This is a genomic window from Pseudomonas sp. KU26590 (assembly GCF_026153515.1).
Lineage (GTDB): Bacteria > Pseudomonadota > Gammaproteobacteria > Pseudomonadales > Pseudomonadaceae > Aquipseudomonas.
The window spans coordinates 3,450,604-3,507,379 of record NZ_CP110644.1 but is presented as its reverse complement, the minus strand read 5'-3'; the positions used below and the strand labels follow the sequence as shown (position 1 = coordinate 3,507,379).

Genomic DNA, 56,776 nt, shown 5'->3' with positions numbered 1-56,776 from the left:
GGCCTTGAGCTCACGCGCCAGCAGGCCGGAGCACAAGTCCTTGTCGATTACCGCCGATACGCCGTGCATGTTGGTGCCGTCGCCCCCTTGCGTACGTGCGACCGGAATACCCCCACCCCCCGCCGCAATGACCACCGTGTCATGTTCAAGTAGCCAGCGGATGGGCTTAAGCCCGAAGACACGTACCGGTAAGGGCGATGCGACTACTCGCCGAAACGATCCACCCGTCGCTGCCATGACCCACCCTTTCTCTGCGGCGATTCGCGCGGACTCAGCTTGTTTGTAGAACGGCCCGATCGGTTTGCCGGGGTGTTCAAACGCCGGGTCTTGCGGATCGACTTCAACCCGAGTGATGAGTGTCGCGACGGTACGATTGGCCGGAAGGACGTTCGCCAGCTCCTGCTCCAGTAAATAGCCGATCATGCCGTCAGTCTGGGCGCCAAGCACATCGAGCGGATAAGCATCCACTTTATCGTAAGCAGAGGCCTGCAGCGCCAGAAGGCCTACTTGCGGACCGTTGCCATGGGTCAGCACCAAATCATTGAGCGTCGCAACGTGTGCCAACTGGGCAGCAGCACGGCGGATATTCACCCGTTGATTTTCCGCAGTCGGTGGCTGGTCACGCTGCAGCAATGCATTGCCGCCCAGCGCGATCACGATCCTCATGGGCATGCTCCGAAAGTCATCATGCGAGGGTAGCCACCAAGACGGCTTTGATCGTGTGCAAGCGGTTTTCAGCCTGCGTAAAGACGACAGACGCGTCGGACTCAAACACCTCGTCAGTGACCTCGATCTCGCTCAGCCCATACTTTTCCTGCACTTGACGGCCTATTTCCGTATCCGCACTGTGCATGGCCGGCAAGCAGTGCATGAACCTGGTGCGAGGATTGCCGGTGGCCTGCATCAGCGCGGTGGTCACTTGGTAGGGCATCAGTTGGTCGATACGTTGTTGCCAAACGGAGTCGTCCTCGCCCATGGACACCCAGACGTCGGTGTACAGAAAGTCCGCGCCGACCACCGCTTTCAGCGGATCGCTTTCAAGCGTGATGCGCGCGCCAGTCTTGCGGGCCAGCGCGCGCATTTCCGTCACCAGCTCAGCCGGCGGCTGCAAGCTGGCGGGAGAGCATAGACGTACGTCCATTCCCATTTGTGTCCCGCCCACCAGCAGTGAACGGCCCATGTTGAAACTGGCATCGCCCAGATAACAGAAACTCAGTTGGTGCAGAGGCTTCTCGCCAAACTCCTGCATGGTCATCAGGTCCGCGAGAATCTGCGTCGGATGAGCTTCGTCAGTCAGGCCGTTCCAGATCGGCACGTTGGCGTAGCGTGCCAGTTCCTCGACGATAGTCTGATGGAAACCACGGTATTCGATACCGTCATAGAACCGGGCCAGCACGCGCGCAGTGTCCTTGAGCGACTCCTTGTGACCCAGCTGCGAGCTACCGGCATCCAAGCAGGTAACATGGCCGCCCTGATCGTGCATCGCCACCTCGAAGGCGCAACGGGTGCGCGTCGAGGGCTTCTCGAATATCAGCGCAATGTTTTTACCTTTGAGGCGGGGTATTTCATTGCCAACGGCCTTTGAGCGTTTAAGCTCGACGGCCAGGTCCAGCAAAAAGCGGATGGCGTCCGGCTCGTAGTCTTTGAGCGCCAGCAGGCTGCGATTGCGCAGGTTATAACTCATGAGAAGTACTCGTTCAGGTGAGTGGTTAAAGCGCGTCGCGTTGGATCGGGCAGGACATGCAATGGCTACCGCCTCGTCCCCGGCCCAGCTCGGAGCCGGAAATGGTGATCACCTCGACCCCCGCTTTGCGCAACAAAGTATTGGTGTGTGAGTTGCGGCTATAGCTCATCACCACGCCCGGCGACATCGCCAGCAGGTTGTTCCCGTCGTCCCACTGCTCGCGCTCGGCCTGCCAGGCATCGCCTGCGGTAGGGACCGCGCGTAATTTGGCCAGTCCCAGTGCATCCGCCACTACATCAAGAAAGGGCTTGGTTTCGGTGCGTACATCCAGGCTGCCCTCTTGCCGTCCAGGTCGCAGGCTGTGCACGCGGATCGCATCGACCGTTTCAGGGAAACAGGTCACCAGATCCACGTCGCAAAAGGTGAACACTGTGTCCAGATGCATCGCGCCGCGGGATTTGGGAATCTGTGCAGCCAACACCAGAGTGGCCGCCCCCTGGGCAAACAAGGCGCGGGAAAGTTGGCTCACAGCCTGAGGTGAAGTGCGCTCGCCCATTCCTATCAACACGACCCCCTGGCCCAGCGGCATGACATCTCCACCCTCCATTGTGGCGCCGCCGTGATCCTTGTCCGGGTCTCCCCACCATGTGGTAACAAGCCCCGCGAACTGGGGATGGAAGCGATAGACTGCCGCCGTCAACAGCGTCTCCTGCCGACGTGCGGGCCAGTACATCGGGCACAACACCACGCCATTACCTATCCAGCAGCTGCTGTCGCGGCTGAATAACGTGTTAGGCAGTGGCGGGAGCAGAAAATCCGTCGCAGCGGCAAACCGCGCTACAAGTCCCGCCGGCTCGAATGGCAATTCAACGCGGGCCACACCACCAATCAAATGCTCGACCAGGCGCTGTTCGGGTAACGCTTCAAGCCAGGGGCGCAGCTGGCCGGCCAGTTCAACGTCGACCGTGTCCGGCCCCAGCTTGCGATCAAGCAACCAGGCACGCGCAACAGGATCGGCGACCGTGTCGGCAAGCAAATCGTGCAGTTCCAGCACCTCCACATCCAGGCTGAGCATCGCGTTGGTAAACGCATCGTGGTCATTGCGTGCCTGCTCAACCCACAGCACATCATCAAACAGCAACTCCCGGCAGTTGCCGGGCGTCAGCCTTCGCTGCGCCAACCCCGGGCGGCATACCAGCACGCGGCGCAGTCGGCCCACTTCGGAATTTAAACCGTGTGTCATGAGGTCGATTTCCTATCGGTATAGAGGCGTGAGCAGCCTCGTGTCACTGAGCGCAGCCCTCTCACTGTGAAGGGGTAGATCGAGCTGGATGGCTGCGGCATGAAACTAGCCTGTGGAAGTGTCTCTGCGGTCGCTCGAACTGACCGGCGAACGAAAGGAGTGTGGGCGCGGTGCCGGGCGCTGTCTGTTCGAAAGCGCACACCATTCATTAAGGATCATGGACTCGCATCGGAGTCGGGTATCAACGCATCGAAACCGGCGATGACATCAAACAGCTCCTCATCGATCCCGGCCTGGCGCAGTCGGTGGAATCGTGCATTGAGCGCTTGCTGGAGTGCTCCGATGTTGCGATCTGCACGCTGCATCGCAGCGAGCCGGCTGGCATTTTCACTGGCCGAGGACTCGGCGCTGGCACGAAACAGCGACACAAACAGATGCTCGCGAATAAAAGCGCCCAACACATCCGCGCCTGTGCCCAGCATTTCCGGCCCCTGGGGCGTAGGCCAGGCTTCACGTGCCAGACGCCGTTGCCAGCGCTGATCCAGAGGCAACAACTGTTGTCGGACAGGGTCATAGTCCGCGACCGTCGGACGGTTATAGAACAGGATCAGCGTTTCACGCTGCGGCTCACCCTGAACGCCGCCGTTCGAACGGTAGAGATCCTGAAGAATCTGCCCGACGAGTTGCGTGATTTGCGCAACCGACCCGGGAACGGCGAACAACCCCTGGGTTTGGATGCCGGCGTCGAGGAGTCGCTCATGCATGCGCTCACCTACCGCCCAGACCTTCACCGTGGAGGACGTCAGCTCCGACAGGGCAAATTCGATCAACACCTCGTTGAACCGACCCACCAGGCCCTGATCGGAACCGAACACGACGACATTCACCACACCAGGGGTGCCACTGTTGACGGTGCTCTCGGTGGAGTGGCTGTTTACCGCCACCGCACGCAGACAGACGCTCAGTCCCAGTTCCACGGTGCACGCGTAATCGGCCAACGCGGCTACCGACTTTTCGTACTGACCGATAGCGGCGGCAGCTGAGGCTTTCATGGTCCGGACGACGGACCTCAAGTCACCTGCGCTGGCGATCTGACGTCTCAGGCCGCTCATGGTATTGGCCATTACCGATTCACCCGTGCGAATGCGGTCACTGGTGTTCGGGACGTCACGCGGTGGCCGGCGAACGCGTCATCGGATCGGACCACACTATCCATGGTGATCCCCGACGGCCGGCTCGGCCGCTGCAACAACAGGAGGCTGCCCCCCTGCGCGCTGAAAAGCCGTCAGGGCCTGGCGTGCTGCATCGGTGAGCTGTTGGCGATCGGCGTCGAGCAATTGGCCCGTCCCCGCCAGCCGCGCTTTCACATCATCCGGTAACCCACCCGCTACCTCCCGCACGGCTTTCTGCGCATCGCTCATGTTTTCGAGCGCAATCGTGTCGAACAATGCAGCGTTCAACGCCAGCAATATCGCGATCTGAGCCGGCACCGACACCGGCGAAAACTCTGCTTGCGCCAGACAGGCACGGATGCGTTTGCCGTGATCGATTGCCTGATGAGTGCCTTTATCGAGCCGGGCGCCGAACCGCGCAAACGTCTCCAGCTCCTCAAATTGCGCGTAGGCCAGCTTGAGGTCGCCTGCCACTGCGCGATAGGCTGCGCGCTGGGCCTTCCCGCCGACCCGCGAGACAGACTGACCCACATCGACAGCCGGCAAGACGCCCAGTTCGAACAGCGAGGGCGACAAGACAATCTGCCCGTCGGTGATGGAAATGAGATTGGTCGGAATGTAAGCGGAAATATCCTGAGCTTCAGTCTCGATGATGGGCAATGCCGTCATCGAACCGCCGCCGCGCTCCTCATTCAAATGCGTCGCGCGTTCAAGCATGCGCGAATGAATGTAGAAGATATCCCCTGGAAAGGCCTCTCGCCCAGGCGGGCGACGCAGCAGCAGTGACAGTTCGCGGTAGGCCCGTGCATGGTGGGTCAGGTCGTCATAAACAATCAGTACGTCACGGCCTTGCTCCATGAAATGCTCGGCGATGCTGGTGGCCGCATAAGGCGCGACGTAGGACAACCCGGGCGCTTCGTTGCCTTCTGCGACCACCACCACGGTGTACGCCAGCGCTTCCCTCTCACGCAGATTGGCTACCGCCTTGGCAACGGCCGATGCTCGCTGGCCGATCGCGCAGTAGACGCATAGCACGTCCTTGCCGCGCTGATTAAAGATCGTGTCCAGTGCGATGGCCGTTTTTCCGGTCTGACGGTCGCCCAGAATCAGCTCTCGCTGACCGCGACCAATGGGGATCATGGCGTCGATGACCTTCAGGCCGCTCTGCAGCGGTTCGGTGACCGGGGCGCGGTCCATAATCGCCGCCGCAGGCCGCTCGATCGGCAATCTCTGCAGGGTGGTGACAGGCTCCCCACCATCAAGCGGGCGCCCCAATGGGTCAATCACCCGACCCAGTAATTCGTCGCCTACGGCCACGTCCATCACGCGACCGGTGCGCAGGACCTCCTGCCCCGCGTGCAAGTGGGCGCTATCGCCCAGCAGCACCACGTCGACGCCCTCCTCGTCCAGGTTGAATGCAATCCCGGATAAACCACCGGGAAACACCAGCAGCTCCTCAAAGCCAAGGCCCGACAGGCCACTGACGCGTGCGATGCCGGTGGAGACGCTGACGATCGTACCCACCTCCCGCACTGCCATCTGGGGTATGAAGGCTGTCAGGCACGCACCCAGGCCGGCGAACGCATCATGCAAGACATTTCTCAGTGTTGCCTGAGCCGACGATGGCAGGCGCAAAGGGGCAGTCAAGGGAGCGGTCATACAGGCTCCGTTGTGCCCAGACGTGCTTGCAGAGTGGTTGAGATCGCCTCGAGATAGTCAGCGATGCTCCACGCCACCTTCAATCCCTTCACGCTGAGCTCCACACCGCTGACCAGTTCAGGGAGGATCTGGAACTCAAGTGCGATCGTCTGACCGAAGGATTCGTCGATGGCAGCCTGAATGGCGCTCTGTTGAGCGACCGGCAACTCGAATGCGCTGCGCAACAGAGCCGGTGAGTGCGGCGATGCGGCCTTGAGCGCCGCACTTAGCGCCTCACGCGCCGTGTCATCAAGCCCTTGAAGACGCTGAATGAACACCTCGCACGCGCGCTGTTCCAGGCTTACCGAAGCGAGGTCGCCAAGCACCCTGCGCGAGATGTCGTACACCTGCTCCTGCGTCAGCCGCACGAGGTCATCGTGCAAGCGCTGCGTCTCCTTGATCAACGCTTTCGCTTGCTCGGAACTCGCCTGCGCAGCGGTTTTTCGAGCGTCGGCCAACAACCGTGAACGTTCGGCATTGGCCTCATCCGTCGCTTTGCGCAATAGCGCGGCACGCTGCTCGTCGAAGGCCTGGTTCTTCTTCTCGAACTCGTCTTGCTGCTGGTGTGCTTTGGCCTTGGTCTGGGCGGCATCGTTGAGTTCGTCAGCGATCTTCTGCTCGCGCGCAGCGATAGCGTTCAGCACCGGTTGGTAAAGAAAGCGTTTCATCAACCATACCAGGATGAGGAAGTTAACCACCTGAGCGCCGACGGTGAACCAGTCAATGAGCACGGTCTAATGGCCCGCAGCTTGGGTCGCTGCCGAAACGGCGGCGTTCCAGAACGGGTTCGCGAAGATCAGAATCATCGACACCACGAAGCAGTAAATAGCCGTCGACTCGATCATCGCCAGCCCGACGAACAATGTGCGGGTGATGGTGGCCGACGCGTCCGGCTGCTGAGCCAGCGAACTGAGGGCCACGGACACTGCCTTGCCCTCGGACAGGGCGGGCCCCATCGTGCCGAAGCCAGTGGTCAGGCCGGCCATGACGATGGAGGCAACCGCAATCCAGGTGAGAGAGTCCATAAAGCGCCTTTTCAGAGGTGACAGCAATTGAGCAACGGTTCAGGTGGCTGAGACCTTGGCAGGCGTTGTCGCCGCTTTGCCGCTACCTGTGGTCGCCGCGATGTAAACAGCGGCAAGAATGGTAAAGATGTAGGCCTGCACCATGCCCGTGAGCAAACCCAGCACCGTCATGACGATGGGGAACACCAGGGGGGTGATCGATAACAAGATGGCGATGATCATTGCGCCACTCATCATGTTGCCAAACAAGCGAACGGCCAGCGCCAGCGTTCGGGACATTTCACTGATGAGATTGAAGGGCAGCATGATGGGCGTCGGGCGCATGTACGACGCCAAGTACCCCGCCAGCCCCTGACCCGATATGCCAAACAGCGGCACAGCCACCAGCACACACAGCGCCAGGGCTACGGTGGTCGACAACGAGGCGGTGGGCGGCTCGTACCCGGGAATTACCGTCGCCAGTGTCGCGGCGGCAATGAACAGGAACAGCGTGCCCAGAAATCCGAGATAGCGGCGCGGCGCTTTCAGGCCTACGTCTTTGATCTGGCCCACGATGGCCGTGACCACGATTTCCAGCAAATTCTGCCAGCCTGAGCGTTGATGCCCCGTGACCAGACGCCGCGTGATGAATCCGGCGCCCAGAACCAGCACCACCATCAGCGCCCACGTGAACACAATGGTGGCATTGAGTTTGAAGAAACCATGCTCCCAGAAAATCCAGGCGTCAGGTGTCAGGCGCATGGTGGTGGTCCGGACGCCGCCGCCACCTGCTCGCAGCCCTTCAAGCGGGTGACGCGAAGGACGACGACCCGGGCCAGCAGGAAGCCCAGTAGGCAAGCACCCAGCCGTAATGGCTGTTCCGCGCCCACCAGGTAGAAACCGGTCAGCACGAGGGTGGTCCGTAAGATGAGGCTGCTCACAAACCAGCGCGCGGGCCTGACGGAAACGGCGCCTCTGCGTACCGTCCACCACAGACCGCCAAAGAAGCCGAGGCCCAGTGCCGCCCCTACCAGCAATGCCGTGGTTATCAGGAGTAACCCCTGGTCGTCATTCATGATCGTCCTCCTCTTTTGCATCGGGTGTGTCGTGCATGATCTGATCTTCCCTGCTGACCCAGTGCCAGGCATTCAGGCAGCCTATCGTTAACCCCGCTACCAGCAGCGCCAGTGTCCAGGAGCGCCCGCCGGTAAAGCGCTGATCAAGCCAAAGGCCCAGGGCCGCACCCAGCAGGGTGGGCACCACCACGGACCAACCGATCAGCCCCATCATGCCCAGACCAGACCACACTGACGTATCGTTACGGCGCGCCCTGAGTTTGCGTGCAGCCTTGTTGCCCACCTGTTCAGCCAGCGTCGGTTTGGCAGCGCCGTCCCCGGGTGGCTTTCGCACGGGAGGCTGACTCACACCGCTTGCTCATGCAGCGACACGAGCCGGCGCATAAAGCCTGCCTCCAGAAGGTTCATCGCCGCACGCATCGCTTCTTCTTGTGCATCGCGCGTCATGAACTGCGCTTCAATCAAACCGCGTAGACGGGACAAGTCGTTGCCACGCAGTGCCCGCCGCGCCGAGATCACGACAGTCTGTCCGGTCTTGACGAGCACACCTTCATCCAGCGCTACGAACACTTCGCCCTGGGATTGGCTCTCGTAAATGAGGATGCCGGGCACCAGCGCTGCGATACAGTCCAGCCGTCTGGGGAGCAACCCAAAGGAGCCTTGTGTGGTTTCGACGACGATGTGAGACACATCCAGCTCGTCCGTGAAGACCTCGAAGGGCAACAGCACCTTAAGTCTCATCGACAGCATGGGTATCCTCCCTGCCCGGTTGCGTAGCGTGGGTATCCCGCCTGGCCTTGGCGCTGGCTTCGTCGACGGCGCCGATCATGTACAACGCGCTCTCGGGCAGGTCCTTGAATTCGTCCGCCAATATGCGTTCGCAACCGTCCAGCGCGTCGTGCAGGCTGACAAGTTTGCCGCTCAGGCTGGTGAACTGTTCAGTGGTGAAAAACGGCTGGGTCAGAAAGCGCTCAAGCCGACGGGCACGCGCCACTAATTTGCGGTCGTCGGGTGACAACTGATCCAGGCCGAGCATGGCAATGATGTCCTTAAGTGCTTCGTACTGGGCAAGCGTTCGGCGAATGTCTTGCGCCAGCCTGTAGTGCCGTTCGCCGACGATGCCCGGGGTGATCATCTTTGAGCTGGACTGCAAGGCGTCGATGGCCGGAAAAAGCCCCTCACTCGCACGTTTTCGAGAGAGCACGATGGACGCCGACAGGTGAGAGAACGTGTGCACGGCGGCGGGGTCGGTGAAGTCATCAGCAGGCACGTACACCGCCTGGATCGAGGTGATCGCACCGCTGTCGGTGTTGGCGATGCGCTCTTCCAATGCCGCGAGCTCGGTACCCATTGTCGGCTGATAACCCAAACGGGACGGCATCTGCCCCATGAGCCCGGACACCTCGGAGCCGGCCTGAATGAAACGGAAAATGTTGTCGATCAGCAGGAGCACGTCGCGGTGCTCGGCGTCGCGAAAATACTCCGCCATTGTCAACGCAGCATGGCCTACCCGAAAGCGTGCACCGGGAGGCTCATTCATCTGCGCAAAAATCATCACCATGTTCGGCAGCACGCCAGCTGCCTTCATCTCGCGGTACAGCTCCTCGCCCTCACGCGAGCGCTCGCCAATTCCGCAAAAAATGCTTACACCCGACTGGTGGCCGATCATGTTATGGATCATTTCGGTCAGCAATACCGTCTTGCCAACCCCGGCACCGCCGAAGAGTCCTGCCTTGCCTCCGCGCTCCAGCGGCGTGAGTACATCAATGACTTTGATCCCGGTCTCGAACACCTCAGACTTCGTTGACCTGCGGACCAAGGGGGGTGGCGGCTGATGCACAGAGCGCCATATCACACCTTCCAAGGCGGGTTGCCGGTCGATGGTATTACCAAAGACGTCGAACATCCGCGACAGAATCCCGGTACCTACGGGGGCCTGCAGGGGACCACCGGTGTCATGGATGGGCATTCCTCGGGCCAGGCCTTGGGTCGGTGTGAGGGCGATGCCGCGCACATGCCACTCATCACGTTGGGCCAGTACCTCGATCGCCACCGCGCCACCCGGACCGGCGCGCAGGAGGGTGTTGATCGGCGGCAGCAGAGACTCGAACCGGGCATCGACAACGCTGCCACGCACCGCCGTAACAACCCCTGCGCTCACGTCTCCACTCGCTCGATGAAAGCTTCATTGACCCAGTAACCGCTACGCCCATGGTGATCGTAGAGATGCTGTTCTCGTTCCCGGTTCAACTGCGCCGTCGACTCGTAAGCGGGGGAGGATTTGATGGAGGCGCAATCCAGGTCCACTGAAAGCGTCTTATCGAACCAGCGGACATCGTCCACCCACTCTGGTGCGATGAGCACGTGGTGCCCCACCCACCAGTTACTGGTGTTGATCACAAGGTATTGAATCGCCCAGGTGTCCTGATTGATCAAGAAGCTTTCGACGTGTCCGACATCACCATCAGTGGCCTTGATGTGATAGCCCACAACGGCCTCGCAACTGCGTAAATGAGGATCGTCGTCCTCATGCAGGGCGCGCTCAGCCCTCGCACTTTCCTCTTCAACCTGGCGACTGCCTGACTCCCCTCCGGGCAATCCGAACCCGCCAGCCCCTGCATATGCGCCGGTGGGCCACAGGCCTGCACCGCCCCAATAATACGGATAGCCGTAATAGCCCAAATGCTGCATCTCATGCTGGCGAGAGACCGGCTGGTCTGTGTCAATCTCGGGACTGTTCTTGACTTGGTCCTGAGTGATCGCAAGGGACAGGCGGCGCGCGCGCCAATCGAGACTGGCGATGGCCTGGGGTGAGATCAACACCCGGCGCCGGGAAAGCCAGGTGCCGGTGTCGACGATGAAGTAGCGGATCACCCAGGCCTCGTCATCAAAATAGAAGTCTATGACTTCACCGATATCACCGTCGGTGGCACCGAGGGTGAAACCCTTCAGATCTTTCAGGCTTAACAGCATGGGAATGTCCTCTTCAGAGCGCCTACGGATTGGCCCGGCACCGACAAAGGTTCTGTCGGCATGCACCGGCGCTGTTCGAGCACTCTGCGCGCACCACCTGGCCGCGTCTGTTCGCTGCCGCACCCTTCACCAGACTGCAAGTCGGTTGTCCCGCAAAGCACGCGGCGCAGTGCTGTAACATCCTGTAGGGCCCATGGGTTCAATCAACAGCGGCTACCGTTGAACTGACGGCATGAACCGCCCCCTCACCCGCCGTTTCATAAGGAGCCCTCAGGCCGATGCTGGACATTATTGCGGTATTTCTCTGCATCACAGCGGTGCTCGCTTTCTTAAACCGGCGGTTCGTCGGCTTGCCATCCGCGATTGGCGTCATGGGCATTGCCCTGGGCCTGTCGCTGCTGAATATGGCCTCCGATGCGTTGGGGTTTCATGCGTTGCACACCCTTGAGCAATCACTGGTGGAGTCGATCGACTTCTCCGAATTGCTGATGCAGGGCATGTTGTCGTTGCTGTTGTTTGCCGGCGCGCTGCACGTGAACCTGTCGAAGCTGCGCAGTTATCGGTGGCAGGTCGCATCCCTGGCACTGGTGGGAACAACCGTATCGACGCTAATCATTGGCTTTGGTCTGTGGTGGCTGTTATCGCTGACCAGCCTTGTGCTGCCGCTGTCCTATTGCCTGGTTTTCGGTGCGCTTATCTCGCCCACCGACCCGATCGCCGTGATGGGCATTCTCAAGTCTGCTGGCGCTCCGGACAGCGTCGAAGTGGTGATTTCAGGCGAGTCCCTGTTCAACGATGGCGTGAGCGTTGTGCTGTTCTCGCTGATAGTGGCGATGATCGCCAGCGGTGAAGCGCCATCGGTGATCGGTGCCTCGACGCTGCTGCTGAAGGAAGCCGGTGGTGGCGCGCTGCTGGGCGCCGTTGTCGGATACGTCACCTACCGAATGCTCAAAAGCATCGACAGCTATCAGGAAGAAGTGCTGATCACCCTGGCCGCTGTGCTGGGTGGCTACGCCCTCGCGACTCACCTGCATGTCTCAGGCCCGTTGGCGATGGTGGTCATGGGGTTGATTGTTGGTAATCAGGGCCGCTCCTATGCCATGTCCGAGGAGACAGAGCGAAACGTCGACATGTTCTGGGAGCTGATAGATGAAATCCTCAACGCCGTGCTGTTTGTGCTGATTGGCCTTGAAGTGGTGCTGATCCCTTTCTCCCATCCGCTGATCACCACGGGGATGATGGTCATCGTGCTGACGTTGTTGTCGCGGCTGCTGACGGTCGGGCTGCCCATTGCGCTGCTTGGCCAGCGATTCCGGCTACCTGAGGGGTCGTGGAGCGTTCTGACCTGGGGTGGCTTGCGCGGCGGTATATCGGTGGCGCTCGCCTTATCACTGCCCCCGGGGGAAGCGCGCGATGTCGTCGTGTCACTGACCTACCTGGTGGTTGTGTTTTCGATCCTGATTCAGGGAATGTCCATCGGAAAACTGGTCAAGCGCGTCATCCCCTGCTCGGGCCCCTAGCCGCCGGCCCGCCAGTCGAATGGGGGCTCTTGGCAATGTGCTATAAATGCATGGATTGTCAGGAATGTTGTCATGTCGATCAGATTGATCACTGGTTGATCGGTGTTGAAACTCATCATCATCCTGTTTTTGAATTCTCGGCCTGAGCGTTTGCGGGTGTCTACCTGAGCGCCAAGGCGGATGGAGGGCTGATATACATCGAAAGGCCGGTCTCTCACCGTAAGAACCTTACGGTTCATTTCGACCGGGTAGCTATTCATGTCCTTAACGCCTTTCCCTCAACAGAACCACCTCCTTGGCGCTTTGCCGAAAGAGATTCAGGCACGCATCACCCCTCACCTTGAGTGGGTGGCCCTGCCCTTGGGCATGGTCATCTATGAGTCGGGCGACTCGATGCGTCATGTGTACTTTCCAACCGACTCTATTGTCTCGCTGCTGTATGTGATGCAGAACGGCGCCTCGGCGGAAATATCGGTCGTCGGTAACGAAGGGCTGGTGGGCGTGGCCCTTTTCATGGGGGGTGAAAGCACGCCGAGCAGAGCCATTGTGCAGAGTGCCGGACATGCTTATCGACTTCAGGGCCAGCTGTTCAAAGACGAGTTCAACCGACACGGAGACATGCTGCATTTGATGCTGCGCTATACCCAGGCGCTCATCACTCAGATGGCGCAGACGGCGGTCTGCAATCGTCATCATTCCATTGATCAGCAGCTGTGTCGCTGGCTGCTGCTTTCCCTGGATCGGCTGCCCAGTAATCAACTGACCATGACCCAGGAGCTGATCGCCAACATGCTGGGGGTGCGTCGCGAGGGGGTCACCGAAGCCGCAGGCAAACTGCAGCGCATGGGTGTGATCGAGTACTGCCGAGGGCATATCAAGGTGCTTGATCGACCGCGCCTGGAACAACTCAGCTGCGAGTGCTATGCCGTCGTAAAAACCGAAACCGACCGATTGCTTCCCTATCTTCCTTCCAAGGCCTGAGCGATGACGGCCCGTGGCGCCACTCTGGCATCCGCGGCCGTCGCAACGTGAATTGAGCCATCACAATGTGTGCGGCAACGAACAGACATCGCGGGATTCTTTCCATACCGTCGTCGCTGTAGTCCACTCATTGCGTCAATCAATGTCGGCGGATGTCATAACGCCCTTCTCCCCGCTGACGCCCTTCCAGACTTGACCACAAATGCATCATCGCGATGCCGGGTGGTCGACAATTCTTAAGGAAGACAGACCATGCTGCGTAGTCAGAAAGACATCGAGAAGTGCGTTATCGGTGCAACCGACGGGGACGTTGGTCACGTCAGGGACCTTTACTACGACGATCACGCCTGGACGATTCGCTATCTCATTGTGGACACCGGATCATGGATGGCGGGTCGCAACGTATTGATCTCTCCCATCTCCCTGCACACACCGGACTGGCCCGCCCACAGACTGACAGCGGCGCTTACCAAGGATCAGGTCGAGCACAGCCCGGACATAGACACCGACAAGCCGGTCTCCCGCCAACATGAGGTGGAATACTTCGGCTATTACGGCTACGCCGATTATTGGGGTGGTGCGGGGATCTGGGGAGGCGGCATGGTGCCTATGGGCCTTTACCCTGGCTACGTCGCGGTGCCCGGGGGTAATGCCGCGCGTGAACAGGCCATTGAAGACAGCCAGAGAGCCCAGCGCGCACTGCATCGTGACGACGACGTGCATCTGCGCAGTTGCAAGGCGGTCATCGGCTACCACATCAGTGCCACCGATGGCGAAGTGGGCCATGTCGAAGGGTTTCTGATCGACGATGACAGCTGGGTCATCCGTTACCTGGTCATCAACACCAGCAACTGGTGGATGGGGCATAAGGTGCTGCTTGCGGCTCACTGGATCGGTGCCGTCGATTGGTCAGAGGAGACGGTGGCCGTTGAAATGAACCGTGAGGCGATAAAGACAGCGCCGGTATACGACCCTTCGAAGTACCTGAACCGTCAGGACGAGGTGCAGCTGTACGCTCACCATGGTCGCCGGCCGTATTGGCAGGACGACACGGCATTCGTATGAGCACCCCAACTCTAGGCCGCCCCCACAACCTCGCGACCAAAAGCATCGAAGCGACGTCCCTCAGCGCTTCCTGGCAAGCGCTTTTGGATCACCATGCACGGATTGGTGACACGCACCTGCGCGATTTTTTTTCCGCGGACCCTGGTCGAGGTACACGCTACACAGTCGAGGCTGCGGGGTTCACCCTGAACTACGCCAAGAACCGCATTGACAAGGAAACACTGGACGGGCTGATAGCGCTGGCCCATGAATGCGAGTTGCCAGCGCGTATCGCCGCGATGTTCGCCGGTGAGGTCATCAACACCACCGAGCAGCGCGCGGTGTTACATACGGCCTTGCGCGCGCCCGTGACCGAGCGGCTATGGGTCGGCGACGTCGATGTCATCGCTCAGGTGCATGCCGTCTTGAGCCAGATGTCCAGCTTCAGTGAGCAGGTCCGCAACGGCGTCTGGCGTGGACATACCGGCCAACCGATTCGCAACGTCATCAATATCGGCATCGGCGGCTCCAGTCTCGGCCCGAAGATGGCCTGCGAGGCGCTGAAGCACTACAGCCAGCGCGGGCTGAACATGCAGTTCGTTTCCAATGTTGACGGCACGGCATTGGCAGAAGCCGTCCATGAGCTGGATGCCACCGAAACGCTCTTTATCGTCTGTTCGAAAAGCTTTGGTACACAGGAGACACTGACCAACGCCAAGGCTGCGCGCGCCTGGAGCCTGGGTCAGTTGCAGGACGAGTCGGCCGTGGCCCATCACTTCGTCGCGGTTTCCAGCAACGTGCAGGCGGCCAAGGCGTTTGGCATCGCACCGCAGCACGTGTTTGCGCTCTGGAATTGGGTTGGCGGCCGGTACTCGATGGCATCCGCAATCGGCCTGTCGATCATGATCGCCATAGGTCCGTCACACTTCAGTGAACTGCTCGCGGGCATGCGGGCCATGGACGAACACTTTCGCGATACGCCGATCAAAGACAACATGCCCGCGTTGATGGGGCTCTTGGCCGTCTGGAACAATGACTTCCTCGGCGCCCAGACGCAGGCGGTTCTGCCCTACGAGCAATACCTGGCCTACTTGCCTGCTTACCTGCAGCAACTGACCATGGAAAGCAACGGCAAGCAGGTCAGGCGCGACGGACAGCCTGTCGGATGTCAGACGTCGCCGATCATATGGGGTGCGCCGGGAACCAACGGTCAGCATTCGTTCTACCAGCTGCTGCATCAGGGCACACGGTGGGTGCCCTGTGACTTCATTGGTTTTGGGCAGAGCCTTAACCCTATGGGGCCAGCGGATGAACCGTTCGACACCCAGCATGACCTGTTGATGGCGAACCTGTTTGCACAAGCGCAGGCGTTGGCCTTCGGCAAGACAGCACAAGCATGTCGCGACGAGGGCGTGCCTGAAAGGCTGGTTGCTCATCGTGTTTTCGAAGGCAACCGCCCCAGCAATACGCTTTTGGCGCGCAAGCTGACACCCCATTCATTGGGCGCGCTGGTGGCGTTGTACGAGCACAGCGTGTTCACCCAAGGCGCGATATGGGGCATTGACTCCTTCGATCAGTTGGGCGTTGAGCTGGGCAAGGTTCTGGCTGAGCGAACCGCCGCCGAGCTCGCCGCGTCCGCACAGCCCTCCCCCAGCCACGACAGTTCCACCCAGGCACTCATCCAGCGCTATCGTCAATTACGCGAGACATCCAGATGACTGACCGTGCGGATCAAGCACTCGACCTCTTGTGCATCAACACGCTGCGCACCCTGGCCATCGACCAGGTGCAAAAGGCCGATTCCGGCCATCCTGGCACCCCAATGGGCGCAGCGCCTACGGCTTACTGCCTGTGGCAGCATTTTTTGCGCTTTGACCCCGAAGATGCCGCGTGGCCTGATCGCGACCGTTTCGTGCTGTCGGTCGGTCACGCGTCCGCCCTGTTGTACGGGCTCATACACCTGTGCGGCATCAAGTCCGCGACGCAGCGGGACCCAAAGCGAGAGGGCCTGGCGGTCACCATGGCCGATCTGCAAAGCTTTCGTCAGGCAGGCAGCCGTTGTACCGGGCATCCAGAACAGGGATGGACCACCGGCGTAGAGACCACCACCGGCCCGCTGGGCCAAGGGGTGGCGACCAGTGTTGGCATGGCCATCGCGCAAGCCTGGCTGGCAGCCACCTACAACCGCCCTGGCTTTACACTGTTTGATCATCGCGTGGTCGCATTGGCCGGTGACGGCGACATGATGGAAGGCCTGAGCGCTGAAGCGGCCTCGCTGGCAGGCCATTTGAAGCTGAGCAGACTGTGCTGGATCTATGACTGCAACGGCATAAGCATCGAAGGATCGACCGCCATCACCTTTACCGAAAACGTCGGTGAGCGTTTTAGCGCCTGCGGCTGGCAGGTGCTCCATGTGGCTGACGCCAACGACATCGAAGCCACGGCGCTGGCACTGGAAACCTTCAGGTGCACAGCCCAGCGTCCAACCCTGATCATCGTCGATAGTCATATCGGATACGGCGCGCCTCACAAGCAGGACAGCGCCAAGGCTCACGGCGAGCCGCTCGGCGTGGACGAGTCACGTGACGCAAAAGAATTCTATGACGTTGATCCGGACGAGAATTTCGCGGTGCCTGCCGGCGTGCGCGAGCATTTCAGAGCTCACTTCGGGCAGCGCGGTTCGAGTGAGCACTCGGCATGGCGTGTGCGCTTTGAAAACTACCGTGAGCAATACCCCGATCTTGCACTGCAAATCGACCAGATGCAGCTTCGCCACTTGCCTGATGGCTGGGACGCCCATATGCCGGACTTCGCGCCCGACGCCCAAGGTGTGGCAACGCGAGACGCTTCAGGCCGTGTGCTCAACAGTATCGCTCGGCAGGTTCCCTGGCTGCTGGGCGGTTCAGCAGACTTGGCCCCTTCCACCAAGACGACACTGAGATTTGATTTCGCGGGCGCCTTTGAACCCTCCTCACCCTCGGGCCGAAACTTTCACTTCGGCATCCGCGAACACGCGATGTGCGCCATCGCCAGCGGCATGGCGCTGTCTGGTCTGCGTCCCTTCGCCGCCAGTTTCCTTGTGTTTTCGGACTATGCACGCGGCGCGATTCGGCTTGCCGCCATGATGGGCCTGCCCGTGATCTACGTGTGGACCCATGACTCCATAGCCATGGGGGAAGATGGCCCTACCCATCAACCTGTTGAGCATTTGGCTGCATTTCGCGCCTTGCCCGGCATGGTGACGATCCGGCCAGCCGACGCCAATGAGGTCGTCCAGGCGTGGCGCGTGGTCATGACCCTCAACGACCGGCCGGCCAGCCTGGTGCTCTCGCGACAGGCTCTGCCTACACTGGACCGCACGCGCTATGCCAGTGCTCAAGGCCTGGCACGTGGCGCCTATGTGCTGGCCGACCCAGAAGACGGCCGTGCGCAGGTGCTGCTGTTGGCGAGCGGCAGTGAGGTCGCCCTGTGTATTGCAGCCTACGAGCAACTGAAAGTGGAAGGGATCAAGGCGCGCGTTGTCAGCATGCCGTCATGGGACCTGTTCGAGTCCCAGGACGAAGCCTATCGCGACCACGTACTGCCCGAGGCCATCCTGGCGCGGGTTTCGGTGGAAGCCGCTTCGGCGCTGGGCTGGGACCGTTATGTGGGCCGCCACGGCACGATCATCGCGATGCACAGCTTCGGGCTCTCGGCCCCGGGGATGGCTGTACAGACGCATTTCGGGTTTGAGCTGGACACTGTTTTGCGCGCCGCCCGCGAACAAATCGCGCGTGGTATTACGCCGTGATCAAGACACTCACGCAGACGCAGCTCAACTCACGTTGGTCGGCAGGGCCCGATGCGTTGGATGGGCGCATCCAGTTCACTACACAACGATAACCCGCTCGCCAAGCCTAGCGGGTTTAAGGCATGGATACCCGAATGGTCACAGACCACGACGCGCTGCATCAGGCAACTTCGACCGAGCGCTCCTCTCTCACAGACCCTGTCTGCGGCATGACGGTCTCCGAGCAGTCGCCGCACAAGGCTGAACATGAGGGTAAAGGTTTCTACTTTTGTAGCGCCCGCTGTTTGACCATGTTCAACGCCGAGCCTGGCCGATACATCGGGCTTAGCCGGCAAACAAAGGGTTCAGCCAAAGAGCCATCAGCACCCGCGGCGAAGGTGTACACCTGCCCCATGCACCCGCAAATCCGGCAGGAACATCCAGGCGACTGCCCGAAGTGCGGCATGGCGCTGGAGCCGGTAGTACCGGAACTTGATGATGACGAGAATCCGGAACTCGCCTCTTTTACCCGACGCTTTTGGTGGACGCTGCCGCTGACTGTGATCGTCGCAACGCTCTCCATGTTCGGTCATACGCTTGGCGGGTTCGACATGACCACGCAGAGTTGGGTCGAGTTGGTCCTGTCTTTACCCGTGGTGCTATGGGCGGGCTGGCCGTTCTTCGCACGCGGCGCGCAGTCCGTGGTGCAGCGCAGTCCCAACATGTGGACACTGATCAGCCTGGGTACCGGGGCAGCCTTTCTCTATAGCGTTGTGGCGACTTTGGCGCCCGGTGTTTTTCCGCCCTCCTTTATCTCGATGGGCCGCGTGGCGGTCTACTTTGAGGCCGCCGTGGTGATTATTTCGCTGACCTTGTTCGGCCAGTTGCTTGAACTCAAGGCCAGGTCCAAGACGTCGGCTGCGATCAAGTCGCTGCTTGGCCTGGCGCCCAAAACCGCCCGCCGGGTGAACGCTGACGGCGCCGAAGAAGACGTGCCGCTGACCGAGGTGAACGAAGGTGACCAACTGCGCGTGCGTCCGGGCGAGAAGGTGCCGGTCGATGGTGAGGTCATCGAAGGCAGCAGTTCGCTCGACGAGTCGATGTTGACCGGCGAACCCTTGCCCGTCAGCAAGGGCATTGGCGACAAGCTCATTGGCGCCACACTCAACACCAGCGGTGCTTTGCTGATGCGCTCCGAACACGTGGGCGCGACCACTGTGCTCTCGCAGATTGTCCAGATGGTGGCGCAGGCGCAGCGTTCCAAAGCGCCCATGCAACGCATGGCGGATACCGTGTCCAAATACTTCGTCTATGGCGTTGCAGGGATCGCGTTGCTGACGTTCTTCGCCTGGGGCATCTTCGGCCCGCAGCCCAGTTGGGTGTACGGTCTGATCAATGCGGTGACGGTGTTGATCATTGCCTGCCCCTGCGCGCTCGGGCTGGCCACCCCCATGTCCATCATGGTCGCGACCGGCCGTGGCGCCACTCAAGGTGTGCTGTTCCGCGATGCCGCAGCGATCGAAAACCTCTGCAAGGTCGATACGTTAATCGTTGACAAGACCGGTACGCTGACCGAAGGCAAGCCGACTTTCGAACGCGCCCTGGGTGCCAACGGCTTTGCCGACAACCAAGTGCTGCAACTTGCCGCCAGCCTTGATCAGGGCAGTGAACACCCCTTGGCAGCAGCCATCGTCAAGGCGGCGCTTGATCTCAAACTGGAGCTGAAAAAGGTCGAGCAATTCGACTCAGCGTCGGGCATCGGCGTGAAGGGTGTCGTGGACGGAAAGTCCCTCGCCATTGGCAACCCGACGCTGATGGAGCAGCTGGGTGTCGATGTGTCGGCTCTGGCAAGCCAGGCCCAGGCACTGCGCGCCGACGGAGCCAGCGTCATGCATCTGGCCGTGGACGGCAAACTGGCGGGGCTGCTCGCGGTCTCCGATCCGGTCAAAGCCACCACGGCAGACGCGCTGGATTCGCTGCGCCAATCGGGCTTGCGCATCATCATGGCCACCGGCGACGGCCTCACTACAGCGCAGGCCGTGGGCAAGCGCCTGGGTATCAAGGAAGTCCATGGCGAGGTCAAGCCGGCTGACAAACTGCAACTGGTGGAGCGTCTTCAGCGAGAGGGCCGGATCGTTGCGATGGCGGGCGATGGCATCAATGACGCGCCAGCGCTGGCCAGAGCCAATGTCGGCATTGCGATGGGCACGGGTACTGACGTGGCGATGAACAGCGCACAGCTCACGCTGGTAAAAGGCGATCTGCTGGGTATAGCGACGGCAAGGGCGCTGTCAGTGAGCACAGTCGCCAACATGAAGCAGAACCTCACGTTCGCACTCCTTTACAACATGCTGGGCATACCCCTGGCGGCCGGTGTGCTGTTCCCCTTCACCGGTTGGCTCTTGTCGCCCATGATCGGCGCATTGGCGATGAGCCTGAGCTCGGTCTGCGTAATGGGCAACGCTTTGCGACTTCGGTTCAGTGCGCTTAAATCCGGCTAACCCGGCGATCGCTGGGCTCCAACTGCCCAGTACCGGTCGCTGTGTCAGGAAGGCTCAGGCTTACTGGACAGCGGGCTCCCTCACGCCATTGGCTCAATAAAGTTCCACAGTGCGATGGTCGGCACATCGGGGTGGTGGCTGTCTTAGGAGAGAATGCTTAGTGCAGCCGTGCCCAAGGGAAAATGCTGCGCAGCAATGGGCGGCAAGCCAACCCAGTGCCTTCCGCCATCCACACCACCTCTGTATCGCAGCCGCCGGAAATGCACAGTCCACTGGCGAAATAGCTTTATCACGCAGGCGATCCGCTGCGATCGCTTTACGCGGTGCGCTATGGTTTTTTCAAGACGACGATTTCCTCCCAGGACGGGCGCGATCAACTGACCGGGTTTCAGATGTCGGGAGAGTTGCTCGGCTGCGACGCAATCAGCGACAGTCGTCACGTGTGCGATGCCATCGCGCTGGAAGACAGTGAGGTGTGCCCTATTCGCTTTACGCACCTGGAACGGTTATCACGTGAACTGCCTTCGTTGCAGCACAACCTCATGCGCATGACGCGGGAAGACATCGGTTCATACCTTGGACTTCGCCTGGAAACGATCTGTCGTGCCATCGCCTATCTGCGCGACCACAGCATGGTCAGAATTTCCGGCCGCGCTGTTGAGATCCTTGACCTCAAGCGCCTGGAGGCGTTGATACACGGCTGTGGCTGCGGACCAAAAACGCTCTGAATCAGCATGCCATGTTCAACAGGCCGGCCTTGACCACCCGTACGCTGCAAGGCGCGTGTACCAAGATCACTTCTGCCGTATCACCCATGACCCGTTCCAGACCATGGCGCGGCATCGTTCCCATCACCCGCAGATCGAAGTCGTTTAGTCGAGCGAACGCTTCAATCTTGGGCTGTGGGGTGCCGGTCATGAAATGGCGACGCCGTTCCAAGATTCCATGCTGGGCACATAACAATGAAAACGACTCTTCGTGTGCGTCACTGAGGGCTTCCTGGAACCCGGGCTCGACCGGTATGGCGCCCATGATGGTCATGCCCGATGCGTAAATCGCCGCCCAGTCGTACACATACAGCACGTGCAGCACGGCATGGCACTGGAGGGCCAACTGTGTCGCGACGTTGAGTATCTGGTGATTCAGGCGCAGGTCGGCGTCATCGATGCGATAGAGATTGACCGCAGCCAGCATCTCGACCGGCAAGGGATGCGTGGAACGGGTAACAAGCTGAACCGGGCACGCGCAGTGGCGCAACAGCTTCCAATCCAGGGGCGTGGAGAAGAGCCGTTGCAGTGAGGCTTCATGGTGAACGTCCTCGATCAACATAACGGGCCGGACACTTCTGACGCAGTGCTGTATGTCCTCGAACACATCCCCCGCCCCCAACCGTTGCAGATCGACATCCAGGCCCTTGCTGCGCTCTTCTTGCACTTGCGATTCGAGCCAGTGCTGATGAACCTGCAAGTCGGCATCACGCAGTTTCGCCAGTGCCTCAGGATTGAAAAGCCCCGAGCGGAGTGTGAGCGTGTAGCGCGCCGGGCATCTGATGTAGATCAGAGGTTGATTAAAATCCTGATCATTTCCCCAGCCGTCATTGTTCATCAGGAAAATCGCGTCGCCTGGCGGCTAAAGCGTCTTTCACTGACAAACCTCAATGTTTGATTTCCCGGCGAGTGTTCAATGACTACAGCGTGGCTTCGGGTGATTTGGCTGCGCGCCAGTGCCTGCAGCCAAGAGGATTGACCATGAGCGACTTGACGTTACGCCGAAGCATTCTGGACGAGCTTGAGTTTTTGCCCCACATCGATGCCGCCGCCATTGGCGTCGCCATCGAAAACGGCGTCGTCATCCTGACGGGTCATGTAGGGACCTACGCTGAAAAGATCGCCACAGAGCGGGCCGTCAAGCGCGTCAAGGGGGTGCGGGCTGTCGCCGAGGAACTGAAAGTGCGCGCGACAACGGCAGTGGGTTTCGGTGACGAAGTGACGGCCTCGCGGTGCCTGGACCTGCTGCGCTGGAATACCGTAGTCCCGGACGAACAAATACAGGTCAAGGTGCAGCAGGGTTGGGTGACGCTTGAGGGCAACGTGGAGTGGCAATATCAGAAGGAGGCTGCGCAAAAGGCGATACAGAAACTGGACGGCGTCGTGGGGCTTAACAACCTTCTGGTCATAAGGCCCAAAGCTGATGCTCAAGACATCAAGCGGATGATCGAGGAGGCGCTGGCGAGAAGCTCGGACCTGAACGCCAGCAAGATCCACGTACGTGTGGAGGGCAATGAGGTCAAACTGGAAGGCACCGTTGAGCGATGGCTCGAACGCAAAGAGGTCGAGCAAGCTGCCTGGGCAGTACCTGGCGTCACGAACGTCGAAAACCGTCTGCTCATCATCTGACGGGGTGCTGCATGCCATTGCCTACTGATCTGGATGCTGTGCAAAAGCAGGCGCCTGTGTCGAAAGCGCCAATGGCGCCTGAACCTGTCGACAAAGACCAGGCGACGCCCAACCCGGCACCTGTGACGCCCCCCGTGCAATCCGGGTGGCATGCCGCGCTGACGAAACATCGCGTGCTTGTCGCCTCGGCACTGGTCGTTCTGGTCTTGATGCTGGCAGGCGCTGCGTTTGGTTACTGGTCCTGGAGCCACCCTGCCCTCTCAAAGGATATCTACGCCGCCAATGGAAGGCTGGAAGCGACTGAAGTGCAGATCGCCAGCAAGACTGCTGGGCGACTGGCACAAGTGCTGGTGCACGAAGGCGACAAGGTCAGCATCGGGCAACTCCTGGCGCGGATGGACACACGCACCCTCGAAGCGCAGCTGCGCCAGGCACAAGCGGGGGTGTCAGCGGCGCGTCAGAACGTTGCGGTGGCACAAGCCACCGTGCAGCTGCGCCAGGCTGAGCAGCGGCTGGCAGGACAGGAACTCAGGCGTGCACAGCAGATGTTCGACCGCGGCTATTACAGCGCTCAGCTGTTCGATCAGCATCAAGCGCAGTTCGACACCAGTGGTGCTGCGGTCAGGTCCGCCAGCGCTCAAGTTCAGGCCCTCGAAGCAACAATTGCCGAGGCAGTGGCACGGGCAGCGAGCCTGCAAAGCGAGATCGACGACAACAGTCTGCGCGCCCCCATTGACGGTCTGATCCAGCTACGCATGGCCGAACCCGGCGAAGTGCTGGGCGCGGGCGGGCAAGTATTCGTGCTCATCGACCTCAGCGACCAATACATGAACCTGTATCTGCCAGCTGCTACCGCCGGCAAGTTGACCGTGGGTGATGACGCAAAAATCGTTCTCGATGCCCTCCCCGGTCAGCCATTGCCGGCGCGCATTACCTTCGTCGAAGACAAATCTCAGTTCACGCCGAAAGAGGTAGAGACCCGGGACGAGCGGCAGAAACTGGTGTTCCGTGTCAAGGCGCGGCTGGTCAGCCCGGCCGACACCCTGCAGGCAAAACCCGGCATGCCTGGCGTGGGGTATGTGCGAACAACGACTGCGGCCTGGCCCGCGCGGCTGCCATGACAAGCCCGGCAATCAAAGCCAGTGGACTGAACCATGCTTATGGCGCACAGAAAGCGTTGACCGACATCCACCTTGAACTGCCGCGCGGCATACGTTGCGGGCTCATCGGTCCCGACGGCGCAGGCAAGTCCACGCTGCTGGGGCTGATCGCCGGGGTTAAAAAGCAGCAGACCGGGCAACTGTGGGTGCTGGACGGTTTGATCAACGATGTCGCCCATCGCAACACGCTGTACGCGCGCATTGCATTCATGCCTCAGGGCCTGGGCAATAATCTGTATCCGGACTTGAGCATCGCCGAGAACGTGCGCTACTTCGCGGCATTGTTCAGCCTCCAGGGGCCAAGTACCGAAGCACGACTCAGCGATCTGCTGGCAGCCACCGATCTTGAAAGATTCAAGGACCGCCCTGCCGGCAAGCTTTCGGGAGGCATGAAGCAAAAGCTGGGCCTGTGCTGCGCTCTGATTCACGAGCCGGATCTGCTGATTCTCGATGAGCCTACGACCGGCGTGGACCCGTTGTCACGTCGGCGCTTTTGGCAACTGATCGATCAGGTGCGCGCCCTTCGGCCGCAGCTGACGCTGCTTGTGGCAACTGCGTACATGGAAGAGGCGGAACAGTTCGAACAGTGCCTGATGCTCGATCAAGGACGCCTCATTGCATCAGGCCCCAGCGCCGATCTGGCCGCGTCCACGCCCAGCGGCAAGCTTGACGATGCCTTCACGCATTTTCAGGGTGGCAAGAGAACGCCCTGGCAGGCAGCGCCAGCAGTGGGGAAAAAAGACGCTGGCCCACCGCAGGTCGCCATTGAAGCAACCGACCTGACCCTTCGGTTCGGTGATTTCACTGCCGTGGATAACGTCAGTTTTTCCATCGGCCGGGGCGAGATATTTGGTTTTCTGGGCTCCAATGGTTGCGGTAAAACCTCGACGATGAAGGTCCTCACCGGATTAATTCCTGCGACCCAGGGCACGGCGAAGTTGCTGGGAAAACCGGTGGATGCCAGCGATCTGGAAACCCGCAAGCACGTCGGTTTCATGTCCCAAAGCTTTTCCCTGTATGGCGAGCTGACGGTGCGCCAGAACCTCGACCTACATGCGCGCCTTTATGACATGCCCCATGCCAAGAGCGCCGCCCGCATCGACACCCTGCTCGCCCGGTTTGAACTGCTCGACGTCGCCGCACAAGCGTCCGGCCCGTTGCCGTTGGGTCTGCGCCAGCGACTTTCACTGGCCGTTGCGGTGCTGCACAGCCCGCAAGTGCTGATCCTTGATGAACCGACGTCGGGTGTGGATCCGGCGGCCCGGGATACCTTCTGGGTGTTGCTGACTGAGCTGTCCCGCGATGAAGCGGTGACGATATTTCTGTCGACACACTTCATGAATGAAGCCATGCGCTGTGACCGGATTTCGTTCATGCACGCAGGCAGAGTGCTGGCCTGTGGCAGCCCGGCCCAGCTGCAAAAGCAGTATTCAGCAGCGACCCTTGAACTGGCGTTTATTGCCTGTCTTGAACACGCCCAGGCGCCAAATGCCCCATCGTCCGGGAGTAAGGCGGGATTTGCTCAGGACGAGGCGCCGCCAGGCCTACCACAGCGCTTTCGTTTGCGTCGTTTGCTGGCGGTTGCGAGCAAGGAGACTCGGGAGTTACAGCGCGACCGGGTGCGCCTGACATTCGCGTTCGTTGGCGCCTTGTTCATGATGGTGATCTTCGGCTTCGGCATCTCGCTGGACGTGGAAAACCTGGCGTTCGCCACCTTTGACCAGGACCAGTCGCCCCAGAGTCGCGCCTACCTTGAGGCATTCCGTGGTTCTCGTTATTTCTCTGAACAGGCCCCTATTCACGACCCTGTGGCGTTGCAACAACGCCTGCAACGCTCGGAGATCAAACTGGCGCTGGAAATCCCACCGGGGTTCGGTCGCGATCTCTACGCCGGCCGCCAGCCTGTGGTGGCTGCGTGGCTGGAAGGCGGTATGCCCTTTCGCGCCGAGACCGCTCGTAACTATGTGGAGTCGGTACACGCCGCGAACCTTCAGCAAATGCTCGCGCTGAACAGCCACGCCAAGGCGCCTCGGCAGGCGGCGAATATGCAGGTTCGCTTCCGCTACAACCAGGATGTGGTCAGCGTCAACGCCATCGGACCTGGCGTCATGGCGCTGATTCTGGCGTTCATTCCAGCGATGCTCACAGCACTGGGCATCGTGCGCGAGAAGGAGTTGGGATCGATTACCAATTTCTTCGCCACACCCCTGTCGCGGCTCGAGTTTCTGCTGGGCAAACAGATGCCCTATGTCGTTATCAGCCTGATCAATCTGTGCCTCCTGACAGCGATGAATCGTTGGCTGTTTCAGGTTCCGTTCAAAGGTAGCCTGCTGACACTCGCGTTGGGCGGGTTGCTGTACGTACTGGCAACGACCAGCATGGGGCTGTTGATTTCTGCTTTTACGCGCACGCAGATTGCCGCCATTCTCGGCACGATGATCATCACCAGTCTGCCGACCATTCAGTTTTCAGGGCTGATCGTACCCCGCTCCTCACTGGAAGGGACTGCGGCGATCATGGGGGCGCTGTTCCCCGCCGGATACTTTCTGGACATCGCCGTCGGCACCTTCACCAAGGCCCTGGATATCAGGCAACTCTGGCCCCAGTGCCTGGCGTTGGCCGGTTTTTTCGTGGCGTTCAGCGCAATCAGCCTGTTCATGCTGAAAAAGCAGGAGCCGTGATGAACAAACCGGCCCACATCCTTTGGCTCACGTTCAAGGAACTCACCAGCCTGCGTCATGACCGTGTGCTGCTGCTGTTTCTGATCTACGCGTTCAGCGTCGCGATCTACATGCCGGCTGCGGGGTCTGTCATCGGGGTTCACCACGCCAGTGTGGCGATCGTCGACGAGGATCGCAGCTACCTGTCACGGCAGGTGGCGGCAGCCTTACTGCCGCCGGAGTTTCAGCGCCCGGTGCTGCTGCCCTACGATCAGCTCGACAGCGCGATGGACAATGGACGCTACACCTTCATCATCGACATCCCGCCACACTTTCAAACCGACCTTAACGCGGGGCGCGGCCCCACGTTACAGATCAATGTCGATGCCACGGCGATGAGCCAGGCGTTTATGGGCGCCGGCTATATTGCTCGTATCTTCGAAAGGGAACTTGAGGATTATCGCTCCCGGAACCATGACGTAACGGCTGCGCCGATCAAGCTTGTCACGCACTCAATGTTCAACCCGAATCTGGACGGTGGCTGGTTTCTGGCGGTGATCCAGATCGTCAACAACATCACCATCATGGCGATCGTGCTCACGGGGACTGCCCTGCTCAGGGAGCGCGAACACGGAACCCTCGATCATCTGCTGGTCATGCCACTGACCCCGTTTGAAATCATGCTGTCGAAAATCGGCAGTAATGCATTGGTCGTCGTAGGCTGCACCGCGTTGTCGCTGGAGTGGGTGGTCAGGTACGCACTGGGCGTGCCGCTGACCGGATCGCTGACGTTATTCCTGAGCGCCACCGCGACCTATCTGTTCGCCGCCAACTCGCTGGGGATTTTCCTCGCCACACTGGCGCGCTCAACGCCTCAGTTCGGGCTGCTGGCGATCCCTGTGATCATCCCGATGCTTCTGCTATCAGGGGGCAGCACCCCACTGGAAAGCATGCCCGTCTGGCTGCAGTGGGTGATGCAGCTCTCGCCTTCCACCCATTTTGTCAGCCTCAGCACAGCGATATTGTTCCGCGACGCCGGCCTTGATCTGGTGTGGCCGGACCTACTCGCATTGATCGTCATCGGGTCGGTTTTCTTCGGCATAACATTGCTGCGGTTTCGGTCAAGTTTGTCGTCTTGATCAGTCTGCGTCATCAATTCGATCGGCCGTTTCATAGCCCTTTGAGCAGGTCATGACAGCCAGGGGTGCGGCAAGGCGGATCACCACCTTGCCGTCGTCCGTCAGTATGCGACGACGATATCGTTCCGGACGTTTGCTACACCCGCAGTACCCCACGCCGTGTGCCTTGCCAGCTCACGCTCGGCCCAGTTATCGACTCGCCCCGAAAGGGTGACATCGGCGCCTTGCACGTCAACGTGGATTTTATTCGAGTCGACGATAGCCCGACGCTTCAGGGCCTCGGTGATGTCGGCCTTCACACCGTTGGCGGAGACCTTCGACTTGATCGCGATGTTGTTGCTGATCCCCGTCACACCCATGAGATTGCGAACCGCGTCCAGCGCCGCCCGGCGTTGGTAGTCCCACTGTACATCGCCAGACAACGTGACCCTGCCGCCTTCAACCCGAACCTTGATCGAGTCTTTTGGCAGGTAGCTGGTCCATTCCAGTACGTTCTCAGCAGAGCCCGCAATCTCACCATCATTGCGCTGGCTGAGTCCTGGCAGCTTGACGTCCATTTCGACTGCCAGCGCTCGAACACCTGATACCCTCTGAGCCGCTTCTTCGGCGGACCACTTCTCGACGAAGCTGTTCACATGGCCGGCCAACGTGACCACCCCGTCCTTCACCTCTACACCGATCTGTTCCGCATTAATCGAAGGCTCCCAGCGCAGTTCGGCAACGATGTCATCTCTGAGTTGCTTATCGGTTTTCATGAATTGACCCTGACGTTTGTACCGCATGTGCGGTTGGGTGAGACGCGATGCGTCTTTGAAGAGTGAGTGCCTGATACGCTGACCGGTCATGCGTCAGATTGAGCACAGTCACGCACGTTAGGCCCGAAATCGCCACGTGGGCAGCCTCGGAAACTACCTACACTCTGAGTCCCCCTTCCCATCACAGGCCCCACAATGAGGACATTCACGCAGCGTCATGCCGAGACCCACAACAGCAGCAGGATCGGCTGGCTCAGAGCCGCAGTGCTCGGAGCAAATGACGGCATTGTCTCAACGGGAAGCTTATTGATCGGGGTCGCGGCAGCGGGCGCAACGCACCAGACCATGATGGTGACGGGGATCGCCGGTCTGGTCGCAGGCGCGATGTCCATGGCGGCCGGCGAGTACGTTTCAGTGCATGCTCAAGCCGACACCGAACACGCGGACCTTGCCAGAGAGAAGCGCGAAATCGACACCGCACCTGAGGCTGAGCATCGCGAACTGGCAGACATTTACGTAAAGCGCGGCATAGCGCCTGAGCTGGCCAGACAGGTGGCAGTCCAACTGATGGCGCACGATGCCCTGGGCTCCCACGCCCGAGATGAACTCGGTATCTCGGAAGCCTTGAGCGCCCGGCCCTTCTCTGCCGCATCCGCATCTGCGATGAGCTTCATTGTGGGCGCCATTTTGCCGGTGGCAGTCAGCGTGCTGGTCCCCCTGGCGCAGGTGATTCTCTGGGTATCGCTGATGTCACTGATTTTCCTGGCCGTGCTCGGGGCCATCGCTGCAAAGGCCGGGGGAGCCTCTGTGCTGCTGGGTGCATGGCGCGTGACGTTTTGGGGAGCACTTGCAATGGTGATCACTGCGCTGGTGGGCCGACTGTTCGGGGCGGTCGTATAGCAAGCAGGGCAGTACCAAACCTGGGCGCTGTTGGGGACTGTGATAACCCTCAGATAGCGCCAAGGTGGCGCATCTTGCGTTACGCCTGAAGGTCCAGCTCGTGGATGACGTCGGTGAACTCGGCCGGTTTGTGAAACCTGACAAAGCCGAGTTTCTTCGCCAGATGTTGCATGGCATGGTTGTCTGTCAGATCCAGGGACGACATGGTTTTAAAGTGGTTGCGTCGCGCTGCTTTGATCAGGTGCTCCATCAACAACAACCCCAGCCCCCTGCGCTGCCATGCGTCGGCAACCACCACGGCACATTCACACCGCGAACCACTGTCCAGAGCGGCATAACGACTGACGCCGATTTCCTTCAACTGCCCACCCTGGTGCAGCAGGGCAACATAAGCCATACGGCGTTTATGATCGACGTCCATCAGCTGGTCGAGCAGCGTGCTGCTCGCCTCCGTGATAGTCCCCAGAAACCGGAACCGTCGAGAGTTCGATGACAGACCGTTGATAAACGCGAACTCGCGCTCCCGGTCTTCTGCATGCAGCGGGCGAATCAGTACATGACTGCCATCGCTCAGCGCCTGAATCCAGTGCTCATCGGGGGGTTGCAGCTCTAGTTTCGCCATTATCATCTCAACCGCGTAATCAATGCTCATAGGTCCTCCCTCAAACCGGCGCTTGCAGGCTGGCATAGCGCACCAGTTTCTTGTTGACGAAGGCTTGTATGCCCATGTCCCCAAGCTCCCGTCCGTAACCCGAGTCTTTGATGCCTCCAAAGGGAAGTTCAGCATCCGACCAGTTGATGTTGTTGATGAACATCATGCCGGTTTCGATGCGGCTGGCGACTCTGCGCCCCCGCTCGATGTCCCGTGTAAACACGGAACCACCCAGCCCGAAGTCGGAATCGTTGGCCAGCGCGATGGCTGCCTCTTCATCCTCGACGGGAAAGAACATCGCCACAGGACCGAAAAACTCATCCCTGAAGGCAGGGTTGTCAGGACTGACGTCGGTCAAAATGGTGGGCTGCATGAACGAGCCTGGCCGGTCGATGCGTTTGCCTCCCATCACCAGTCGCGCGCCACTCGACACCGCCAGATCAACCTGGACGAGCAACTGCTGCAAAGCCGACTCGGTCGACAAAGGGCCCAGCGTGGTTTTCTCATCCAGCGGGTCACCCGGCACGAGCAGCGCCAGCGCCGCCTGGAATTTTTCGAGGAACGGTGCAGCCAGCTCTTCGACCACGATGAATCGTTTCGCCGCACAGCAGGTCTGACCGCCGTTGTACATGCGCCCCCAGACGGCCCAGCGGACGGCCAGATCCAGGTCGGCGTCCTCGAGCACAATGAAGGCATCACTGCCCCCCAGCTCCATGGAGGAAGGTTTGAGATTCTGGCCGGCGCGTGCCGCAACCTTGCGCCCTGCAGCAACACTGCCGGTGAGCGCAACGCCCTTGACCCGAGGGTCATCCACCACCCGGTCGGACTGATGGTGGGAAATGAGCAGGTTGGTGTAGAGGCCCGTTGGGGCACCTGCATCCAGCAGCAGTGCCTCGAACGCCATGGCGCATTGGGGTACACAGCCAGCGTGCTTGATGACCAGGACATTGCCCGCCATGAGATGCGGCCCGGCCACGCGCGCCAATTGGTAGTAAGGAAAATTCCACGGTTCGATACCGTAGATCACGCCGATCGGGCTGCTTTCCATGTGCGCATCGCCCAGTTGGGGGTGCAGCATCTGCGGACTCAAAAAATCAGCAGCATGTTCGGCGTAATAGGCCAGGATGTCAGCGCTGAACAGAACTTCGCCGCGTGCCTCATTGATGCGCTTGCCCATCTCCAGAGTCATGGTGTGGGCAAGTTCCTCGACACGTTCGCGCATCAACCCTGCCGCGCGGTTCAGGACAACAGCGCGATCGGCATAGGAGGTTTGCCGCCATGTCAGGTAGCACTGCTGAGCGGTTGCCAGCTTTTCTTCCAGTTGCGCATTGCTGATGTCGGCAAAGCGTTGACTCAGCTCGCCGTTGAATGGATTGACGCTGCTGTAGCTCATGGTGAGTCTCCACAGAGAACGCGAAAAACGCGACTGGCTGGCAATCGCGCTGATCAGGAAGGCGTTGCAGCCGGCTCGGTCAGTGATCCAGCACCGAACGGGCGTGGGCAATGTCGTCAGGGCTGCCATGCACGATCAAGACATACTTGTCTGCATTGAGCGCGGTGTCGTACTTGATCACATCGTCTTTGCTCGCGCCGATGCTCATGAACGCAGCGCCCAGCGCAGAAAGACCACCCACTACCACCGCCCCCTCGAGCGCGCCCACCAGCATCGTGACAAACGGACCTGCCAGGGCAATGACACCCAGACCGGGCAGAAAGAACACGGCGGGTGCCGCCAGCAAGCCCCAGATGCTGCCCCAGAAAACCCCCATGCTGCCCCAGGTTTTCATCCGGTCACCCACGGTATAAAAGCCAATGGGATGCTCTTCACTGTGGTAGCCCTTACCGACGATCGACAATTTCTTAACGTCGAAACTGGATTGGCCCAGCGAACGGACAGCGGTCTCCGCTTCAGCATGAGTGTCGAAAATGTAGGCATACGAACCTTGCGTAGTCATGACGCTACTCCTCTGCATCAAGCGCATTAATAGGCGACGACGATGGTGTTCACGACATCGTGAACCGCGGCCGTGCTCCAGGCTGAATAGCGGCCCAACTCACGCTCAGGGCAGCGCTTGACGGTGCCGCTCAAGGTCACGTCGGCTTTCAATTGTCTGATGGTTCTCATGGCTCATGCCTCTGCTGATGAATGAGGTACCGGCAAGACGGTCACGCCGTTCGCGGCCACTGAAACCTATACCCAACACCCCAGCGTCAACAGCCTCGGAAACTACTCATCCGCCACCAGCACCGCTGCACCTTCGAACCTGCCGGCGCGCAGGTCAGCCAGCGCCCGATTGGCGTCGGTCAGGGGATACAGCGATGTACGAGTGACAACGCCCACGTGTGCAGCCAGGCGCAAGAAACTGATCCCGTCCTCACGCGTGAGGTTGGCTACCGACACCAGTTCGCGCTCACCCCATAGAAGGTCGTAGGTAAAACCGGGTATCGGGCTCATGTGGATCCCAGCGCAGACGACACGTCCCCCTTTGCGCACGGCCTTGAGCGCGAGAGGCACCAGCGCGCCGACAGGGGCGAATATGATTGCCACGTCCAGCTGCTCAGGCGCGGTTTGATCAGAACCTCCGGCCCAATGGACGCCCAGCTCGCGAGCAAACACTTGAGTCGCGCTATCACCAGGCCGAGTGAAGGCATACACCGTACGCCCTTGAAACTTCGCGACTTGAGCCACAATGTGTGCCGCAGCACCGAATCCGTACAGACCGATTTTCTTGCCTTCTCCCCCTATCGCCAACGCCCGTCCACCGATGAGTCCGGCACACAGCAGCGGCGCCAGAGCGGCGTCGCTGCCCGATTCGCCCAAAGCAAACACGTACCGCGCATCGGCAATCACAGCCGTCGCAAAACCGCCATCGCGCGTATAGCCGGTAAACACAGGGTGATCACACAGGTTTTCCCGGTGTGTGAGGCAATAGGGACAGGCACCACAGGTCCGCCCCAACCAGGGCAGGCCGACTCGCTCTCCCACAGCAAGCGTTGTAACTCCAGGGCCTATGGCGTCGATACGACCCACCACCTCATGTCCAGGAATAATGGGTAACCGAGGGTTAGCCAGCTCACCGTCGACTACATGCAAGTCAGTTCGACAAACGCCACAGGCTGAAACCCTGATTCGAACTTCGCCGGGGCCAGGGATGCGGTCCGGCAGCTCCGTCCATTGCAGCTGGCCTCCTAACGCGTTCAATACCATTGCGTGCATGGACATCTCTCCGTTGAGGGTGCGCAAATCAGCTTAAGCCGGTGCGAGCGTCCAGGTTGACTGGCCTACAAAGTGACAGGTCAATCCAGCGGCTCACTGAGGAGATCGACTATTCCTTGCGCCAGTATCAGGCCCTGTTTCCGGGCCTGGCCCACCGTCCCATACACCTTGTGATCATAGTGAATGACAAGGTCGCGGCTTTTGCGATGAGGAAGCTTGACGGTGATATCCAGCCCTTTGGGAACGGGATCTTTCTTGCGGCCCCAGATGAACGCTATTTTCGCTCTGGTGCCGTCAGAGTTGACGTACAAAACATCGTCAGTGCGTCTGTGTTTTTTGCTCATATCGAGGTACCTCTCATGGTCGTACCGCAACGTCCACGTCCAGGCCGCCTTCGACTTCGAACTGAAGCGCAGTCAACGCACGGCTTATAAATGGGTCACCAACGGTGAGGCGCTGCAAATAAGCGTCAGGAATTCATTCTCAACGCTGACCCCCGCCGGGGCCTTCTCGTCCCATAGCAGCAACTCACCCTGGTAGAACGCAAAGAAAAGCGTGTTCTCGCTCCCGGGCTGATGGGCGTGGCCGCATACGGCCAGATCATCTCCGTGATCGTTGCGCGCGGTGGCAAACGGCGGATCGAATACCCATCCCTGGCCCTCGACCCCTGTGAGCGCTTTCGCCTCAGCTGCTTTGCGCTCGGCGCTTGACACCGGAACCTCCACCCGGGACTTGCCCACTTCGATCAAGGGTTCAGTGCTACCGTCTGACACTTCAGGGGGCCCAGAGCCGGCGAGCTGCTGGCAGCCGGCCAGTGCGACCAGCGAGAGCCACACAAACAGTTTCATTTTTTGTCGAGTCTCTGGCTCGCACGCCTGTTCGCATCGTCTGCCGAATGCTGGGCTTCAAGGGCTACCTTCAACGCCTGTTCAGCCTTGGTGTAGGCATCATTGGCATGCACCCTCGCCGCTGCTGCCATGTCCTCGGCACCACTGATGCGTGCTTCAGTCTCACGATTGCGTTGCTGCATGCAGCCGGATGTCAGTGTGATTGCCATCACCAACCCCAAAGATGTCCCCAACCGGGTCACGTTCATGTTCATGGTCATTCTCCAGCGTGCAGTGAGAGGTCATTTTCAATGGATTGGATAATGTCGACCACCGATGAGCAGCATGTGAAACCACGACCGAATTCATCTCCGCCATCACGCTGGAGCGGGCTATTGTTGTTCATCATTGCGTTCTCTGAGTGCATGAGGTGGCAGTAGCTCCACAGTAGCTACCGCGCTGGACACTCGACAGGCTCGGAATATACCTACGCATAACCGCCGATTTTGGAACCGCACCCGTCAACTAGCCGCAACGGGAAGCTCGCTTGGTCTTGCCTCAACGAGGTTGGTGCGCAGAATGCGCTTGGACAAGACAGCCTAGCTACATTGCAAACGATACGCGTGCCGCGATCCGGAAACACCGTGGAGAGTAAAGTTGAGCATTGATGATCTGCTTGCGCTGCATGCCTTGCTTCGACAACGAAGATATCCTCTCAGACTGTCACGGCTCAGGGATCCCTAAGCAAGATGGTGCCGACCCCTTCTGAAAGACTTTAGGGATCAAATGAGATGCTTCCTCTATTTGCACATTTACTTCTGTGGGGGTTTGTTTGGTGGAGCTGCGAGCGAGTCCAATATAGACATATGCTGGGAGCACAACCTTGCGACTGCCGACATTTGAAAACTATCCAGGCTAGTATGATCGCCGTGCGCAAATCCGCCGATCAAGAAAACGTTTCGCCCTCCTCCCCCCCGGTGTCAGGATAGTTGTCGCCTCTCCGGTTTTTCCTAAAAAAGTATATCGGGGGCGGAAAGAGACTGGTCGTGCCGTACTATTCACCTGAACGCAGAGCCGCATTACTCAAAATGCTGCTTCCCCCGCTGAACCTGTCGATGGCCGAGGTTTCCCGGCGCGAAGGGGTCAGCGAAATGTCTTTGTCCAACTGGCGCAAACAGCTCAGTTCTGAAGGAAGTGCAGTGTCCGAAAACAAGCCGTTGACCGAGAACTGGTCAGCCGAAACCAAGTTTGCTGTCGTGCTTGAAGCCGCCGGTTTGTCCGAGATCGACCTGGGTGAATACTGCCGCCGCAAAGGCCTTTACCCCGAGCAAATCACGGCCTGGCGACAAGCCTTCATCACCGGCCAGAAATCGGAAAAGGCCCTGCAAAAAGAAGAACGAGACCAGGCGCGCAAAGACAAGAAACGCATCCAGGAACTTGAGCGCGAACTGCGCCGCAAAGACAAGGCGCTCGCTGAAACAGCCGCGTTATTGGTGCTGCGAAAAAAGCTCAACGACTACTGGGGAACGACCGACGACGAGGCCAACTAACGTCTCTGCCAGAGCGGCAGTTACTCGTGGCCTGGCTGGGCGAAGCGGTCGCGGCGGGAGCCAGAAAAATCAGGGCCTGTCGGGAAGTTGGTCTGTCGCTGCGCACCTTGCAACGGTGGACTCAAACAGACGCTATCCAGACCGACGCCCGTACGACGGTCACACGGCCAACGCCACGAAATGCGCTGACCGAGGCAGAGCGACAGGCCATTGTGACGCTGTGTAACAGCCCGCAGTATGCCCACTTGCCGCCAAGCCAGATCGTGCCGCGCCTGGCCGATCAAGGGCGCTATCTGGCGTCGGAGGCGACGATCTATGGTGTCTTGCGAGCGACGGGGCAACAGCAACATCGAGGCCGTAGTCAGCGCCCCAGACGGTACGCCGCACCAACGACGCATGCGGCCAAAGCGCCGAACCAAGTGTGGTCGTGGGACATCACGTACCTGCCGTCGCCGATACGCGGCCAGTTTTATTACCTCTATCTGATCGAGGATATTTACAGCCGCAAGGCCGTGGGCTGGGAAGTCTATGAGGCGGAAAGTGGCGAGAAAGCCGCTGCGCTGCTGCAACGCAGCGTGATCGGTGAGCAGTGTTTACAAGACCCGCTGGTGCTGCACTCGGATAACGGCGCGCCGATGAAATCGGTGACACTGCTGAGCAAAATGTACGACCTGGGTATCACCCCGTCACGTGGCCGACCGCGTGTCAGCAACGACAATCCGTACTCGGAGTCGTTGTTTAGAACACTGAAATACTGCCCGCAATGGCCGCAGGATGGTTTTGCCAGTTTGGACGCCGCACGCAGCTGGGTGAGGGACTTCATACGGTGGTACAACAACGAGCACCGACATAGCCGTATCCGGTTCGTCACACCGGCTGAGCGGCATCGAGGACTGGATCATAAAGTCTTGGCCCAGCGACATGAGCTGTACGAACGAGCCAAGGAAAAAAGACCGGAACGGTGGTCAGGCCGGACGCGTAACTGGGAACCGATCGGCACCGTGCTGCTGAATCCGGATCGAGAGCAACAGGTCGAGAAAAGAGCAGCATAGTTAGACGGTGACGCGACAACTACCTTTAAAAAACGCCGCGTCTAATGCAATGTCTACTGAAGACAGATACCTATACTCCCAGCCAAATCAGCCAAATCAGCCAATCTATATGTCAAAACTCAAAACTCAAAACTCAAATCTCAAAGCGCTGGGCGCAGGCGGGTTGTTAGGGTTATCAACCCAATAGCCCTGACCGCTTTGATTGCCTAGCCATTTGCGCACAAAATCATGTATCTGGCACTATCTACAAGTACTCCGGCTAAGCATAGCGAGTATCTGCTTCCTTCCAGAACCAGTGCTGCCATAAATCTTGTTCCACATCAAGCATCTATGCAGGCAAACGCTTCGGGACGGCATACAAGTGCTGACGCTCCCAGAAGCCTCATGTTTGCTGGCCATCAATCGAATAGGCTTGACACCTATCTCGAAATCAACAAAGATCGCCACGGGCATCAGCCAGTATTATAGGTTGAGTCGCCGATTCAAAAAAATCAAGGAAGACACGCAGTGAAAAATTCCAATGACCAGGTTAAAAGTTTCTACGACTCCTTTTCAACGTCATACACAAATTATGCTAACGGTACGTCGTCGTTAACCGAGTTGCTAAGCCTTAAAGAAACCGATACCGCTCGTACGTTTTCCTGGGGTGACATTCAGACATGGCAGTCGATAGAGAAGTATCTTGAGGTTCTCATCGAAGCACGCAGAGAAATAAAAAAAGCCTCAATTCGCGTACTGGACGTTGGATGTGGCGATGGGGCGTGGGCCCTTCGTATAGCCAACTACTGCATGACTAGATCAGTTAAAGTGGAAATAGCATGCTTGGATCTATCGCCCTCCATGATAGCACTTGCCAAGTTAAACTTTAACGACCTCCTAGCACGGTTTAGTGAAAATAACGCTGAGATCAGTTATGAGCTATGTGATCTTTCTGTGGGTCTCCCAGCTCATATCAAGTCTGGAGGGTATGACTTAGTTTTGTGCCTTCACACAGTGCTCAATCATTTACCTGCTAAAGACCTTACATTTTCGGTTGGTGAGCTAGTGCGTGCATCAAATGGAGTTTTGTATTTTTCGGTTAAGCCGCCATTTAGCAACCCAACCTTCTATGCCGCACCAATGACAGAGATTATTCATTTCGATAGAAAGGATGAACATCTTTATGCGTTAGACAAGGCTGGAGGCTTTCATGTGCTCAGGTCAAACCTAATTTCTCATGAGCAACTACAAACGGCTTTAATGCAGCACTCTGTTAGCGCCGAGTTTACGGGGCTAGATATATTAATTTCCCGACTAACTCCTGACCCGCGATGGGTCGGAGATGATTCGACAGCCAATTCGTTGCCAATCGAGGATCTTCTCTCATTGGAAGCAAGGGTATCTCGTGATTCTCGCTATCTTAATTTTGCCAACCATATTTTAGCTGTTGTCGACTCTCGACTTTCCTTACAGAAGGGATAGTAGAGGAACTGATGCAGTGGGCCCACAATTTATTTGAAATGAATATGGCAATGTATGTGCGGAAAATCTAAGCTACTTGTGTTCATGAGTTTGGCTGGGGCAATGGCGCTATGGGCCAGTGCGTTTGTAGCAATAAAGATTGCACTTATTGAAGTGCCTCCATTTGTACTGATGTTTTTGCGACTGATCCTAGGCAGTGGTTTTTTTGCTTTGTTTTGGAAGTTTGGTGTTCGAAAGTCGATAGCCATCAAGGATCGATGGTTGTTATTAGTGATGAGCTTTTTCGAGCCGTGTCTGTATTTTATCTTGGAGACAAAAGCTCTACAGTATACTAGCGCTTCACAGGCTGGTGTGGTATTTGCGTTCCTACCTGTTTTGATAATGCTGTTTTCTTATCTTATATATCACGATAAACCCAGTACTCTTCAGTGCGCGGGTGGGTTATTAGCTGCCGCAGGTGTTTTAGTCTTATGCCTTACCGGAAGTCATGAGGGAGAGGCTAGCGCACCAGTCCTGGGAAATTTTCTAGAGCTTCTGGCTATGGCGTGCGCAGCCATATACACCGTTTTGCTGAAACGCTTAACTGGTATGTACTCGCCATTCCTACTTGCTGCGATCCAGAGCTTCACTGGTGCAATATTCTTTCTGCCGTTTGCAGCCTATGAGGCCGCAGGTGGTATCTCTATAGGGCTAAATGCCGCGCTTGCCGTGTTATATCTAGGATTGATTGTGACTGCAGCAGCCTATACTTTATTTAATTACGGAATATCAAAAGTCTCGGTTGCTCAAGGGGCACTGTATTTTAACCTGGTCCCTATATTCACGTTATTATTTTCGGTGGCTTTTCTAGAAGAAAATATATATTTCACTCAAGTCATTTCTATGGCTCTCGTCATTGCTGGGGTGATGCTGGGCTTGGCCAAAACTACAGCTGTAAAGACCGTCTTAGACTCGTAATTACTGATTAATTTATCTACTCACTATGGAAGGTGTCAAAATGCTCCGCGTTACTCTATTTTCAGTCCCCGCACCTGGGCAATGTATAAAGGGCGATGATCGTTTTCTAGGCACGGTCCGGACGAATATGCACAAAGCCCCATTAACGGCTTTAGTTGCTGGGCTTCGGAATACCCTATCAGCGCGGAATGTAGTGGTTGATCTGCATATTTGTGATATGCAGACCCAAGGAGCTACTAGTTATGAAGATAGATGCAAGGTTAAATATGGGGAGTTACAGCTTGGTGATATCACACTTGAGAAATACAGAATCGGCCAACCATTTGAAGCTGTAGTTTCGGAAATAACTACGTCTGACGTTATTGGGATAAATTCGAATTTTACACACTCTCGCAATATCGTTGCTGACTTTATTCGATTTTGTGCCGTTCAAAATCCTCGGGCAGTGATTGTTCTGGGAGGAACGGACGCTACGGTTGCTCCTGAATTCCATATTGATTGTGGCGCACATGTCGTAGTCAAGGGCGAGGGTGAGCTATGCTTCGCCGATTTACTCGAGTGCATTGATAAGAATTGGAGTTTTGACAACATCCCGAATATTGCATTTCGTGCAAAAGACGGAACGATTCAGCATACATCGAAAACCTTCTTGTCCCGATCAGGTGCTTATGACGTAAATGACATGCTACCTCCGGATTTCGAGTTAGTGGATTTAGAAAGCTACTCGGATACCGGAGAAGGTAAACCTCCTTTTGGAATTCAAGGTCCATTTATTAGTGTGGAAACTTCCAGGGGGTGCGCGCAGGCGTGTTCATTTTGCGCAACGCCCAGTACAAAAGGGCGCTTTAGATTTATGCAGCTAGAAAAAATACGTCAGCATTTTGAGTATTTCAAATCTAAGGGAATTCGTACTCTCCTACTTCAGGAAGACAATCTTCTTTCAAGAATTCATCGGCATTCCTCTGGTCATTCAGCATTCGATGATGGCAGAGATGAGTTGTTTGACATGTTCAATTTGGCACGAGATATGGGTTTTTGTTGGGAGTTTACGAATGGCATAGAGTTAGGGCAGTTCGAGCATGAAGGCGTTGTTGATCATGAGCTTATTCGAGTTATGTTTGATTCTACCGTCGTCAATGGTGACCTGATCGGGTGTTATAGAGCCACACTGCCACTGGAGAACCTCACTGACGAATCATCCAAACTGTTTAGAAAATTAAAGCCTTTGGGCGTGATAAAGAATGTTTTAGAAAGCATTGTTAATACAGGCGTGCACTCACTTTCATTCAATGTCATTATCGGCCGCCCCGAAGATGATGAGCACAACCTTTGTTTAACCTATTTAAGATCTGAGGAAATAAGAAGTGTATGCAAAGCATTCAATTCGAAAGTACAGATCTATTTTAATGTTTATATTCTCTCGTTGCTGCCAGGAACTGTCGATTTTAAGCGTCATCATGATCGATTGGCATATGATCTGAATGTAGATCCAGAAGTCATTACTTTCTATCTCGGCTCCCTCAACACCGATTATTATTCTCCACTTGAGATTACGCAAGCTCGTGGTGCCATGGCCAAAATGCTAAATAATGACGCGCTCATTGATGACTATGACGAGGTTCACTATATTTCGAGCGATAGATTTGAGCGGTTGTTTGCGAGCGCTGACTCCCAACAGTTACGCACTGATTTCATAAGTATCAAAAACATTCACCCTGGTAGTTAGGAACATCTATTCCATCTGGCTCGCCAACCAGCCCATGGACATGCGCGCTGGTACCGAAACCGCCCTGGCGCGGGTGGTTTCGGCGTTCGGCCGGCACAGCGGCATTGTGCTATACCTCCATCATCACCGGATGCAAGGATAACGGTCGGGGCGACGAGACTAATGACGGGGAACGCTAGGTCTATGAACACTGATAGATGAACAGTTGCGTTCATTTCAGGGGCGCTGAGCCAGTACTCTTGGGCTTCTGATTTGCGTATGAATATCTGACATCGCCCAGGATGCCAAAGCCAGAGGTTCATGTCTCTGGCCCAGCAGACAGTCACTCTATCGAATGCTGCGGGACATCGCTGGCAACCCCCAAGCCAGACACCACTCAGAACCTTATATCCATTCCGGGGCACTGACGTGACTAGCACAGCCGAACTGCCCCCCTCCATCTAAGCCAATATAAGCCATGTGTCATGTCGTTCGGGTATCAGATAGCCGCAACGGGAAGCTCGCTTGGTCTTGCCTCAACGAGGTTGGTGCGCAGATTGCGCTAGGACAAGACAGCCTAGCTACATTGCAAACGATACGCGCGCCGCGATCCGGAAACGCCGTGGAGAGTAAAGTTGAGCATTGATGATCTGCGTCCGCTGCAGGCCTTGCTTCGACAACGAAGATATCCTCTCAGACTGTCACGGCTCAGGGATCCCTAAGCAAGATGGAGCCGACCCCTTCTGAAAGACTTTGCGGCCTGTGCTTGCGCTGCTACTAGCAGTTAGCGCTGCTCATACAGTCAGTGTTCGGCCACACCTTGAGCCAGTTGCACGTCCTGTTGCTTGGGGCGGGATGGACAATCAAGGAGGTACGCCGTGCGCAAATCCGCCGACCAAGAAAACGTTTCGCCCTCCTCCCTATGGCCGATTTTCGGCATCAAGTGCAACCCAACATGTCGATAGCGCAATGCGTTGGCTATGGGTTACTCGAACGCTTTTCCCATACACATCGAATCCGATTCCAGGAGGAACCGGAATGAGGCTCGCACTCAAAACCGCTTTTAAATCCCCACCTAATAAATTCTTAACAATCATAAAAAACTATTAACCCCACCGGCGCATCTTTCCCAGCCACGGTATCGCGATCAACGCGACTGTCGGCCAACTCTACATATTTTGGGAATCCGCTATGACAACTGTGCAGCCGTTCCAGCCCTACCGCCTAGCCGTACCCAAACGTCTTACCCGTGCAGGCTGGTTCGCGGGAGCTCTTTGCTTGGCGCTTCTACCCAGCGCATGGGCGCAAAATGAGCAGGACAAATTCAAAGATGGCGGATCACAGTGGAGCATGGGGCTCGGTGCAGCAATGGAGCGTCGTGCTTATCGCGACTTTGACGACAAAGCTCAACCCATTCCCATACTGACTTATGAAAACAAATGGATAAGCCTGGGCTTTCCAAGCATAGACATTAAGCTTCCCTCTGCCGGCCCAGTCGACTTTCGGCTGCGTGCACGTTATGCCAATGACGGCTACGAAGAGAGCGACTCACCCTACCTGGAAGGAATGGATGAGCGCAAAAACAGTATTTGGCTTGGCGGCGCGGCGATCTGGCGCAACGATGTAGCCAATGTCAGTGCGGAAGCACTGGTCGACGGCTCCGGAAATAGCGATGGGACGCGGTTCAAACTGCAGGTAGATCGTCGGTTGGCAATGGGCGCTTGGGGATTCACCCCTCGGGCAGCAGTGCAAATAATGGACAGCAGATTTGTCGATTATTACTACGGTGTGCGACCTTCAGAAGTGCGTGCTGATCGACCGCAGTACAGTGGCGAGTCGGCAACCAACATTGAGCTGGGCTTTCGGACAGACTACTCGTTCACCTCCAAACAGATGGTTTTCCTGGATATGGGGACAACCTTGCTTGGCAGCGGTATTAAGGACAGCCCCTTGGTTGAGCGTGGGCAGCAAGCGGGCGCGCGCGCGGGCTACGTTTATCGATTTTGAGCAAATCGAGTGCGTTATTAATGAAAAACTAATGACGTTGCATCAAGATGAAAAATTGCGATTCATGAGGCCAATGCACGCCTATGCACCTCCTCCTTGTAGAAGATGACGCCATGCTCGGCGAGGCCATTTGCGATGGTGCTCGTCAGGCTGGCTGGAGCATCGATCATGCCTGCGATGCTCAAACCGCACGCATAGCCCTGGTCGATCACGCGTACGCAGCTGTCATGCTGGATATAGGATTGCCTGGTCATTCGGGGCTTACGGTTTTGCGCTCAATGCGCCTTAACTGTGATGCAACGCCTGTGTTGATACTGACGGCGCGCGGGCAACTGAGTGAACGTATCCAGGGACTGGATGCTGGCGCGGACGACTACTTGGTCAAGCCGTTTCAGTTTGACGAGCTGTGGGCTCGTTTACGTTCCGTCTTACGCCGTAGTCAAGGGCGGGTCATCCCACTGTTTACTCTCGGCGATATTCAAGTCGACCGCAGTCGCAGACTGGTAAGCAAGGCGGGTGTTGACGTGCCATTGAGTGCGCAGGAATACCGCACGCTGCTGGCCCTGCTTGATCGTCTTGGCCACGTGGTCACGCGTGACTATTTGCAGGACAGGGTTTACGGCGTCACCAACCTGGTGGAAAGCAACACCATTGCGGTATTCATCCATCAGCTACGTCGCAAGCTCGGCGATAGTCTGATTCGCACGGTGCATGGGCATGGCTACATAATTGGGCAATCAACGCAATGAAGCCTAAGTCTCTGTATGCGCGAATGATGTTGGTAATAGCCGTTGTGATTGCGCTCTGCTGGGTTGGGGCGCTGATCATACTTTCCGCTTACTTCACCCATAACGGAACGAGCACTTGGGACGAGAAACTGCAGGTCATCGCGACGCAGATCCTCATGACCATACCGGCCAACAGCAAAGTAGGCGTAAGGCAATCTCCTGGAATGCTCCCCAAGAACTCGGCATTTGCTGATCGCGAAAATCTGGTTTTCCAAGTCTGGTTTAATCAGCGTGATTTAGTAGCAAGTACACCTAACGCGCCAAAAGAAGCACTGCGCCCTGACTTCGCCGACGGTGCGACTTCAACTGTCATTGGCGGGAAGCGCTGGCGCGTCTACTCCGTGGTCGACAGTAAAGGCCAGGTCAACGTGCAAGTCGCCAATCTGCACAGCATTGTTGATCAGGAAATTCGGGGTGAAACGTTGATCGCAGTTGCGCTCGCAACCTTGCTGCTGCTTCTGGCGGGCGTGCTGATGTGGTTCGTAGTACACAATACGCTCAGGCCCGTTGTTGCGTTGGGAACGGCGATGCGGGAGAGGCAAAGTTTCGATCTGACACAGTTACCGTCATCGGCATTGCCGATAGAACTTCACTCGCTGGTAGCGTCGTTCAATCACATACTCCAGCGACTTGAAGAGGCTGTTCAGGACGAGCGACAGTTCATCGGTAACGCGGCACATGAGCTGCGTACGCCGCTAGCCGCTCTGCAGGCGCAAGCTCAGATTGCGCTGCGCGCTCCACTCGCAGTGGACAAAGATGTGGCTTTATCGAAGCTTCTAACGGTTGCTCAGCATAGCTCCCGTCTGTCTGAACAACTGTTGGACTTGGCAAGACTAAGTGCCGGCACACGAGCGCCTAACCACTGCCTTGCTGATCTGAGCGAATTGGTACTGCACGTTGCACATGAGTTCGATATATACGCGTCTCAACAAGACCGTAATCTGTCGCTCGATATTTCTCCGTGCATGGTACGGTGCGATATCGACGAAATCGGCGTTCTACTCCGTAACCTTATCGACAATGGGCTGCGCTACACCCTGAGGGGGGGCCATGTAACCGTTAGCTGTGGGTACATGGCCTCTTCAGAAAAGCGTGTCTACCTTAAAGTGGCTGATAACGGCCCTGGCGTGCCGCCAGCAGAGCAAAAATTAATATTCGATAGATTCTATCGCGCGATGGGCACGGAGAAACGAGGAAGCGGAATTGGCCTGTCCCTGGTCGCAGGGATTGCCCTGCATCACCGCGCGACCATTGAAACTTACGAAGGGCTGAATGGTTGCGGCTTATCCATTTGTGTCATGTTTCCAGATGTCACCACCGAGATCATCTCGCATCAGGAACCTAGTTCCTCCTCTAGCACCGTTTAAAGGTTTTCTTGCTTCGGCGGGAGTTGACTGATTTTTTCAAGAAACTCGGCAATGGTGAGCAGTTGATCGCTGGAAAAATCGCTGGCCACTGAAACATAGTTCTCTTGCATGCCCACGTATAGATCTATCAAGTCCGCTGCCGCTTTTTCGTCCAACTCAATCAGTACGCTACGTCGGTCGCTTGGGTGAAACACCCTGCGCACGTATCCGTTCTGTTCAAGCCTGTCCAGCAGCGACGTCACCGAGCTTGCGGATAGCCCAAGAACGGGGCCGATGTCTTTCGGACTGACTGCTTTTTTCTGCCGATACAAATAACCCACGCATGAAAAATCCGTTGGATGAAGATGGTGGCGCTTAGCCGCTTGAAGTCTGCGTTCTTCAAAATTCTGCACCACTGCGCGAAGAGCTCTGCCAACGCGAACGATTTCCTCTCGCGCGGAGTTGCCTTTAACGGGAATTTGTTCGATCATCGAAATATCCTGAAGTCGTATATTGCGTCAGGTAAAGTACGTGAGAGGCGGCGCATATTCAATACGCGTGTCTCGTGGTGGTAGGGGATTGCCCTTCATAGCACTTTCATGGAGTGTCCGAATGCTTATTTCACAATCACAGGAAACAGAGGCCCAGCCGGTTGGTTTGATCATCACGGCAATAGCATTGACGCTTTTCCTTTCGTCTCTGAGCCAGACTATCGTCTCCATTGCACTCCCAACCATTGTTGCTGATCTTGGCGGTGTTGATCAGCTTACGCTGGTCATTATTGCCTATCTCGTTAGCTCCACCGTTGCGGCGCCGCTCTACGGCAAGTTTGGAGATCTTTATGGGCGCAAAATAGTGCTTCAAGTGGCCATTGTGATTTTTTTGGCTGGGTCGGGGCTATGCGCTGCTGCGTCTTCGATGCCTTTTCTCGTTGTTGCGCGAGTGGTGCAGGGTCTAGGTGGTGGCGGTCTCATGGTCGTTGCCATGACGGTTGTTGCGGACATCATTGCCCCACGTCAACGAGGCAAAGTTCAAGGCATCCTGGGCGCTGTGTTCGGCCTTGCTACTGCCGCTGGCCCATTGCTGGGAGGTGTGCTTGTCGACCGGCTTGGCTGGCACTGGATTTTCCTGCTCAACCTGCCATTGGGGCTCCTGGCACTTGGCGTTATCACACTGGCGCTCAAGCCACGCTCAGAATCAAAAAAACAATCTATAGATTATGCCGGCATCATCCTGTTGACGGCGGCACTCGCATCTTTCGTCATTGCAACCAGCCTGGGTGGAAAGGTTGCTCCCTGGATTTCGTTTGAGGTGCTGGGGCTTCTGACCGCGACTGTCGTTTTGACGGCTGTCTTTATCGCTGTCGAGGCGCGATCTGCCGAGCCCTTGCTGCCACTGAGACTGTTCGAGAGCAAAACGTTTGTACTGACCAGCAGTATCGGTGCCTTGGTCGCTATGGGCATGTTCTGCTGCACTACTTTTATCCCCTTGTATTTGCAGACGGTCAAAGGCGTCAGTCCAACGCAGTCAGGGTTACAGCTGCTGCCCATGATGGGGGGCATGATCGTGTCCGCAACGCTGTCCGGCTGGCTAGTCACCAAGACCGGTCGCTACAAATATCTTCCGGTAGTGGCGACTGCAGTCATGGCCGCAGGCTTGCTGTGTCTGGGGCTGATGCAGTTGGATACACCCACTTGGCGCGTAGCAGTTTATCTGACGATGGTAGGAGCCGGGATTGGCCCCGTTCAGAGTGTCGGTATCACCGCTACCCAGAATGCAGTGGAGGGAGCCATGGTCGGCATTGCAACGGCGAGCTCCAGTATGTTCCGGCAAATCGGTGGGTCGCTTGGCGTATCGGTATTTGGAGCGGTTTTCGCAACGGGACTCGCCTCTGGGCTGAGTGCTATCGCTGCAACCGGTGTGCACGTGAGCGCGTTCAGCTTGAACGCCATCGCCTCTGCGCCGGACACGGTGCGTCAGTCAATGCTGTCTGCATTCGCCAATGCACTGCATCCAGTATTCCTGGGCGCGGCGGCTGCAGCCGTAATGGCGTTTGTCTTAAGCCTGTTTCTTGAAGAACTACCCTTGGGATCCTCATTGCACAGGCAGCCATGACGACCCGCTAGATCGATTGGATCAGTAATACCAGCTACATTTTTTGCGTTGGCAAAGTAAGCATCTGCCAACGACATCTTGTTTAATCACCGCTTTCTGTCTGGCCTCAGGGAATTTTCCCCCGCAGATACCCCGAGCCGTACGAATGGTATTTATGCCTGTGATTATGCTTCGCTTATCAACGTCCTTTAACGGCCCCTTTGTGCAGGAGATACAAAATGAGCATTGATTGGATCAACTTCACGCCATGGACTTCATTGGGCGGTGGAGCCTTGATAGGAACGGCCATCAGCTTGTTCGTTCTCGCAAATGGCCGTATCGCAGGCATCAGCGGCTTGCTTGGAGGCGTGATGCAATTTGCCAGTGAAGGCTGGAGCGAGAAAGCATTATTTCTGCTTGGCCTGGTGATTTCGCCATTGCTGTGGGGAGCATTCACTGTCTTGCCAACGATAGAGATTAATGCAGAGTGGCCTGCCCTCGTCGTAGCGGGTCTGCTCGTTGGCGTGGGAACGCGTTACGGTTCGGGCTGTACGAGCGGCCACGGAGTATGTGGGGTATCCCGACTATCACCTCGCTCCATCGTAGCAACGGCGTGCTTTATGACTACTGGATTTGCGACGGTATACGGCAGTCGCCATGTGCTGGGAGTTTAAAGATGATCAAGTTGGCTGCATTTTTTGCAGGCTTGATATTTGGATTGGGTCTGCTACTGGCAGGCATGGCGAACCCCGCTAAGGTATTGGCCTTTCTTGATGTGGCTGGGGCCTGGGATCCGTCACTCGCACTGGTTATGGGAGGGGCCATCTCAGTAGCGGTCATCCCTCTAAATTGGGCGCGTAAAAAAAGGCAATCCTTGCTGGGAGCCCGCATGCAGTTACCATTGAAAAACGAGTTGGACGCACGCTTGATGGGTGGCAGCCTGTTGTTCGGTATAGGGTGGGGAATTGCGGGAATCTGCCCTGGGCCAGCCGTCGCGCTTTTACTTACCTGGCATTGGCAAGCCCTCATATTCTTTTTAGCCATGCTGGCCGGCATGTCCTTTTTCTCTATTCTGGAAAGTCGACGCGCGTCTTAATGAGCTGATGGCTATGGACAACACGCTCCTGGCTATGTGCTGCCATCACGCTTTGCGTGACTAGATCGGCTGCCACCTATGCGGCAGCAGTTGATCGATTCCACTCGCGCGCTGCGTCTGCAGGCGCGTGAGGACATCTTTTAGATACATGTACGTATCACCACTTCAATGCCCAGGGTATCCAAGAGTGCGCCCAGCCCGGCGCCTCGATTGCCAGCGTCGCACTGAGCCAGGGCATCAACGCAACCTCGTCCATAAGTGGATTCGGGTGCAAGCGCTGCCAAGCAACCAGCCTTCATTGCGCTGGCTCTATTAAATCGTGTGTCAGGATGCCAACGCCAGAGGGTCATGTCTCTCGCCCTGCAGGCAGTCACTCTGTCGGAGGCTGAGGGACATCGCTGGGAACCCCCAAGCCAGACACCACTCAGAACCGTATATCCATTACGGGGCACTGACGTGACTAGCACAGCCGAACTGCACGACCAGAACGCCGATGAACAAGCGCGCGTATTGGTGGCGCAAATGACCGATGACGAAAAGTTTTCATGGCTGTCCGGCCCGATGGCTATTCCCTTGGGCGATACTGAAAAGCCTGAAGGCGCTTTGGGATCGGCCGGTTTCTTTCCAGGCATTCCACGGCTTGGCATCCCGCCCATGCAGCAATCGGATGCGAGCCTGGGCGTCGGTAACCTGGCCGATGTCCGCCCGGGTGATCACGCCACCGGTTTGCCTAGCTCGCTGCTGCTCGGCGCGACGTTTAATCCTGAGGTAGCGTTCGAATCAGGCGCACTCGTAGGGCGTGAAGCCAGATCCAAAGGCTTCAACGTACAGCTGGCTGGGGGCGCAAATCTGATTCGAGAACCCCGCGGCGGGCGCAATTTCGAATACGTCTCGGAAGACCCTCTGCTCACCGGCGTCATCGCCGGTCACTCCATCGCAGGGATCCAGTCAGAAGGCGTAGTCTCGACACTCAAGCACTTTGCCGTCAACGCTCAGGAAACCGGCCGAGTGATGGTCAGCTCTAACCTGAGTGAAGCCGCGCTGCGTGAATCGGACCTCCTGGCTTTTCAGCTCGCTATCGAAATCGGCCAACCGGGCTCAATCATGCCTGGCTACAACCTCATCAACGGCGAATACGCTTCGCAGAATGCATTCCTGCTGAACGAAGTGCTAAAGCGTGATTGGCGCTATCCCGGATGGGTGATGTCCGACTGGGGGGCCACCCACTCAACGATCAAGGCCGCGCTCGCAGGACTGGATGTGCAGTCTGGCGCTAACCTGGATGACGCCCACTACTTTGGCCAAGCACTGCGTCAAGCAGTGACCGATGGTCACGTTCCTCAAAGCCGCATTGATGACATGGTCACGCGAATCCTGCGCAGCCTGATCTCAGTAGGCGCTCTCGACCAACCTACCGCCCTGCCCCAACCAATTGATTACAGCCATCACAGACTCGTTGCGCAACGCCAAGCTGAAGAAGGTATCGTGCTGCTGAAAAATACTGATGCCGCGCTACCGTTGCCCCAACGTGCCAAGCGGTTACTGGTTGTTGGTGCGCACGCCGATCATGGGGTGCTGTGTGGCGGCGGCTCTTCCTGCGTGACGCCTATCGGTAGTCTGTCGCTGCCCGGTACCGACATCATGGGCATGCAGGTTAATAAGGTCTACCAGCCCTCCTCGCCGCTCCAGGCCATCCGCGAAGAAAGCGCTGCGCAACAGGTAGATTTTCTTGACGGCACCGACAAGGCGGTTGCCGTCGCGCAAGCGCGTATCGCAGACGCAGTTGTTATCTTCGCCCAGGAGTGGCGCTCTGAAGCGCTTGATGCCAAGGGGCTGGGGTTGCCAGATGATCAGGACGCTTTGATCGAAGCACTCGCTGCAGTGAACCCCAAAACTATCGTGGTGCTCCAGAGCGGTGGCCCTGTGCTGATGCCGTGGCTTGATAAGGTTTCGGCGGTGCTGGCCGCATGGTATCCGGGTTCAGGCGGTGGGCCGGCGATTGCCGGCGCACTGTTTGGCCGGGTGAATCCATCCGGTCACCTTCCTGTTACCTTCCCGGCCAGTGAGCAACAACTCCCCCGACCCGGCCAGATCGACCCGGCCACCACCACCTCAAACCCGGGTATGCCGCGCATAGGAGATATCATCCCTATCGACTACGACATTGAAGGTTCGGACGTTGGATACCGGTGGTTTGCCAGAGAAGGCTTGGCTCCGCTCTTCCCATTCGGCTATGGGCTGTCCTACACACGTTTCGAACTATCGGAATGTCGGATCACTCGCCGTGAACCGCTAACCATCACGGCCGATGTGGAAAATACAGGCGAGCGTGACGGAGCCATCGCGGTGCAGGTTTATGTTCAGAAACTGGGGACTTCGGGCTTTGCGAAGCGGCTGGCAGGCTTCCAGAAGGTGTTCTTGAAGGCAGGCGAGCGCGCAGCGGTAGAAATTAAGCCGGAGCCGAGGATACTGGCTCAATACGACACTGGCAGCTTCGAGATCAGGAGCGGCGACTACAAAATGTGGGTGGCGAGGGACGCCAATGATGAAGCCATTGGCCTGGACTATTCCATTCCATAATCAGCTCATCCTTTTGGTGAGCCGGACTTGATCCCCGTTGAGAGTCAGCGAGATCGAGAAACGGCAAAAAGCCCCCGAAGCTGCTAGCGGGCAGACCTCGGGGGCAGATGAAGATTTAACGGGGACGCCCCTATCGGAACTTCCCTCTCTCCTCACTCAGCGGCGCAAGAGACGGTCTAGAATCAGCAAAGCTATTCCACCAATTGCAACCGCAGCGACTGGTTTTTCTTTAACAAACGCAGCTACGCTGTCCATGGCATCGCCATAGGCCTGGGTCAACTGACCAGAAGCCTGGCGACCGGTACCTTCCGCCTCCAGCTTCGAATCACCAAACAGCTTCCCTACTGCGCTCTGTGCTTTGCCGGCAACCTGCTCTACAACGCCTTCTACCTGTTCGCTCTTCATGATTCACCAAACCTTCGTGTGTGAGTGACCCAGGATCAGCCTGGGATTGGCGCAACGTGCGCAGAATTAGGGGGCGGGCGCAGTGATTAGTTCAGCGAGGATGAGCCTCTGGATTCCTCGCGAATCAGGTTTTGCACCATGATCGAGGCGCAGCCTTCGAGAGGATGCTACTGACTGCTGATTTCGCAACCATTTAGAACCACAGTGCGACAGAACAGTCTGTCCCTACACACCTTTCCACCTTATAGGGAACTTCATGATCATCGTTCACCATCTCAATAATTCCCGTTCGCAGCGCATCCTCTGGCTACTCGAAGAACTCGCCCTGCCCTACGAAATCAAGCACTACCAAAGAGATGCCAAGACCAACCTCGCGCCCCCTGAACTGAAAGCCATAAACCCGCTGGGCAAATCACCGGTTATTCAGGACGGCCCTCATGTGCTGATCGAATCCGGTGCTATTGTCGATTATCTGATCCGCCGCCACGGCGACGGCCGCTTGCAACCTGACCCGGCCACCGCAACCTATGACGAATATGTGCAATGGTTACATTTCGCCGAAGGGTCGGCCATGCTGCCGCTGATGCTTAGCCTTTATGTCGGGCGTCTTGGGGAAGCTGGCAAGCCGCTGCAGCCGCGAATCGAATCTGAGCTGGCCAACTACCTAGGTTATCTGGAGAACGCGTTGAAACTTACCCCGTATTTATTGGGTGAAGAAATCAGCGGCGCGGATTTCCAAATGAGCTTTATTGGCGAGTTCGCAAAGTCCCAAGGCATGCTGCAAGACTACCCTAGCCTCGCCGCGTGGATAGACCGGTTCCAGGCGCGTCCGGCCTATATCAATGCGATCAAAAAAGGCGGCGATTACAAGTTCGCGGGCTGACCGCTAAATACGCAGGCTTGGTAGTTCCTGCCTTTGACCGCGTCTTCAAGCGCTCCATGGCTCACATCAGAGCGAAATGGCAGCCAGAAAAAAGCCGTCTCACGACGGCTGTTTCATCTTCTACGGGTCATTTAACCAACCAATTCTCAACCTCGTCGCCGAACTGACCTTTCCAGGCTTTCAGAAGCTTGTGGTTGCCGCCCTTGGTTTCTACGACCTCACCTGTCAGCGGGTTTTTATACACCTTCATCTCTCGAGCCTTACGTGTCTTTTTCTCGGCAGCCACTGGAGCAGACTTCCGGCCGCTGGCTGCCTGGGGATCGAGAATGCCGACTATCTCTCTCAAGCTGAAGCCGTACTCGCCGAGCAGGCCGCGCAGTTTGGTTTCAAATTCGATTTCTTTCTTCAAACCGCTATCATTTTTCAGGGTTTCAAGTTCGGCGAGCTGGGCGGCGAGTTGTTGTTCAAGCTTGCGAAACTCTGCGAGGCGGGACATGTAAATCTCCAAGGTCGTTTTGATGTGACCGATGTTAGCTTAACGCCGGTAATGAGTCATTCGCTACAAACCTGCTCACCTCAACGATTAATCACATGTTCCAGACCGTCTTGCTGTGTGATCACATGGACTATAGCGACACATTCGCATCGTGGCTGCATGAACAGTTCGCGTATGAGTTCGCTACTCAGGCGCTCCATGATTGGCAGCAAGAATTCAGAGATGGCCAGAATGACGGGAACTGGCGAGCCGTGATCGCGCTGGAAAATGGTCAGCTCCTCGGAGGGGCCGCCTTGGCCAAACACGACTCGCCCGATTACTCAGAACTCGGGCCGTGGCTTGCGTGTGTCCTTGTTGCACCATCGGCAAGGAAGCGTGGCTTGGCCGAACAACTAATTACAGAGGTCTGCTCTAACGCAAAAGAAACTGGACATCAGAAACTGTATTTGCACACACAGGACCGACGTCACTATTACGCAAAGCGCGGATGGGAGTATCTAGAGTCGTTTCGTGCCTGGGGCAAAGAGCATTCGCTAATGCAGCGCAGGCTTTAGGCCTACCCTGTACCGCACAGATGACACCGCTCAGCTTGCAAGCTGTTGCTGCCAACCAGACCCCATCCTTCCAGGCTGATGCTTTATGGCGGGCGAGCCTACTCATCCTTTGATGAACCCAACCTCACCCCCGTCATCTCCTCAATCAGCAACACCATCGACGCCGTGTACTCCACATTCGATCGAGTCACGATCTCATAAGGCTCACTGGTGGATTGAATCGTCAGCGCCAATTTCACCAACATCCCGTGATCCAGCGCCATCTGAGCGACATCGTTTGGCATGACGGCCACCAGATTCGGGTCTTTGAGCAACAGCGACAACGTCGTGAAGGTCGAAGACGTCTCGATCGCGTAAAGCGGAAAACTCAGCCCCACTTGGCGAAACTCGCGCTCGAGCGTCAAGCGCATGGGCATGTTGACCGGGAAGACTACCCAGCGGCTGTCCATCAAGTCGTCCAACTGCAGCTTCGGCGCCTGTGCCAGGCGATGCGCCGGATTCGCCACCACCACCAGCGGCTCCTGTGCGCGGAAGCGGGTTTGATAAGCGCCTGGACGTGGGCTGACGCTGGTTCGGCAGATCGCGACATCCAGCCTGCCCTGGTCCAGCAAACTCAACAGCCTTGAACTGGTGTCTTCGACGATGGAGATCGACAGTTCCGGCTGTTTGTCGCGCAGTCGCGCCAGGCTGTCCACCAGCGTTGGCACGGCGCCCATGATGGTGCCGATGGTCAGGCGCCCGCCTTGCCCTTTGAGGATGCCGACCATTTCTTCGCGCAGGTGCTCAAGGTCAGTGTGAATCAAGCGGGCATAACGAATCACGCAGCGGCCAAGATCGTTGGCCTCCAGCCCCTTGCTCGTGCGCTCGAAGAGGCTTGAGCCAAAAACGGTCTCGATTTCCTGCAATGCCTTGGTCGCGCCCGGTTGCGACAACGCCATGATCTCGGACGCTTTGCGCACCGAGCCATGCTCGTCGAGGGCAATCAACAGGCGCAGCTGCTTGAGTCGCAGGCGAGACACCATGGATGAGAAGGACGGCAGCATGGGTATACCTAAAAGTTATCGCTTGGGTCGTAACTCTCATTAGGCAGCAGCAGCCTGGAAATTTAAAGTGGCCTCAACCATAACAACAAGCCGAGGCCTCACCATGCGTTTAATCCAGTTCGAAGATTCTGCGGGCCAGCGCCGTGTCGGCGTGGTCGAGGGCGACTCGATTCAGGTGGTCAACGGCATATCCAGCACGCGCACTCTTGCCCTTGCCGCCATTGCCAATGGCCACAGCCTGCAGCAGGAAGTACAGAGCGCGGGCACCTCACTGTGTGCCGAAGGTTATACCCAACTGCTGGAAACCCACCGCGTCCTGCCGCCACTGGACCATGAAGACCCGGCCCACTGCCTGATCAGCGGCACTGGCCTGACGCACCTGGGAAGCGCTTCGACTCGGGACAAGATGCACCAGGAAAAAGCCGACAATCAGGCTGCGCTGACGGACACCGCTCAGATGTTTCAATGGGGTATCGATGGCGGCCGTCCGGCGGCAGGTGCTGTGGGCGTTCAGCCAGAATGGTTCTACAAGGGCGACGGTTCGATTGTGGTACGCCCGAACCAGGCGTTCCAGTCGCCCGAATTCGCCGAAGATGCGGGCGAAGAACCCGAGCTGACCGGCCTGTACGTGATCGGCCATGACGGCACGCCGTACCGCCTGGGCTTCGCCTTGGGCAACGAGTTCTCCGACCACGTCATGGAGCGACGCAATTACCTGTATCTGGCGCATTCCAAGCTGCGTAACTGCGCCTATGGGCCGGAGCTGCGCGTCGGTGAGTTGCCCCGACACCTGGCGGGCACCAGCCGGATCTGGCGCGACGGCAAGGTGCTCTGGGAGAAAGAGTTTCTCAGCGGCGAGGACAACATGTGCCACAGCCTGGAGAACCTGGAATACCACCACTTCAAGTACACCCAGTTCCTGCGCCCGGGCGATGTGCATGTGCACTTCTTCGGCACGGCCACCCTTTCGGTCGCAGACAACGTCAAAACTCAGCCGGGTGATCGGTTCGAGATCAGCATGAACGAGTTCGGAAAACCCCTGTGCAACACCTTCGAAGTCGTCGCCTCAGCGTTCAACATTGGAGAAACAAGATCGCTCTGACGGGGCAGGCCCTGCACCGGGCCCTTAGCAACGGATGCATTTCATAATAAACATAAGAGTGAGATGAACATGACCACTGGCAATGTACAGGTCGTCACGGCGACTGCCTCGACGAGTGCCACGAGCGCCCGTCCCACCACCGTGCGGTGGAGGATATTCCTGCTCCTGCTGCTGCTCTCCGCCATCAACTACATCGACCGGGCTTCGCTGTCCGTTGCGCTGCCGCTGATCTCGGCTGATTTCAACATGACGCCGGCGCTGGAAGGTTTGATGCTCAGCGCGTTCTTCTGGTCGTATGCGCTCATGCAGATCCCTGGCGGCATGCTGCTTGACCGTTTTCAGACCCGCAACATTGTCGGCATCGCCACCATTGGCTGGGGTCTGTTCCAGGCCTTGGCGGGCGGCGCACACAACTGGATCACGCTGCTCATCACGCGCATCGGCCTGGGTGTCGCAGAGTCGCCGATCATGCCGGCCGGGGCCAAGCTCAACGGTGCCTGGCTGACGCCCAATGAGCGCGGTCGCGGTGCGACCCTGGTCGATGGCGGCGCACCGCTCGGCACTGCACTGGGCGCGATCCTGATTGCGGGATTGATCACCTGGTTTGGCTCCTGGCGGATAGCTTTCGTCATCGCCGGCCTGGGCACCATGGTCGTGGGCGTATGGGCATGGTGGTACATCAGGAACCACCCCAGTGAGCACCCTAAGGTCAATGCTGCAGAGCTGGCGTACATCACTGACGCTAATGAAGCGGCCAGAAAAGCCACGGGCGGGCGCAAGGCGATCCTCAAGGAACTGCTGAAGAGCCGTTCAGTGCTGGCCATGTTCGCGGGCTTCGCTTGCTACAACAGTGTGTTCTACGGCCTGCTCACCTGGATGCCGAGCTACTTGCACCAGGCCCATAACCTGGACATCAAGGCCATGGGCGGCGCGACCTTTCTGATCTTCATGTGCGGGTTCATCGGTGAACTGTTTGGCGGCTGGGTGGCCGACAAATGGAAAGCGGCCGGTGGTCAACCCAACACTGTCATGCGCAGCATGTTCGCAGGCTCTGCGGCCATTGCCGCCCTGTGCATTCTCGCCGTGGCGTATAGCAGTGACGCCGTCGTGGTCATCTCGCTGCTGTGCGTGGCGCTGTTTTTCATTCGCTGGTGCGGCATGTACTGGTGCCTGCCGGCGATCCTCGGCGGCCAGTCCAAAGCGGGTGTGTTGGGCGGCAGCATGAACTTCTGCGGCAACATGGTTGGCGTGATTGTGCCCATCCTGATTGGCTTGATCGTGCAATA

54 protein-coding genes and 2 pseudogenes (2 of these 56 running past the window's edge) are annotated in these 56,776 nt (G+C 57.7%); 27 read left to right on the top strand and 29 right to left on the bottom strand.

Translation table 11 applies throughout. The features are described 5' to 3' along the window. From arcC to OKW98_RS15230, 13 genes are all read right to left on the bottom strand, one after another. Positions 1–666 carry the 5' portion of a carbamate kinase gene (gene arcC / locus OKW98_RS15290; protein ID WP_265385512.1) on the bottom strand. Its footprint begins 276 nt before the window's first position, so 666 of the gene's 942 nt are visible here — the first part of the coding sequence; the start codon lies at positions 664–666; its stop codon lies beyond the left edge, outside the window. Between the two features lie 19 nt (positions 667–685). Beyond that, positions 686–1,684 (bottom strand): ornithine carbamoyltransferase, encoded by a 999-nt coding sequence (argF, locus tag OKW98_RS15285; RefSeq protein ID WP_265385511.1) that lies wholly within the window; start codon positions 1,682–1,684, stop codon positions 686–688. A gap of 25 nt (positions 1,685–1,709) precedes the next feature. Beyond that, positions 1,710–2,927: an arginine deiminase gene (locus tag OKW98_RS15280; protein ID WP_265385510.1), complete on the bottom strand. Its 1,218-nt coding sequence runs from the start codon at positions 2,925–2,927 to the stop codon at positions 1,710–1,712. Positions 2,928–3,142: 215 nt separating this feature from the next. Continuing rightward, a complete protein-coding gene (locus OKW98_RS15275) occupies positions 3,143–4,039 on the bottom strand; it encodes a F0F1 ATP synthase subunit gamma (RefSeq protein WP_265385509.1) in 897 nt (298 codons plus the stop codon). Between the two features lie 96 nt (positions 4,040–4,135). Beyond that, positions 4,136–5,758, bottom strand: a complete 1,623-nt coding sequence (locus OKW98_RS15270) for an alternate F1F0 ATPase, F1 subunit alpha (RefSeq protein ID WP_265385508.1) — start codon at positions 5,756–5,758, stop codon at positions 4,136–4,138. Next, complete coding sequence (locus OKW98_RS15265; RefSeq protein WP_265385507.1) at positions 5,755–6,465, bottom strand: F0F1 ATP synthase subunit delta; 711 nt, start codon at positions 6,463–6,465, stop codon at positions 5,755–5,757. The genes OKW98_RS15270 and OKW98_RS15265 overlap by 4 nt, the downstream gene beginning before the upstream one ends. 66 nt (positions 6,466–6,531) lie before the next feature. Next, a complete protein-coding gene (locus OKW98_RS15260; RefSeq protein ID WP_265385506.1) occupies positions 6,532–6,822 on the bottom strand; it encodes a F0F1 ATP synthase subunit C in 291 nt (96 codons plus the stop codon). Positions 6,823–6,861: 39 nt separating this feature from the next. After that, entirely contained in the window at positions 6,862–7,563 is a 702-nt protein-coding gene (locus OKW98_RS15255) for a F0F1 ATP synthase subunit A (RefSeq protein WP_265385505.1), read from the bottom strand. Continuing rightward, positions 7,554–7,877 carry an ATP synthase subunit I gene (locus OKW98_RS15250; protein ID WP_265385504.1) on the bottom strand — a complete coding sequence of 108 codons (324 nt, stop codon included), beginning with the start codon at positions 7,875–7,877 and terminating at the stop codon, positions 7,554–7,556. Before OKW98_RS15250 ends, OKW98_RS15255 begins: the two co-directional genes overlap by 10 nt. Beyond that, positions 7,870–8,226: an AtpZ/AtpI family protein gene (locus OKW98_RS15245; RefSeq protein WP_265385503.1), complete on the bottom strand. Its 357-nt coding sequence runs from the start codon at positions 8,224–8,226 to the stop codon at positions 7,870–7,872. Before OKW98_RS15245 ends, OKW98_RS15250 begins: the two co-directional genes overlap by 8 nt. Then, positions 8,223–8,627, bottom strand: a complete 405-nt coding sequence (locus tag OKW98_RS15240; protein WP_265385502.1) for a F0F1 ATP synthase subunit epsilon — start codon at positions 8,625–8,627, stop codon at positions 8,223–8,225. The genes OKW98_RS15245 and OKW98_RS15240 overlap by 4 nt, the downstream gene beginning before the upstream one ends. After that, positions 8,608–10,038 carry a F0F1 ATP synthase subunit beta gene (atpD, locus tag OKW98_RS15235; RefSeq protein WP_265385501.1) on the bottom strand — a complete coding sequence of 477 codons (1,431 nt, stop codon included), beginning with the start codon at positions 10,036–10,038 and terminating at the stop codon, positions 8,608–8,610. Before atpD ends, OKW98_RS15240 begins: the two co-directional genes overlap by 20 nt. Continuing rightward, positions 10,035–10,850 (bottom strand): PRC-barrel domain-containing protein, encoded by an 816-nt coding sequence (locus OKW98_RS15230; RefSeq protein ID WP_265385500.1) that lies wholly within the window; start codon positions 10,848–10,850, stop codon positions 10,035–10,037. The genes atpD and OKW98_RS15230 overlap by 4 nt, the downstream gene beginning before the upstream one ends. Before the next feature lie 278 nt (positions 10,851–11,128). Between OKW98_RS15230 and OKW98_RS15225 the strand changes: the two genes are divergently transcribed. Beyond that, positions 11,129–12,370, top strand: coding sequence for a cation:proton antiporter (locus OKW98_RS15225; RefSeq protein ID WP_265385499.1), 1,242 nt, complete (start codon positions 11,129–11,131; stop codon positions 12,368–12,370). Here the strand turns inward: OKW98_RS15225 and OKW98_RS15220 are convergent. Further along, positions 12,367–12,630 (bottom strand): hypothetical protein, encoded by a 264-nt coding sequence (locus tag OKW98_RS15220; protein WP_265385498.1) that lies wholly within the window; start codon positions 12,628–12,630, stop codon positions 12,367–12,369. The genes OKW98_RS15225 and OKW98_RS15220 overlap by 4 nt on opposite strands. On the opposite strand from OKW98_RS15220, the gene OKW98_RS15215 reads away from it, so the two are divergent. The 6 genes and pseudogenes from OKW98_RS15215 to OKW98_RS15190 all read left to right on the top strand — a co-directional run. Next, the gene (locus OKW98_RS15215; RefSeq protein WP_265385497.1) at positions 12,629–13,351 is read left to right on the top strand and encodes a Crp/Fnr family transcriptional regulator; all 723 of its coding nucleotides are present in this window, start codon (positions 12,629–12,631) and stop codon (positions 13,349–13,351) included. The two genes, OKW98_RS15220 and OKW98_RS15215, sit on opposite strands and share 2 nt — an antisense overlap. A gap of 252 nt (positions 13,352–13,603) precedes the next feature. Next, positions 13,604–14,416: a PRC-barrel domain-containing protein gene (locus OKW98_RS15210; protein WP_265385496.1), complete on the top strand. Its 813-nt coding sequence runs from the start codon at positions 13,604–13,606 to the stop codon at positions 14,414–14,416. Continuing rightward, positions 14,413–16,113, top strand: coding sequence for a glucose-6-phosphate isomerase (gene pgi / locus OKW98_RS15205; RefSeq protein ID WP_265385495.1), 1,701 nt, complete (start codon positions 14,413–14,415; stop codon positions 16,111–16,113). The genes OKW98_RS15210 and pgi overlap by 4 nt, the downstream gene beginning before the upstream one ends. Then, complete coding sequence (gene tkt / locus OKW98_RS15200) at positions 16,110–18,185, top strand: transketolase (protein WP_265385494.1); 2,076 nt, start codon at positions 16,110–16,112, stop codon at positions 18,183–18,185. The genes pgi and tkt overlap by 4 nt, the downstream gene beginning before the upstream one ends. A 209-nt stretch (positions 18,186–18,394) precedes the next feature. Then, the gene (locus OKW98_RS15195; protein ID WP_322114186.1) at positions 18,395–20,665 is read left to right on the top strand and encodes a heavy metal translocating P-type ATPase; all 2,271 of its coding nucleotides are present in this window, start codon (positions 18,395–18,397) and stop codon (positions 20,663–20,665) included. A 284-nt stretch (positions 20,666–20,949) separates the two neighbouring features. Next, positions 20,950–21,393, top strand: a pseudogene (locus tag OKW98_RS15190) (cyclic nucleotide-binding domain-containing protein); the annotation flags it as partial. A 1-nt stretch (position 21,394) separates the two neighbouring features. Here OKW98_RS15190 and OKW98_RS15185 read toward each other — a convergent pair. After that, complete coding sequence (locus tag OKW98_RS15185; protein ID WP_265385492.1) at positions 21,395–22,270, bottom strand: universal stress protein; 876 nt, start codon at positions 22,268–22,270, stop codon at positions 21,395–21,397. Between the two features lie 143 nt (positions 22,271–22,413). Here OKW98_RS15185 and OKW98_RS15180 point away from each other — a divergent pair, with 143 nt between their 5' ends. The 4 genes from OKW98_RS15180 (at position 22,414) to OKW98_RS15165 (ending at position 28,020) form a co-directional block, all read left to right on the top strand. Then, entirely contained in the window at positions 22,414–23,061 is a 648-nt protein-coding gene (locus OKW98_RS15180) for a BON domain-containing protein (protein ID WP_265385491.1), read from the top strand. A 209-nt stretch (positions 23,062–23,270) separates the two neighbouring features. Then, entirely contained in the window at positions 23,271–24,182 is a 912-nt protein-coding gene (locus OKW98_RS15175; RefSeq protein ID WP_265389742.1) for an HlyD family secretion protein, read from the top strand. Further along, complete coding sequence (gene rbbA / locus OKW98_RS15170; RefSeq protein WP_265385490.1) at positions 24,179–26,902, top strand: ribosome-associated ATPase/putative transporter RbbA; 2,724 nt, start codon at positions 24,179–24,181, stop codon at positions 26,900–26,902. Before OKW98_RS15175 ends, rbbA begins: the two co-directional genes overlap by 4 nt. Further along, the gene (locus OKW98_RS15165; RefSeq protein ID WP_265385489.1) at positions 26,902–28,020 is read left to right on the top strand and encodes an ABC transporter permease; all 1,119 of its coding nucleotides are present in this window, start codon (positions 26,902–26,904) and stop codon (positions 28,018–28,020) included. Before rbbA ends, OKW98_RS15165 begins: the two co-directional genes overlap by 1 nt. A 101-nt stretch (positions 28,021–28,121) precedes the next feature. Here OKW98_RS15165 and OKW98_RS15160 read toward each other — a convergent pair whose 3' ends face one another. Further along, positions 28,122–28,775: a BON domain-containing protein gene (locus tag OKW98_RS15160; protein ID WP_265385488.1), complete on the bottom strand. Its 654-nt coding sequence runs from the start codon at positions 28,773–28,775 to the stop codon at positions 28,122–28,124. A 195-nt stretch (positions 28,776–28,970) separates the two neighbouring features. Here OKW98_RS15160 and OKW98_RS15155 point away from each other — a divergent pair, with 195 nt between their 5' ends. Continuing rightward, positions 28,971–29,675 carry a VIT1/CCC1 transporter family protein gene (locus tag OKW98_RS15155; RefSeq protein WP_265385487.1) on the top strand — a complete coding sequence of 235 codons (705 nt, stop codon included), beginning with the start codon at positions 28,971–28,973 and terminating at the stop codon, positions 29,673–29,675. 79 nt (positions 29,676–29,754) lie between these two features. Here OKW98_RS15155 and OKW98_RS15150 read toward each other — a convergent pair whose 3' ends face one another. The 8 genes from OKW98_RS15150 to OKW98_RS15115 all read right to left on the bottom strand — a co-directional run bounded on the left by OKW98_RS15150 (position 29,755) and on the right by OKW98_RS15115 (position 34,646). Further along, positions 29,755–30,327, bottom strand: a complete 573-nt coding sequence (locus OKW98_RS15150; RefSeq protein ID WP_265385486.1) for a GNAT family N-acetyltransferase — start codon at positions 30,325–30,327, stop codon at positions 29,755–29,757. 10 nt (positions 30,328–30,337) lie between these two features. After that, positions 30,338–31,720 (bottom strand): NAD-dependent succinate-semialdehyde dehydrogenase, encoded by a 1,383-nt coding sequence (locus OKW98_RS15145; RefSeq protein WP_265385485.1) that lies wholly within the window; start codon positions 31,718–31,720, stop codon positions 30,338–30,340. 79 nt (positions 31,721–31,799) lie between these two features. Next, complete coding sequence (locus OKW98_RS15140; RefSeq protein ID WP_265385484.1) at positions 31,800–32,282, bottom strand: hypothetical protein; 483 nt, start codon at positions 32,280–32,282, stop codon at positions 31,800–31,802. Positions 32,283–32,308: 26 nt separating this feature from the next. After that, complete coding sequence (locus OKW98_RS15135) at positions 32,309–32,452, bottom strand: hypothetical protein (protein ID WP_265385483.1); 144 nt, start codon at positions 32,450–32,452, stop codon at positions 32,309–32,311. A 102-nt stretch (positions 32,453–32,554) separates the two neighbouring features. After that, complete coding sequence (locus OKW98_RS15130; RefSeq protein WP_265385482.1) at positions 32,555–33,544, bottom strand: zinc-dependent alcohol dehydrogenase family protein; 990 nt, start codon at positions 33,542–33,544, stop codon at positions 32,555–32,557. An 80-nt stretch (positions 33,545–33,624) separates the two neighbouring features. Then, positions 33,625–33,888, bottom strand: a complete 264-nt coding sequence (locus OKW98_RS15125) for a hypothetical protein (RefSeq protein ID WP_265385481.1) — start codon at positions 33,886–33,888, stop codon at positions 33,625–33,627. An 84-nt stretch (positions 33,889–33,972) separates the two neighbouring features. Next, positions 33,973–34,392: a hypothetical protein gene (locus OKW98_RS15120; RefSeq protein ID WP_265385480.1), complete on the bottom strand. Its 420-nt coding sequence runs from the start codon at positions 34,390–34,392 to the stop codon at positions 33,973–33,975. Beyond that, on the bottom strand, positions 34,389–34,646 hold the full coding sequence (locus OKW98_RS15115) for an Lpp/OprI family alanine-zipper lipoprotein (RefSeq protein WP_265385479.1): 258 nt from the start codon (positions 34,644–34,646) through the stop codon (positions 34,389–34,391). The genes OKW98_RS15120 and OKW98_RS15115 overlap by 4 nt, the downstream gene beginning before the upstream one ends. Positions 34,647–35,417: 771 nt before the next feature. Here OKW98_RS15115 and OKW98_RS15110 point away from each other — a divergent pair. The 7 genes from OKW98_RS15110 to OKW98_RS15080 all read left to right on the top strand — a co-directional run bounded on the left by OKW98_RS15110 (position 35,418) and on the right by OKW98_RS15080 (position 45,258). Beyond that, a protein-coding gene (locus tag OKW98_RS15110) for an IS3 family transposase (protein ID WP_265385478.1) occupies positions 35,418–36,973 on the top strand; the annotation gives its coding sequence in 2 pieces (ribosomal slippage) (positions 35,418–35,880 and positions 35,880–36,973; 1,557 coding nt in all). 507 nt (positions 36,974–37,480) lie between these two features. Further along, the gene (locus OKW98_RS15105; RefSeq protein ID WP_265385477.1) at positions 37,481–38,434 is read left to right on the top strand and encodes a class I SAM-dependent methyltransferase; all 954 of its coding nucleotides are present in this window, start codon (positions 37,481–37,483) and stop codon (positions 38,432–38,434) included. A gap of 54 nt (positions 38,435–38,488) precedes the next feature. Further along, on the top strand, positions 38,489–39,391 hold the full coding sequence (locus OKW98_RS15100; protein ID WP_265385476.1) for a DMT family transporter: 903 nt from the start codon (positions 38,489–38,491) through the stop codon (positions 39,389–39,391). A 40-nt stretch (positions 39,392–39,431) separates the two neighbouring features. Next, complete coding sequence (locus tag OKW98_RS15095) at positions 39,432–41,117, top strand: B12-binding domain-containing radical SAM protein (protein ID WP_265385475.1); 1,686 nt, start codon at positions 39,432–39,434, stop codon at positions 41,115–41,117. Positions 41,118–42,287: 1,170 nt separating this feature from the next. Then, positions 42,288–43,103: a MipA/OmpV family protein gene (locus OKW98_RS15090; RefSeq protein WP_265385474.1), complete on the top strand. Its 816-nt coding sequence runs from the start codon at positions 42,288–42,290 to the stop codon at positions 43,101–43,103. An 83-nt stretch (positions 43,104–43,186) separates the two neighbouring features. After that, entirely contained in the window at positions 43,187–43,852 is a 666-nt protein-coding gene (locus OKW98_RS15085; RefSeq protein WP_265385473.1) for a response regulator transcription factor, read from the top strand. Next, entirely contained in the window at positions 43,849–45,258 is a 1,410-nt protein-coding gene (locus OKW98_RS15080) for a sensor histidine kinase (protein ID WP_265385472.1), read from the top strand. The genes OKW98_RS15085 and OKW98_RS15080 overlap by 4 nt, the downstream gene beginning before the upstream one ends. Here the strand turns inward: OKW98_RS15080 and OKW98_RS15075 are convergent. Beyond that, positions 45,255–45,728 carry a MarR family winged helix-turn-helix transcriptional regulator gene (locus OKW98_RS15075; protein ID WP_265385471.1) on the bottom strand — a complete coding sequence of 158 codons (474 nt, stop codon included), beginning with the start codon at positions 45,726–45,728 and terminating at the stop codon, positions 45,255–45,257. The two genes, OKW98_RS15080 and OKW98_RS15075, sit on opposite strands and share 4 nt — an antisense overlap. A gap of 121 nt (positions 45,729–45,849) precedes the next feature. Here OKW98_RS15075 and OKW98_RS15070 point away from each other — a divergent pair, with 121 nt between their 5' ends. From OKW98_RS15070 to OKW98_RS15060, 3 genes are all read left to right on the top strand, one after another. Continuing rightward, on the top strand, positions 45,850–47,352 hold the full coding sequence (locus OKW98_RS15070) for an MDR family MFS transporter (RefSeq protein ID WP_265385470.1): 1,503 nt from the start codon (positions 45,850–45,852) through the stop codon (positions 47,350–47,352). Between the two features lie 218 nt (positions 47,353–47,570). Then, positions 47,571–48,005: a YeeE/YedE family protein gene (locus OKW98_RS15065; RefSeq protein ID WP_265385469.1), complete on the top strand. Its 435-nt coding sequence runs from the start codon at positions 47,571–47,573 to the stop codon at positions 48,003–48,005. A 2-nt stretch (positions 48,006–48,007) separates the two neighbouring features. Further along, on the top strand, positions 48,008–48,427 hold the full coding sequence (locus tag OKW98_RS15060) for a DUF6691 family protein (protein ID WP_265385468.1): 420 nt from the start codon (positions 48,008–48,010) through the stop codon (positions 48,425–48,427). A gap of 60 nt (positions 48,428–48,487) precedes the next feature. On the opposite strand, the pseudogene OKW98_RS27530 reads toward OKW98_RS15060, so the two are convergent. Then, positions 48,488–48,586, bottom strand: a pseudogene (locus tag OKW98_RS27530) (transposase domain-containing protein); the annotation flags it as partial. A gap of 297 nt (positions 48,587–48,883) precedes the next feature. Between OKW98_RS27530 and OKW98_RS15055 the strand changes: the two are divergent. Continuing rightward, positions 48,884–51,007, top strand: coding sequence for a beta-glucosidase family protein (locus OKW98_RS15055; protein WP_265385467.1), 2,124 nt, complete (start codon positions 48,884–48,886; stop codon positions 51,005–51,007). A 156-nt stretch (positions 51,008–51,163) separates the two neighbouring features. Here OKW98_RS15055 and OKW98_RS15050 read toward each other — a convergent pair whose 3' ends face one another. Then, entirely contained in the window at positions 51,164–51,412 is a 249-nt protein-coding gene (locus tag OKW98_RS15050) for a CsbD family protein (RefSeq protein ID WP_265385466.1), read from the bottom strand. 256 nt (positions 51,413–51,668) lie between these two features. Here OKW98_RS15050 and OKW98_RS15045 point away from each other — a divergent pair, with 256 nt between their 5' ends. After that, on the top strand, positions 51,669–52,295 hold the full coding sequence (locus OKW98_RS15045) for a glutathione S-transferase family protein (RefSeq protein WP_265385465.1): 627 nt from the start codon (positions 51,669–51,671) through the stop codon (positions 52,293–52,295). A 127-nt stretch (positions 52,296–52,422) separates the two neighbouring features. On the opposite strand, the gene OKW98_RS15040 is transcribed toward OKW98_RS15045, so the two are convergent. After that, the gene (locus OKW98_RS15040; protein ID WP_265385464.1) at positions 52,423–52,791 is read right to left on the bottom strand and encodes a histone-like nucleoid-structuring protein, MvaT/MvaU family; all 369 of its coding nucleotides are present in this window, start codon (positions 52,789–52,791) and stop codon (positions 52,423–52,425) included. Positions 52,792–52,886: 95 nt separating this feature from the next. On the opposite strand from OKW98_RS15040, the gene OKW98_RS15035 reads away from it, so the two are divergent. Continuing rightward, the gene (locus OKW98_RS15035) at positions 52,887–53,345 is read left to right on the top strand and encodes a GNAT family N-acetyltransferase (RefSeq protein ID WP_265385463.1); all 459 of its coding nucleotides are present in this window, start codon (positions 52,887–52,889) and stop codon (positions 53,343–53,345) included. A gap of 98 nt (positions 53,346–53,443) precedes the next feature. Here the strand turns inward: OKW98_RS15035 and OKW98_RS15030 are convergent, their stop codons facing one another. Then, the gene (locus OKW98_RS15030; RefSeq protein WP_265385462.1) at positions 53,444–54,388 is read right to left on the bottom strand and encodes a LysR family transcriptional regulator; all 945 of its coding nucleotides are present in this window, start codon (positions 54,386–54,388) and stop codon (positions 53,444–53,446) included. A gap of 103 nt (positions 54,389–54,491) precedes the next feature. Here OKW98_RS15030 and araD1 point away from each other — a divergent pair, with 103 nt between their 5' ends. Further along, positions 54,492–55,490: an AraD1 family protein gene (gene araD1 / locus OKW98_RS15025; RefSeq protein ID WP_265385461.1), complete on the top strand. Its 999-nt coding sequence runs from the start codon at positions 54,492–54,494 to the stop codon at positions 55,488–55,490. A 69-nt stretch (positions 55,491–55,559) separates the two neighbouring features. Further along, positions 55,560–56,776: the 5' portion of an MFS transporter gene (locus tag OKW98_RS15020; RefSeq protein WP_265385460.1), read on the top strand. It continues 103 nt past the right edge of the window; only the first 1,217 of its 1,320 coding nucleotides appear in the window; the start codon lies at positions 55,560–55,562; the stop codon falls past the right edge of the window.

What these genes read in the sequence shown, in the direction of transcription:
- argF (WP_265385511.1), bottom strand. Translation starts at nt 1,684, where the DNA reads ATGAGTTATAACCTGCGCAATCGCAGCCTGCTGGCGCTCAAAGACTAC.
- OKW98_RS15280 (WP_265385510.1), bottom strand. Translation starts at nt 2,927, where the DNA reads ATGACACACGGTTTAAATTCCGAAGTGGGCCGACTGCGCCGCGTGCTG.
- OKW98_RS15275 (WP_265385509.1), bottom strand. Translation starts at nt 4,039, where the DNA reads ATGAGCGGCCTGAGACGTCAGATCGCCAGCGCAGGTGACTTGAGGTCC.
- OKW98_RS15270 (WP_265385508.1), bottom strand. Translation starts at nt 5,758, where the DNA reads ATGACCGCTCCCTTGACTGCCCCTTTGCGCCTGCCATCGTCGGCTCAG.
- OKW98_RS15265 (WP_265385507.1), bottom strand. Translation starts at nt 6,465, where the DNA reads ATGAAACGCTTTCTTTACCAACCGGTGCTGAACGCTATCGCTGCGCGC.
- OKW98_RS15260 (WP_265385506.1), bottom strand. Translation starts at nt 6,822, where the DNA reads ATGGACTCTCTCACCTGGATTGCGGTTGCCTCCATCGTCATGGCCGGC.
- OKW98_RS15255 (WP_265385505.1), bottom strand. Translation starts at nt 7,563, where the DNA reads ATGCGCCTGACACCTGACGCCTGGATTTTCTGGGAGCATGGTTTCTTC.
- OKW98_RS15250 (WP_265385504.1), bottom strand. Translation starts at nt 7,877, where the DNA reads ATGAATGACGACCAGGGGTTACTCCTGATAACCACGGCATTGCTGGTA.
- OKW98_RS15240 (WP_265385502.1), bottom strand. Translation starts at nt 8,627, where the DNA reads ATGCTGTCGATGAGACTTAAGGTGCTGTTGCCCTTCGAGGTCTTCACG.
- OKW98_RS15230 (WP_265385500.1), bottom strand. Translation starts at nt 10,850, where the DNA reads ATGCTGTTAAGCCTGAAAGATCTGAAGGGTTTCACCCTCGGTGCCACC.
- OKW98_RS15225 (WP_265385499.1), top strand. Translation starts at nt 11,129, where the DNA reads ATGCTGGACATTATTGCGGTATTTCTCTGCATCACAGCGGTGCTCGCT.
- OKW98_RS15215 (WP_265385497.1), top strand. Translation starts at nt 12,629, where the DNA reads ATGTCCTTAACGCCTTTCCCTCAACAGAACCACCTCCTTGGCGCTTTG.
- OKW98_RS15220 (WP_265385498.1), bottom strand. Translation starts at nt 12,630, where the DNA reads ATGAATAGCTACCCGGTCGAAATGAACCGTAAGGTTCTTACGGTGAGA.
- OKW98_RS15210 (WP_265385496.1), top strand. Translation starts at nt 13,604, where the DNA reads ATGCTGCGTAGTCAGAAAGACATCGAGAAGTGCGTTATCGGTGCAACC.
- pgi (WP_265385495.1), top strand. Translation starts at nt 14,413, where the DNA reads ATGAGCACCCCAACTCTAGGCCGCCCCCACAACCTCGCGACCAAAAGC.
- tkt (WP_265385494.1), top strand. Translation starts at nt 16,110, where the DNA reads ATGACTGACCGTGCGGATCAAGCACTCGACCTCTTGTGCATCAACACG.
- OKW98_RS15195 (WP_322114186.1), top strand. Translation starts at nt 18,395, where the DNA reads ATGACGGTCTCCGAGCAGTCGCCGCACAAGGCTGAACATGAGGGTAAA.
- OKW98_RS15185 (WP_265385492.1), bottom strand. Translation starts at nt 22,270, where the DNA reads ATGAACAATGACGGCTGGGGAAATGATCAGGATTTTAATCAACCTCTG.
- OKW98_RS15180 (WP_265385491.1), top strand. Translation starts at nt 22,414, where the DNA reads ATGAGCGACTTGACGTTACGCCGAAGCATTCTGGACGAGCTTGAGTTT.
- OKW98_RS15175 (WP_265389742.1), top strand. Translation starts at nt 23,271, where the DNA reads ATGCTGGCAGGCGCTGCGTTTGGTTACTGGTCCTGGAGCCACCCTGCC.
- rbbA (WP_265385490.1), top strand. Translation starts at nt 24,179, where the DNA reads ATGACAAGCCCGGCAATCAAAGCCAGTGGACTGAACCATGCTTATGGC.
- OKW98_RS15165 (WP_265385489.1), top strand. Translation starts at nt 26,902, where the DNA reads ATGAACAAACCGGCCCACATCCTTTGGCTCACGTTCAAGGAACTCACC.
- OKW98_RS15160 (WP_265385488.1), bottom strand. Translation starts at nt 28,775, where the DNA reads ATGAAAACCGATAAGCAACTCAGAGATGACATCGTTGCCGAACTGCGC.
- OKW98_RS15155 (WP_265385487.1), top strand. Translation starts at nt 28,971, where the DNA reads ATGAGGACATTCACGCAGCGTCATGCCGAGACCCACAACAGCAGCAGG.
- OKW98_RS15150 (WP_265385486.1), bottom strand. Translation starts at nt 30,327, where the DNA reads ATGAGCATTGATTACGCGGTTGAGATGATAATGGCGAAACTAGAGCTG.
- OKW98_RS15145 (WP_265385485.1), bottom strand. Translation starts at nt 31,720, where the DNA reads ATGAGCTACAGCAGCGTCAATCCATTCAACGGCGAGCTGAGTCAACGC.
- OKW98_RS15140 (WP_265385484.1), bottom strand. Translation starts at nt 32,282, where the DNA reads ATGACTACGCAAGGTTCGTATGCCTACATTTTCGACACTCATGCTGAA.
- OKW98_RS15135 (WP_265385483.1), bottom strand. Translation starts at nt 32,452, where the DNA reads ATGAGAACCATCAGACAATTGAAAGCCGACGTGACCTTGAGCGGCACC.
- OKW98_RS15130 (WP_265385482.1), bottom strand. Translation starts at nt 33,544, where the DNA reads ATGCACGCAATGGTATTGAACGCGTTAGGAGGCCAGCTGCAATGGACG.
- OKW98_RS15125 (WP_265385481.1), bottom strand. Translation starts at nt 33,888, where the DNA reads ATGAGCAAAAAACACAGACGCACTGACGATGTTTTGTACGTCAACTCT.
- OKW98_RS15120 (WP_265385480.1), bottom strand. Translation starts at nt 34,392, where the DNA reads ATGAAACTGTTTGTGTGGCTCTCGCTGGTCGCACTGGCCGGCTGCCAG.
- OKW98_RS15115 (WP_265385479.1), bottom strand. Translation starts at nt 34,646, where the DNA reads ATGAACATGAACGTGACCCGGTTGGGGACATCTTTGGGGTTGGTGATG.
- OKW98_RS15100 (WP_265385476.1), top strand. Translation starts at nt 38,489, where the DNA reads ATGTGCGGAAAATCTAAGCTACTTGTGTTCATGAGTTTGGCTGGGGCA.
- OKW98_RS15095 (WP_265385475.1), top strand. Translation starts at nt 39,432, where the DNA reads ATGCTCCGCGTTACTCTATTTTCAGTCCCCGCACCTGGGCAATGTATA.
- OKW98_RS15090 (WP_265385474.1), top strand. Translation starts at nt 42,288, where the DNA reads ATGACAACTGTGCAGCCGTTCCAGCCCTACCGCCTAGCCGTACCCAAA.
- OKW98_RS15085 (WP_265385473.1), top strand. Translation starts at nt 43,187, where the DNA reads ATGCACCTCCTCCTTGTAGAAGATGACGCCATGCTCGGCGAGGCCATT.
- OKW98_RS15080 (WP_265385472.1), top strand. Translation starts at nt 43,849, where the DNA reads ATGAAGCCTAAGTCTCTGTATGCGCGAATGATGTTGGTAATAGCCGTT.
- OKW98_RS15075 (WP_265385471.1), bottom strand. Translation starts at nt 45,728, where the DNA reads ATGATCGAACAAATTCCCGTTAAAGGCAACTCCGCGCGAGAGGAAATC.
- OKW98_RS15070 (WP_265385470.1), top strand. Translation starts at nt 45,850, where the DNA reads ATGCTTATTTCACAATCACAGGAAACAGAGGCCCAGCCGGTTGGTTTG.
- OKW98_RS15065 (WP_265385469.1), top strand. Translation starts at nt 47,571, where the DNA reads ATGAGCATTGATTGGATCAACTTCACGCCATGGACTTCATTGGGCGGT.
- OKW98_RS15060 (WP_265385468.1), top strand. Translation starts at nt 48,008, where the DNA reads ATGATCAAGTTGGCTGCATTTTTTGCAGGCTTGATATTTGGATTGGGT.
- OKW98_RS15050 (WP_265385466.1), bottom strand. Translation starts at nt 51,412, where the DNA reads ATGAAGAGCGAACAGGTAGAAGGCGTTGTAGAGCAGGTTGCCGGCAAA.
- OKW98_RS15045 (WP_265385465.1), top strand. Translation starts at nt 51,669, where the DNA reads ATGATCATCGTTCACCATCTCAATAATTCCCGTTCGCAGCGCATCCTC.
- OKW98_RS15040 (WP_265385464.1), bottom strand. Translation starts at nt 52,791, where the DNA reads ATGTCCCGCCTCGCAGAGTTTCGCAAGCTTGAACAACAACTCGCCGCC.
- OKW98_RS15035 (WP_265385463.1), top strand. Translation starts at nt 52,887, where the DNA reads ATGTTCCAGACCGTCTTGCTGTGTGATCACATGGACTATAGCGACACA.
- OKW98_RS15030 (WP_265385462.1), bottom strand. Translation starts at nt 54,388, where the DNA reads ATGCTGCCGTCCTTCTCATCCATGGTGTCTCGCCTGCGACTCAAGCAG.
- araD1 (WP_265385461.1), top strand. Translation starts at nt 54,492, where the DNA reads ATGCGTTTAATCCAGTTCGAAGATTCTGCGGGCCAGCGCCGTGTCGGC.